Source organism: Bradyrhizobium sp. USDA 3262 (assembly GCF_054060035.1).
This window is the reverse complement of record NZ_JBSSCT010000001.1, coordinates 6,574,598-6,631,463: the sequence shown is the minus strand read 5'-3', so window position 1 is coordinate 6,631,463 and position 56,866 is coordinate 6,574,598. Positions and strand designations below refer to the sequence as shown.

The following is a 56,866-nucleotide window of genomic DNA, read 5'->3' as shown; positions in this document are numbered from 1 at the left end:
AAGGCTTCCATGCTGCACGATCTCGAACGCGGCAACCGGCTCGAACTCGACTGGCTCGCCGGAAAGGTGGTGGAGTTCGCCCGCCCGCTTGGCATTCCTACACCGGCCAACAATGCGGTCTATGCCATGCTCAAGCTGCACAGGATGGGTAACGCCGACGCCGACTGAGCGAAGCGGAGCACTCCTACATCTCCGCGTCGGGTCATTCGCGACCGGGTTTGGCTGCGCGCCAATGAGTCCGCGCCCTTAGTCCACCCGACGATTTGTGCTGAATTTCCCCTCTTGCAAGAACGCGACGGTCTGCGCGATCGCTTCGGCGTTGCGCACCAGCCAGGGATGCGAGGTGCGGATCACGATGTGATCGGCCATGCCGTCGAGCCTGGTGTTGGCGACCGACACCCTGCCGTCATGCGGCCGCGGCAGGCCGATGGAGGTGATCGGATAGACCGAGCGGTTGCCGGCGATGATGCCGGCCTCATAATCGATCGGCGGCAGCAACGCGCTGGTCGCGGCATCGCGGCGGGTGACGAGCTGCTGGCCGGCCGGACCGAAATAGGCGCGATAGGCCGCGAGGTTCTTCAGCCGGTCGGCGATCTCGCTGCCGCCGTTCGGTGTGCCCAGCATCACGACGCGGCCGAGCCGCGCCGGGCGATGCCTTGCCAGATAGACGCGTGCCAGAAGCCCGCCCATCGAATGGCAGGCGAAATGCACTGAGCCGTCGAGGCTGCGCGCGAATTGATCGAGCGAAGGATGGATGTCCTCGGCCAGCGCGTCGAGTGGCTTGCGCCGGCTGTCGTAGTCGAGATTGAGGGTGGCAAAGCCGGCGGCCCTCAGCGCCAGCTCCATCCTGCGAAACGAGCGCGCCGTCCTGCTGATGCCGTGCAGCAGGACGACGCCGTCATGCGTGGACGCCGCTTGACGCCGTTCGCTCACTTATAGTCGCGCTCTTGCCACCACGGGAAATAGTCGGGCATGTCCGACGATACCTTGTTCTTGAACTGCGCGGGGCGCTTTTCCAGGAACGACACCACGCCTTCCTTGACGTCGTCGGAGCGGCCGCGGGCATAGATGCCGCGGCTGTCGACCTTGTGCGCTTCCATCGGATCGTCGGCGCTCATCATGCGCCACATCATCTGGCGGATCAGCGCCACCGACACCGGCGCGGTCTTGGCCGCGAACTCCTTGGCGAGCGCGCGCGCGGTCGGCAACAGGTCATCGGGCGGCACCACCTTGCTGACGAGCCGGCCGGCGAGCGCTTCCTGCGCCGGGAAGACGCGGCCGGAGTAGCACCACTCCAGCGCCTGCGAGATGCCGACGATGCGCGGCAGGAACCAGCTCGATGCGGCTTCCGGCACGATGCCGCGCTGGGAGAACACGAAGCCGAACCGCGCGGCGTCGGAGGCGATGCGGATATCCATCGCAAGCTGCATGGTGACGCCGATGCCGACTGCCGGGCCGTTCACAGCGGCGATGACAGGCTTCAGGCACTTGAAGATCCGCAGCGTCACTTGCCCGCCGCCGTCGCGCGTCGCGCACCTGCGGATCGCTGTAGTCGACGCTGCCGTCGGCATTGCGCTTGACCGGACCGCGCCGCGCATCGCGGTCGAACGTGTTGGCGCCGGATGAAAGATCGGCGCCGGCGCAGAAGCCGCGGCCCGCACCGGTCACGATGATGGCCCTGACGTCGTCGTCCTTGTCGGCTTTGTCGAACGCGTCGATCAGCTCCTGCTGCATCGTGGCGTTGAAGGCGTTGAGCTTTTCGGGCCGGTTCAGCGTGATGGTCAGGATCTGCTCGGCGACCTCGTACTTGATCGTCTCATACGCCATGGGGATGATTTCCTCTCGGTTTTCTTGAATGAACGGCGCTGGCGCGCGTCTCCATCCAGTTAACCCGGCAATCATCCCTTGTGAAGAAGAGGGATGCGCAGGCTCGGCTCCGCGCATCCCGACTTGCGTTGAGGCGCTGCCTTACTTCTTCGGCGGCGCGGGCCACGGCTTCTGCGGGTCGCGCAGGCCCTCGAACGCCTTGCCCATGCCGAGCACGCCGATGTCGTCGAAGCGGCGGCCGATGATCTGGACGCCGATCGGAAAGCCCTTCTTGTCGTAGCCGGCGTTGATCGACAGCGCGGGGTTCTCCGACATATTCCACGGCACGGTAAAGCAGATGTGCTCGAACGGCTTTGCCGGGTCGTTGAGCGGCGCTGCGAACTCGGCCGGGAAGTTCACCACCGGCGATACCGGCGAGATCACGTAGTCGACCTCGCAGAACAATTTCGCGGCGGCCGCGCGGATCGCCATCGTCATGTTGAAGCCGCGCACCACATCGACGCCGGAGAGCTTTGCGCCGGCCTCGGCCCAGTTGAGGATGTAGGGCAGGGTCTTGCCGCGGTCGGCCTGCGACAGTTTCGACAGCTCGTCCCAGGTCCGGGCGCGCCAGAAATTGTCGAGCCCTTCGAGCATCTCGGGCGTCAGGATGCCGTCGATCTCGGTGATGACGGCGCCGGCGGATTCGAACGCCTTCGCAGCCTTCACGACGACCTCGCGAACTTCCTTCTCGACCTTCTGGCCGGAGCCGGCGTCGAGCATCAGCCCGATGCGCAGCTTGCGCGGCGACTTCTCCAGCGCCTTCCAGTTCACCTCGAGCGCCGGCAGGCTCATGCCGTCGCGGCGATCGGGACGCGACAATACGCTCATCATCAGCGCGGCGTCGTCGACGGTGCGGGTCATAGGACCGGCGACGCGGCCGACATAGGGCGGGTCGATCGGCACGCGGCCGAGGCTCGGCTTCAATGCGACAAGGCCGCACCAGTTGGCCGGCAGCCGCACCGAGCCGCCGATATCGGTGCCGAGATGCAAGGGACCATAGCCGGCGGCACCTGCCGCGCCCGCGCCGGCGCTCGAGCCGCCGGGGTTCTTGCTGACATCCCAGGGATTGCGCGTCAGGGGATGGAACGACGACAGGCCCGACGACAGCATGCCGTAGTCCGGCATCGTGGTCTTGGAGAAGATCACGCAGCCGGCCTCGCGCAGCCGCGCCGCAGGCGGTGCATCCTTCTCCGCGGGCGCCAGCTTGACGCTTGCCGCGCCCAGCGGCACCGGCTGCCCCTTGGTCGCGACATTGTCCTTGATGGTGGCGGGAACGCCATCGAGCGTGCCGGCCGGCTCGGCTTGCTGCCAGCGCTCGGTCGAGGTCTTGGCGACCTTCCGCGCCCCTTCCGGGTCGTACAGATACAGCGCCTTGATGTGCGGCTCCCAGGTCGCGACCTGGGAGATGATTTCCTCCAGCACCTCGGACGGCGAGAACTGCTTGGCACGATAGCCGGCGAGCAGGTCGACGGCGGAGAGATCGTGCAGCGACGTGATGGCGTCCCCTTTGGGCTTATGCATGCGCACCTGCCGGCATGCGTTTCTCGATGATGCGGGCGAACATGCTAGCGCCGATCGGCAGGATCTTGTCGTCGAGAACGTAACCGGGATTGTGAACGGGCACGGAGCCGTCATGGCCGACCCAGAAATACGCGCCGGGAATGGCCTGCATCATGTCGGCGAAATCCTCGCTGCCCATCTTGGGCGTCGAGCGCGTAATCACCTTGGCGGGGTCGACGACGGTGCGCGCGACTTCCTCGACCACGCGGGACTGCTCTTCCTGGTTCACCAGCACGCTGAAGCCATCGCGGATCTCGACCGAGATTTCGGCGCCATAGGCCACGGCAAAGCCGGCAGCGATTTCGCGCATGCGCTTGCGGATCAGCTCACGGATCTCGTCGGAGAAGCAGCGCACCGTGCCGCACATCCAGGCTTCGCCGGGAATGACGTTGTACGCCGACCCGGAATGGATCTGCGTGATCGACAGCACCGCAGCCTGCAGCGGATCGACGTTGCGGCTGACGATCGACTGCAACGCTTGTCCGAGCGTCATTGCGATCACGACGGCATCCTTGGAGCGCTCCGGCATCGCGCCATGCGCGCCGTAGCCCTGGATCCTGATGTCGAAGAAGTCGGCTGCGGCCATTGCCGGGCCCGGCAGGATCGCGATCTCGCCATGGTTGAGGTCGGGCGCGTTGTGCAGGCCGTAGACCTCGTCGCAGGGGAACTGCTTGAACAGGCCGTCCTTGATCATGGCGCGGGCGCCGCCGAGGCCTTCCTCGGCCGGCTGGAAGATGAAATGCACGGTGCCGTCGAAATTGCGGGTCTCGGCGAGATAGCGTGCCGAGCCGAGCAGCATCGTGGTGTGGCCGTCATGGCCGCAGCCGTGGAAGCGGCCGGGGACGGTCGAACGCCACTTCAGATTGGTGTTCTCCTCCATCGGCAGCGCGTCCATGTCGGCGCGCAGGCCGATCTTCTTGGTGCCGTTGCCCTTGCCCTTGAGCACGCCGACCACGCCGGTGCCGCCGAGGCCGCGATGCACCTCGATGCCCCAGCTCGTCAGCTTGTCGGCGACGATGCCCGAGGTGCGGACCTCCTCGAAGCCGATCTCGGGATGCGCATGCAGATCCCGTCTGATGGCGGTGAGTTCGTCGGCAAAACTGTCGATGCGCTCAATGGTCGGCATGGCTCTCTATCCGTTTGTGCGTGATGGGGAGGTGGGTGTGAAAGTAGGGCCGTTCGGCTTGATACGAATGCCGGGACGCAAATGTTTCCACGGCAGCGTAGCGGTATCGGCGGGCATCGCGCCGGGAGCGGCGCAGATCAGCAGTTTCTCGGCGATCGGCTCGAAATCGGCGCGGAAGTGCACCGAGCTCTTGTTGACCAAAATCTTCTGTGCCGTCGGCTCGATGCCGACATAGCGGTACATCGCCTGGTCGGCAAGCTGGGCCTTGTAGGAGCCGACCACGACGCGGACGTCGCCGACCCGCAGGCAGGCCGAGGGGCCCATATCCATGTCGCGGCCGCCGAAATAGGGGCCGGGAGCCACGAATTTGCCATCCGAGAGCTGTTCGACGACAAAAGTCTCCCGGTACGGCGCGTCGCCGGGAATACCGGACTTGCCGCCGAGCTCGAGCGTGACTGACGCGCCGACACCGGCGGTGTGCGCGGCCTTCGCCGACTGCGGGTCGTAGATCACGCCGGTTGCGGCACTCGCCCTGTTGCGCACCAGCGCGCGCAGCATGCCTGTCGTGTCGGAATCGCCGCCGGCGCCGGGATTGTCCTGGGTATCGGCGATGATGATCGGCTTGCTGGCCGATTTCGCCAGTTCCATCGCCAGCCGCACGCCGTCGTCGGGCGAATAGATCCGGCCGTCGAAATCGTCCTCATGGCCTTCGACCAGCGCGACGACCTTGTCGGCGGCGGCATCCGCAGCGGCCTGGGTCCGGCCATAGGCGAACACGCTCGGTCCGCAATCCCTGAAATCGGCGGCCGGAAAGCCCGGAGCAAACGACAGCGTCGGCACGGCGTCGCTCTCGAGCGCGGCGAGCTTTTGATAGATGCCTTTGGTGGGCTGGTCGTTGGTGCATTGCCAGCTGATCGGGATCAGGAACGGCAATTGCCGGAATGCCTTGGCGAAGCGCTGCCTGGACCTGAGCATCAGCGCCAGATGCCGGGCGCAGGCGCGGCCGGTTTCGGCCATGTCGACATGCGGATAGGTGCGGTAGGCGATCAGCGCGTCGGCATTTTCGATCATCTTCGGTGAGACGTTCGCATGCAGATCGAGGCTCGCCACCAGCGGCAGGTCGTTGCCGATCGCCTTGCGCACGCGGGCCAGCGTTTCGCCTTCACCGTCGTCATAATGCTCGGTGACCATGGCGCCGTGCAGATCGAGATAGACGGCGTCGATCGGTCCGGCCGCGGCGATGCCGTCGACCATTTCGGTCACGATCCGCTCATACGCATCCTTGCTGACATGCGCCGACGGGCTCGCCGCAGCGAAGATCGTCGGCACCAGCTCCCAGCCATTGGCTTCCGCCGCCTCGACAAACCCGGCAAGGCCGACATTGATCTTGCGCATGACCTTGAGCACGTCGGCGCCATGCGTCATCGACGGCCAGCCGCCGCCATGCACGAAATCGTCATAGGTTGCCTTCGTCGGTGCGAAGGTATTGGTCTCGTGCAGGAAGCCGCCGACGGCAATGCGAGTCATCAAGTTGGTCTCGATACGTTTCTTCGATCATGATGCGATCGTGACGACGCGCGTCATGATCTCATCGCGTTGGTTGGAGCGTGATCTCCGGGGAAGATCGGTGTCCACCGTCAGGGCCACGCTCTAGCGCGCGACGTTAAGCGTGTCGTCGCGCCAAGCGCAAGCCGTGGAGCACTTCCGGATTTGCATGCCCTATGGGCGTATTGAGGGCCCAAAGGTACGTCGTGAGGCTAAGGCTAAAGACTTAGGCCGTTGCCACGAGCCCTTCCGAAACCGGGCGGAAATTCGCAAAATCCCAGCCGCGTCCGGGCGCCGCATCGAGCAGCGCGCGGGTATAGGCCTGCTGCGGATTGGTCAGCACCTCGGCGGCCGGTCCCTGTTCCACGACGCGGCCATGCTGCATCACGGCGACGTCGTCGCAGATTTGTGCGGCGACGCGCAAATCATGCGTGATGAACAGCAACGCGATGCCCAGTCGCCGCTGGATTTCGTCGAGCAGATCCAGAACCTGCGCCTGCACCGAGACGTCGAGCGCGGACACCGCCTCATCCGCGACGAGCACATCGGGATCGAGCGCCAGCGCGCGCGCGATCGCGATGCGCTGGCGCTGGCCACCGGAGAACTGGTGCGGATAGCGCGAGATCGCGTCGGGCGGCAGGTGGACGAGCTCGAGCAGCTCGCGCGCCCGCGCCAGCGCGTCCTTGCGCGGCATGCCGTAATTGACCGGGCCTTCCGCGATGCTCTCGCCGACGGTGACGCGCGGATTGAGCGAGCGGTAGGGATCCTGGAAGATGATCTGGATCTTCTGGCGATGCGGCTGCAACAGCCGGCGCGACAGGTCGGAGATCTCGCGGCCGGCGAGGCGCACCCCGCCCGAGGTCGGATCGATCAGGCGGACGATGCAGCGCGCGACCGTCGACTTGCCGGAACCGCTTTCGCCGACGATGCCGAGCGTGCGGCCCTTGCGCAGAGTGAGCGTGACGTTGCTGGCGGCGGCGACCTCGCGGGCTTTGCCGTACAGCGACCGCTCCCGGTAGACCTTGCTGAGCTCATTGGCTTCCAGCACCACGGGCTCGGTGGTCTCCGGGCGCGGCGCGCGCGGCACCAGGCTCGGCACCGAGGACAAGAGGTTGCGGGTGTACTCCATCTTCGGATTGCGCAGCACGTCCTGCAGCGGGCCGGTTTCGACAAGGCGGCCGTGCCGCATCACCGCGACGCGGTCTGCAATCTCGGCCACCACGCCCATGTCGTGGGTGATGAACAGAACGGCGGTGCCGTGATCGCGTTGCAGATCGCGGATCAAGGTGAGGATCTGCTTCTGCGTGGTGACGTCGAGCGCGGTGGTCGGCTCATCGGCGATCAGGAGTTTCGGCTCCAGAACCAATGCCATCGCGATCATGATGCGCTGGCGCTGACCGCCCGACAGGCGGTGCGGGTAGGAGGAGAAGATGCGCTCGACATCCGGCAGCCGCACATGCTCCATCATCGCCAAAATCTTCTGGCGCCGCGCGCGGGCATCGAGATCGGTGTGGGCGCGCAGCACCTCGTCGATCTGGCGGCCGACCGGCACGACGGGATTGAGCGCGGTCATCGGCTCCTGGAAGATCATCGCCATCCGCGTGGCGCGGAGTTGCCGCAGCCGCCGGTCGCTGGCGGTGAGCAGTTCCTCGCCGACCAGTTTGACGCTGCCGCCGGACGGCACCAGCGTGCCCTTCTGCAACAGGCCCATCACGGTGAGCGAAGTCACCGACTTGCCCGAGCCGCTTTCGCCGACCAGGCAGAGCGTCTCGCCTTCACGGACCTGTAGCGAGAGATCGTCGATGATGCGATGCGCATCCGCCTTGCGGCCGAGGCCGACGACGAGATTGTTGATGTCGAGGACGACGTTGGTCATGTCAGGTTCTCTTGGCGCGGCTGCGGTGAGCGCGGCGACGGAATTTGTCCACTGTCATTCCGGGGCGATGCGAAGCATCGAACCCGGAATCTCGAGATTCCGGGTCTGGTGCTAACGCACCATCCCGGAATGACGGCTTCGATTGCATCGAAGCCGTCACTTGCCCTCACGCTGCTTCATGCGGGGATCGAGCGCGTCGCGCGCGGCGTCGCCGATCAGGTTGACGCTGAGAATGGCGATCGAGAGCAGTAGCCCCGGCCAGAAGATCAGCGACGGCTTGACCTGGAAGTAGGCGCGGCCCTCGGCCATGATGTTGCCCCAGGTCGGCGTTTCCGGCGAGATGCCGGCGCCGAGGAACGACAGGATCGCCTCGGTCAGGATCGCGGAGGCGCAGACATAGGTGCCTTGCACGATCAGCGGCGCGATGGTGTTCGGCATCAAATGCCGCCACATGATCTTCGGCAGGCTGGTGCCGAGCGAGATCGCTGCCTCGACATAAGGCTCCTCGCGTGCGGTCAGCACCACCGAGCGCACCAGCCGCGCCACGCGCGGGATCTCGGGGATGGTGATCGCGACCATCACGGTCCAGATGCTGGCACCCGACAGCGACACCACGGCGATCGCGAGCAGGATGGCGGGGATCGCCATCAAGCCGTCCATCACGCGCATCAGCACCGCATCGACCCAGCGGAAGAAGCCGGCGACGAGTCCGATCAGGAGGCCGATGGCGATCGAGCAGACGGCGGCGCCGAGCCCGATCACCAGCGAGATCCGTGCGCCGTAGATGATGCGCGACAACAGGTCGCGGCCATAGGCGTCGGTGCCGAGCAGATATTGCGCGCTCGACGGCTTCAGCCGCTGCGACGGTGTCAACAGCAGGGGATCATGCGGCGCAAGCAGCGGCGCGAAGATCGCTATCAGGATGATGAGGGCGAGGCAGATCGTCGCAACCGCGATGATCGGCGTCGACGTCAGGAAGCCGAACTTGACGCGGAACGGCCGGGTGACGGGAATAGAGGATTCGGGGAGGGTTTCGATCGCCATTGCTCAGTACCGGATACGAGGATCGAGCAGGGTGTAGGCGAGGTCGATCAACAGATTGACCGCGACGTAGATACCCGACGTCAAGAGGATCATCGCCTGGATCACCGGATAGTCGCGCGCCAGCACCGCATCGACGGTGAGGCGGCCGATGCCGGGCAGGTTGAACACGCTTTCGGTGACGACGACCCCGGAGATCAACAGCGCGAAGCCGGAACCTATCACCGTGATGACCGGAACCGCGGCGTTGCGCAGCGCGTGACGCAGCAGCACGCCGGTCTCGCCGATGCCCTTGGCGCGCGCCGTGCGCACGTAATCCTCACCGAGCACATCGAGCATCGAGGCCCGCGTCATGCGCGCGATCAGGGCGACGTAGATGAAGGAGAGGGTGCAGGTCGGCAGGATGATGCGCTGGAAGAACGGACCGAAGCCGGCCGAGATGCTCTTGAAGCCCTGCACCGGCACCCAGCGCAGATCGATCGCAAAGATCTGGATCAGCACATAGCCGATCACGAACACCGGCACCGAGAAGCCGAGCACCGAAAGCCCCATCACGAAGCGGTCGATCCAGGTGCCGTGTTTCCACGCCGCGATCACGCCGAGCGGCACCGCGACCAGGATCGAGAGGATGATGGTGGCCAGCGCGACCGAGATCGAAGGCTCGAGGCGCGGGCCGATCATCTCGAGGATCGGCTTGTTCGAGATCAGGGAAACACCGAGGTCGCCGTGCAGCAGCTTGGCGATCCAGGTGTAGAACTGGATGTAGATCGGCTCGTTCAGACCAAGCGAGGTCCGAATGCGTTCGAGCTGTTCGGGAGTCGCGTTGTCGCCGGCGAGGATGGCGGCCGGGTCGCCGGGCGTCAGCCGCAGCAACAGGAACACAAACAGAGCCACCACGCCCATCACGGGAATGGCGGCGAGGATGCGGCGAAGCAGATATCCGAGCAAATTTGATCCGTTGGGTTGTGGTCGATGAAGTCCCCAGCGGGACCGTTGCACACCAGACCGTAGCACAGATGGTAGCAGACTCACGGTAGAACTTGAGCAAGTCCCATGCCATCGGTGCTGCGGATTTTGCGGTGCAGCTAATCAGTCCTGTTGGCCGCGATTATTCCTCCGGTGATGTTCGAAGCAGTCCACTGGAAGGTGGATTGATTTCAGCTTTGCGCGCGTCGGCGGGCACATCGAGCCCGGCGCCGAACGACGGCGCCATCGGCGGCGTGTCGAGGTCGCGCCAATCGTCGATCGCCTGGGCCGCCATCTGCGCCGTCGCCGCCGACAGCGTCCAGCCGAGATGACCGTGGCCTGTGTTGTAGAACACGCCCGGAATCCGTCCGGCGCGAACCACCGGCATCATGTTTGGCATCATCGGCCGCAAACCCGCCCAGGGCACGACTTTCGACGTATCGATCTTTGGGAAATGATGTCGCACCCAATCCACCAGCGGTTGAATGCGGTCGGCGCGAATGTCGCGGTTGAAGCCGTTGAACTCGGCGGTGCCGGCGATGCGGAAGCGGTCGGCGCCGAGCCGGCTGGTAACGATCTTCGCAGCTTCATCGAGCAGGCTGACGGTTGGGGCCGCATTCCGGCTTTGCGGCGCATCGAGTTGCACCGTGATCGAATAGCCCTTCACCGGATAGACATTGACGCGGTCGTTGAGCAGGCTGGCGAAGTGGCGGCTCGCCACGCCGGCGCAAATCACGATCCCGTCCGCTTGCAATTGATGCCGCGTCGCGACCGCAGCATCAGGTGAAGCAACTTCGTTCCAGCCGACGCGGAAGCCGTCATCGCCGCGTGCGATCGTGTCGACGTCGGCTTCATGGACAAAGCTCGCGCCACGGCGGATGCAGGCGTCGGCAAGCCCGCGCGTGAATTTGTGGATATCGCCGGTCGCGTCCGACGGCGTGAAGAAGCCGCCATAGCAGGTTGTCTGCAGCGCGGGTTCGATGACGCGGATTTCGTCCGATGTCACCGGCCTGCGGTCGAGCCCGCCTTGCTGCAGCAGCGTATTGACCCGCAGGCCGGCCTCGAAGCCGGCCTTGTCGTGATAGACGTGCAGGATGCCGCGGCGTTCGAGATCGAAGGCGATGTTCTCGCGCTGTGCGATCGAGAACAGGTGCTTGCGCGCTTCGATTGCGAGCCGCGTGGTCTCGATGGTGTTGCTGCGATAGCGGCCGATGTGGCCGACGAACTCGCCGATCCAGGAATATTTGTGCCAGCTCGGCTTCGGGTTCATCAGCAGCGGCGCGTCGCTTCTGAGCATCCAGCGCAGACCCTTGAGGATGGTCGCAGCACTGTTCCAGACTTCGGCGTTGCTGGCGGAAAGCTGTCCGCCATTGGCGAACGAGGTTTCCATCGCGGCGTAGCGATGCCTGTCGAGGACAGTCACCTTGTAGCCGCGTTCAAGCAGGGCATAGGCCGTCGTTACGCCGGTGATGCCGGCGCCGATAATCGCGATATGTGGCATGATGGTCTTCAGGCTCCCGTGGGTTAGAGTCGCCGAACCACCGGTGAAACCGGCATTCGGCGCCCCATCTGTCACGGTACCTGAGAGCTTGATCCGCATCGGGCCGGGGCCAGAAGCGAACTATCCCCTTCGGTGGACGTCATGGCCCTTGATGTGCGGCCATGTTCGTCTCTCTCCAGATCGTCCTGACGATACGGTCCTTTTGCCTGAGAGTTTCCGGGGCGGTTGCTCCGTCGGCGCCGAAGGCAACAACACGAATGTTGTCGCTTCGATCTCTCCCGCATCGTCGCGTTGGACGGCCGGACCGTAGGCGAAGCCTTAAAAATGGACAAGGCTAAATTTCGGTCCGGCAGTGCCAACGTGTTGTGCAGTGCAATCGATGTCAGTCCAGCGTCGCCAACAATGCCGCCATCAGGCGGCCGCGCTCGGCGAGGCTGTCGACCTCGATATGCTCGTTGAGCGTATGCGCATCGGCGCCGCGAACGCCGAGACCGTCGAGCGTGGGGATGCCCATCGCGCCGGTGAAGTTGCCATCCGAGCCGCCGCCGGCGCTGCCGTGCGGCAGATCGAGACCCATCGCCGCCGCAAGGCCTTTTGCCTTTTCATACAGCGCCATGGTGCCCGCGTCGGGCTCCCACACCGGGCGAGTGACGCCGCGCGTCACCTTGAAGGTGACGTCGTTGGCGGTGCCCGACAGTGCCAGCATGCGCTCGACCCCACGGTCGAGATCGGCCTGGCGCTTGGCCATGCTGAGCGCTTCGCCGGTGCAGGTCGTTGCGACGCAATTGACCCACTGGCCGCCATGCACGATGCCGACCGAGAACGTGCAGTCCTCGGTGGTCATGCCGTCGATGGCGATGATCTGCCGCGCCATCTCGCGGATCGCGGAACGCCCGGACGACAGCGTCGCACCGGCATGGCTGGGCTTGCCGGTGGCTTCCAGATTGAAGCGCGCGATCGCATAGCGGCCGGTGACGACGCCGTTGTTCGGCCGGCCGGGCTCCGGCACCAGCACGTATTTGTTGCGCGCGGCTTCCGCCTCGATGATGTCGCGCGTCGACGGCGTGCCGACCTCTTCATCGGGGGTGAACAGCACGGTGATCGGCAGCGGTGTCGTGAAGGAGGCGCGCGCCAACTGCCTGATCGCCTCGATCGACAGGTAGTTGCCGCCCTTCATGTCGAAGATGCCCGGCCCGAAGCACTTGTTGCCTTCGCGCCGCCACTTCAGCTTCTCGATGGTGCCGACCGGGTGCACGGTGTCCAGATGGCCGGCGATCAGGATGCCGGGCTGGCCTTGTTTCGGATGGGGGAAACGGGCGCGGACGCAGCCCGCGAAGCCCTGGCGTCCGGCGATGCGCTCGATCGTCGCACCCATGATCGCCATCTCGCGGGCGGCGAGATCGAGCATGCGCTCGACCGCGGCCGCGTCCCAGGTCGGGCTTTCGCATTCCACCCAGCTGCGCAGGCCCTGCAGCATCGTTTCGGAATCAAAGGGGAGATTGGCTGGGTTCATCGTTTTTCTCTCTTGTTGTTCTGACGGCGCCGGCATCGCGCGGCGTTACGAAAATCTCAGCCGACGATTTTGTAAAGCCAAAATCTGGCGTGCGGCCTCATTCGTTTGTGTACGTCCGATGCGGCCTGAAACCGATTGACGCGCTTGGCGCTTGGTGCAAGTCTCGATTTCACAAGCCATACAGCATGTTAGTTCGCCTAAATAACGAACCGCATGCATAACGAATAAGCCGGCTTTGACCAGTTACACGTCAGGAGAGATTGCATGTTCCCTATCTCGCGTTGGAAACACCGCACGCTAGCGGCTGCGTTGACGGCGCTCGCGCTGTCGTTCGCACCGCAGGAATTGTCTTTCGCACCGCAGGCGATGGCCGCGGGCAAGACCATCACTGCGGTGATGCATTCGGATCTGCGCGTCATCGATCCGATCATGACCACGGCCTACATCACCCGCGATCATGGTTACATGATCTATGACACGCTGCTGGCGACGGATTCCAATTTCAAGATCCAGCCGCAGATGGCGGACTGGAAGGTTTCCGACGACAAGCTGACCTATACGTTCACGCTGCGCGACGGCCTGAAGTGGCACGACGGCGCGCCGGTCACCGCGGAAGACTGCGTCGCCTCGCTGCAGCGTTGGGGCAAGGTCGACGGCATGGGCCAGAAGCTGATGGACTTCGTCGCGAGCCTGGAGGCGACCGACGCAAAGACCATCACGTTGAAGCTGAAGGAACCCTACGGCCTCGTGCTGGAATCGATCGGCAAGCCGTCGTCGCGCGTGCCGTTCATGATGCCGAAGCGTCTTGCCGAGACGCCGCCGGACAAGCCGATCCCGGAACAGATCGGCTCCGGACCGTTCAAATTCGTGCAGGCGGAATTCCAGCCGGGCGTGAAGGCGGTCTATGAGAAGAACAAGGACTACGTGCCGCGCAAGGAGCCGGCGAGCTGGACCGCGGGCGGCAAGGTGGTCAAGGTCGACCGCGTCGAGTGGGTCACGATGGCCGATGCGCAGACGGCGGTGAATGCGTTGCAATCCGGCGACATCGATTTCATGGAGAACCTTCCGTTCGACATGCTGCCGGTGCTCGAAGCCAATCCGGATCTCAAGATCGACGTCCTGAACAAGTTCGGCTTCCAGACCCTCGGACGCATGAACTTCCTCTATCCGCCGTTCGACAATCCGAAGGTGCGCCGGGCTGCGTTCCTGGCGATGAACCAGAAGGACGTGCTCGACGCGCTGGTCGGCAACGCCAAATACCAGAAGATCTGCGGCGCCTTCTTCGTCTGCGGCACGCCGCTCGAGACCGACGTCGGGGCCGAAACGCTGGTGAAGGGCAACGGCCTGGCGGAAGCCAAGAAGGCGCTCGCCGCGTCCGGCTATGACGGCACCCCCGTGGTGATCATGGCGCCGGGCGACGTCACGACGTTGAAGGCCCAGCCTGTCGTGGCCGCGCAGCAGTTGCGCGAGGCCGGCTTCAAGGTCGACCTGCAGGCCACCGACTGGCAGACCGTGGTGACCCGCCGCGCCAGCCAGAAGCCGCCGAAGGAAGGCGGCTGGAACATGTTCTTCACCAACTGGGTCGCGGCCGACGTCTCCGACCCGATCGTTAACGCGTCGATCACCGGGCGCGGCAAGAATGGCGGCTGGTTCGGTTGGGCCGAAGACCCGAAGATCGAGGAGCTGCGTGACAAGTTTGCGCGCGCCGGCTCGGCTGAGGAAAAGAAGAAGATCGCCACCGAAATCCAGACCGAGGCCTACGATCAGGTGATCTACGTTCCGCTCGGCCAGTACACCATTCCGAGCGCCTGGCGGAAGTCGCTCACCGGCGTGCTCGACGGCCCGGCGACGCCGATCTTCTGGAATATCGACAAGTCCGAGTAAGCTTGCGGCTCAACGCAAAACGAATGGCCGGGACTTGTCCCGGCCATTTTTCTTTTCGCTATCGCTTGTCAGGTGTGGCTGTCGCGAAGCTGCTCCAGTCCGTCGCTAAGCGGTGGCCCGCCTGGTGGCGCGCTGCGCGGCGGGGAGGGGCGCTCCTTGCGCTGATCGCATTGGTCGGTTGCGCGCTTTGCGGATGGATCGTCGTTCGGCATCGTCATGCTCCAATTGCGGCATGACAACGAATACCCAGTGCATGAGTTCCGAACCGGCGACCGCTAATCGCCGTGGTCTGGTCTCATGCTGCTCGGGCTTGACAGGCTCGTGAGCTGCGTCAGTCCGATACCGGTCGCAATCCGATTGCTCTTCGCAATCCGATTGCTCTTCGCAATCCGATTGCAGTTTGCAATCCGATTGCAGTTTGCAATCTCCATCGCCGATCTCCGACCAAATTGATTTCACAATGCGACGGCCGCGAAATGAGCGGCCGGAATTTCCAATGCGGGAAGACTACGATGGTCAGCGATCGCGGCGTGTGAACCACGCCACAGCCGGAAAACACGAGGCGGCGAGCATCGCGATGCTGGCCCGCCTGGTGGGTCCGTGCACGGCATGCGAAGGCTGGTGCGGGCGGTGGGACTCGAACCCACACGACGTTGCCATCGAGGGATTTTAAGTCCCTTGCGTCTACCAGTTCCGCCACGTCCGCGTTGCGCCAGGCGCGCCGATTTCTAGCGCGTTTGGGCGCGGAGTGGAATTGTCATTATCCGGTGCTAACAGGTGAGCTTTCAAAGGCTTAAGCGGCCGCCCGCAATTCCATTTGCCTCGGCGGCCAAGCATTGGGATAAGCAGCGCGCCGCCGCGATTGAGCCTCAATCCGGACACCGGTGGCTGCTTTAGGCAATCTCAACACTGTCCGGTTAAGAAAGCTGAATGTCCGTTCGTTTCCCACGCCGCCCGAAGCTGCCGCGCGCGGCGGCCGTCATTGCGCTGCTCGCCTCGGCCGCGGGCGTTTCCGGCTGCGCGCAGATCGGCGACAGCGTGCCGTCGGCGTTCGCCGATCCCGCCAAGTACGAGCTTTATGATTGCAAGCAGCTCGAGAACGAGCGCAGCAATCTCAAGACCCGCGCGGCGGATCAGGAAAAATTGATGGCCAAGGCGGAGACCGGCGTCGGCGGTACTGTCGTCTCCGAGATGGTCTATCGCAACGAGCTGATCTCGATCCACTCCCAGCAGAAGCTGGCGGATGAGGCCTGGCGCAAAGGCAAGTGCCATGAAAGCACGCCGGACACACCTGCGGTCGCGGCACCCGCTGCCCCCACGCCGGCGGCGAAGGGCCCGCGCGCACCGCGAGGCCTCGTCCACTAGGCCGGCGTTTCCGAACGAGCCGGTTGTGACTGGCTGAGCTCAGGCGCGCCAATCGTAGATCCAGTCCTGCCGCGCCAGCATGCGCTCCGGACCGATGGCGCGGATCGCCAGATCGCGCGCGATCGCCGCCGGCCCGCCCAAATGATAGATGCGGCCCTGCTGTCGCGCCAGGCGCTGCACTTTCAGCACGCGCCCGCGCCGCATCCGTGCGTAGCGCTTCAGCGCGGCGGGAATGCCTGCGGTGTTTTCCCCGGTGCTGTCGCTCAAGGCCTTGGCGAGCACGGCCGCATCCTCGATCGCCATGCCGGCGCCTTGTGCGGCAAACGGCAACATCGCATGCGCGGCATCGCCGAGCAGCGTCACCGCGCCTTCGCTCCAGCGACCGATGTCGGGCAGGGTGAACAGCGCCCATTTGCGCCAGCCGTCGACCGCGCCGATCAGCATCCGCGCCGTCGCCGGCCAGCGCGCGGTGGCGAATGCACCCTTGATCTCGTTGATGTCGCCGGGCTCGCTCCAGCCCGGCCGGTTCCAGGTGCCCGATACGATCGCGACCACGTTGATCTGGCGTCCGGCCGAGATGGGATAGGCGACGAGATGCGCGTCCGGTCCCATCCAGAGCTGCACGCGCGGTGCGGCGTATTCACGCGGCAGGGCGGTGGCGTCCAGCGTGCCGCGCCAGGCGATCAGGCCGGAGAATTGCGGCTGTACATCCGGAAACAAATGCCCGCGCACCGACGACCAGATGCCGTCGGCGCCGATCAGCGCGACGGCCAATTCCTCCTGCCGTGAATTGCCGCGGCGTTGGATGACGGTGAGGCCTCTCGCATGCTTGGTCACATCCTCGAACTGGCAGCCGAGCCGCAGATCGATATCGGGATGGTCGTTGACGGCCGCCTGCAGCGCGGCCTGCAGGTCGGCGCGGTGGATCACCCAATAGGGTGCGCCGGCGCGGAACTCGGCGGCCTGGCCAAGCGGCATCCGTGCGATCTCGCCACCGGCCCGCGCGCTCAGGATGTTGACGGATTCAGGCGTGACCGCGCGCCGCGCAAGCGGTTCCTTGAGCCCGAGCTCGACCAGGATGCGGCTGGCATTGGGAGAGAGCTGGATGCCGGCGCCGGCTTCCTCGAGCCGTTCGGCCTTCTCCAGCACGACGACGCGAAAGCCCTGTGCCGCCAGTGTCAGCGACGCCGTCAGTCCTCCGATCCCGGCGCCTGCAACGATGACGGTTCGCGTCAGCGCCACGGAGCGGTCAGGCGACCTTGTCTTTCAGCACGCATTCCGGCGGCCGCGCTTCGCCGGCCGCGAGGTCGGCCGCGAAGCGATAAAGCGTCGAGCAGTACGGGCAGATAATCTCGCTGTCATTGCCGAGGTCGAGGAACACGTGCGGGTGGTCGAACGGCGGGTTGGCGCCGACGCACATGAACTCCTGCGATCCGATTTCGATCACCGAGACACCGGCATCGTTATGGAAGTGCGGGACGACGTGGTCGGACATATTCTCACCTTGATGGCAACGATGGGCAGACGCAATCAACAGCATGCGGCATCGCGAAATGCCGCGCACCATACTGACGGGAACAGTTGATTCCTAGAGCCCCGATGGCTCATTTGCTCATGCAAATTCGACACAATCTTGTCGTCCCAGAGAAGCCCTCCTTTGGTCGGAGCCGTTGTGTCGCAAAAACGGCACACTATCTCCAAGGCGAATAAAACTAGAGGTTTTAGCGGAGTGAATCGGGTGCGCGTCAGCTTGGCGGTGGTCGGCGTGGCGGCAAGTGCAGCCGTGGGCGCGGCTATTTGGCCGCACGCCCGTGACGCCGGCACCGTGCTGGCGGCGCGGGAGGATCCCGCTGCGCTCGCCGACATCAGGCTCAATTCCGTGCTGCGCAACAACCCGGCGTTGATCTCCGACAATATCGAGGCGGCGCTGGCCTCCGGCGATGCCGACCTTGCGGCCAGCTTTGTCGAACTCGCCGGCGAGAAGAACATCGCGCTCGGTGATGATCTCACCAAGCGCGTCGATGACGCGCGCGCCGAGCAATCATCCACCATGCATTTCGCCAAAGGCTTCGCCACCGGCCTGGTGACCGGCAATGCCGACGATGTCGCAAGCCTGTCCGGCACGGTCGCCGGCGACCTGTTCGTGTTCGGCGATGTCAGGGACGTCGTGCGCGAGGGTAAGCACCTCGTGATGGGCGAGGACACCGACCAGCTGGTGCTCGGCCTCGCGGCCGCCGGGCTCGCCGTGACCGCGGCCACCTATGTGTCGGTCGGCGGCGCCGGGCCGCTGCGCGCCGGGCTGACATTGGTCAAGGATACGCGCAAGGCCGGGCGGCTGAGCGAGGGGATGATCGAATGGGCCGGGCGTTCGACCCGCGAGGTCGTCGACCAGCCGGCGCTGCGCGAGGCGGTCGTATCCGGCTCGGTGCTGCGGCCGGTGCAAACCGCAACCGCGATCCGCGCGGCCTTCCGCGCCGAGAAGGCCGGCGCGCTGGTGCGCGTCGCCAAGGACGTCGGGCGCATCGGCGAAGCGGCGGGGGTTCGCGCTGCGCGGGATACGCTGAAGGTCGCCGAGAACCCGAAGGAGATCGCGCGGGCGGCGCGGATCGCCGAGGCGAAGGGCGGCCAGACCCGTGCGATCCTGAAGCTGCTCGGCCGCGGCGCGCTGCTGCTGGCGGCCGGCGCCTTCAATCTCACCATGTGGCTGTTCGGCGCGCTGCTGGCGCTGTTCGGCTTCCTGTCGTCGATCAAGGCCACCACCGAACGGGCCACCGCCTGGTGGCTCAGACGAAGCAAGGCGCTGCGCCTGAAGCGGCAGATGGCCGCGCAGGCTACCTTGGCGAGTATACCCGCCCAGGGTTAGGCTGGCGGTCGCCTGTCGATCGCCAATCGCAAATCCCAAGAAGAAACGGAATGGATGATGCCGAGTTTCCATCACGGCGATGTTGAAATTGCCTATATCGACGAAGGCGCGGGCGAACCGATCGTGCTGGTGCACGGCTTTGCCTCGAGCAAGAACGTCAACTGGATCTACCCGACCTGGGTGTCGGATCTGGTCAAGGCCGGCCGTCGCGTGATCGCGCTCGACAATCGCGGCCACGGCGAATCCGCCAAGCTCTACGATGCCGCGCAGTACGAGATCGAGACCATGGCCAGCGACGTGATCGCGCTGATGGACCATCTCGGAATCACGCGCGCCGACATCATGGGCTATTCGCTGGGCTCGCGGATGACGGCGATCCTGGCGCGAGAGAATCCCGATCGGGTGCGCTCGGCGATCCTTGGCGGGATCGGCATCGGACTGATCGAGGGCGGCGGCCCCGGCGAGACGGTCGCGCTGGCGCTGGAGGCGCCGTCGCTCGACGATGTCACCGACCCGGTCGGCCGTACCTTCCGCGCCTTTGCCGACCAGACCCGCTCCGACCGCCGCGCGCTCGCCGCCTGCCTGCGCGGTTCGCGCCGCCTGATGACGCGCGAGGAGGCGGCCGGCATCCGCGTGCCGGTCTTGATCGCGGTCGGCAGCAAGGACGAGATCGCGGGCTCGGCGTCAGCGCTCGGCCGGATCATTCCGGGGTCGGAGGTGCTCGACATTCCGAACCGCGATCACATGCGGGCGGTCGGCGACAAGGTCTACAAGACCGGGGTCATCGACTTCCTGTCGCGGCGAAAATAGATCGTCGGCTTCATCCCTGGCGAAGGCGCGCGCGGCCGCGATCAGCACCACGAAGGTCGCAACCCACACCATGCGCGCGCCGTAGCGGTCGTGCGGTCCCGAGATCACGCCGCAGACGAAGGCATTGCCGAGCAAGGCGAGCGTGACCGTTCCCGCCAGCAGCGTCAGATCGTCGAGCCGCCGCTGCCACAGGCCGCGGCCGAACAGGATGACGACCAGCAGCATCGAGCCCAGCGCGACCGGCACGTGGATGTGGTTGATCGCGGTGAAGTCGAGGTGCCAGCGTTGCTGCCGCGCCGCGCGCATCGGCGCGATTTGTTTGGGAATGTAGCGCTCGATGATGCCGTAGGTATGCGGGATCCAGCCATTGGTGCCTTCGCCGGTCGCGACATGCATGAGCTGGTCTGCGGTTGCCGTCAGCGCTGCCTTGGCCTGCCATTCCGGATATTCGGCCAGCGAGCGCAGCACGATGTAGCCCATCTCGTCATTCAGTCCCTTGAAGCGGCCGAGCGTGTTGAACATGCTGTGGCCCCACAGGAAGTCGTCGGCGGTCGGCGGCAACTCGTCGCGATAGGGGCAGAGCTTCAGCTTCTCCGTCGCGCAATGATCGCGCAGATATTGCGCGACGATGCCATCCTGCAGCATGCGGCCGAAGGCGACGCCATAGCCGCCGGGCGTCCAGGCCAGCTGTCCGGACAGCGCAAAGTTCGCCGCCAGCAGCATCGCCGCGCCGGCGACGGTGGTCAGGCTGCCTTGTACGAGGCCCGCAACCGGGATGCGCCGCCTGAGCCACGGACGCAGCATCCAGCCGACGCAGCACAGGCCGAGCAGCACCGCCAGCGTCGCGCTGTGCGTGGCGGCGGAAAACGCGATGAAGGCGAACAGCACCGCCTTCTCCAGCGTCGAGATCCGTTCGCCGTGCAGGATCAGGATGAAGAGCGCGAGCACCGAAAGGCCGGCGAAGATGTCGGTCAGCAGCATGCTGTCCAGCCAGGGCAAAGCGGTGGTCGCGATCAGCGCGAGGCTGATCGCAATCAGCCGGACCGGCCGGGCGAGGCCGAGCACGCGCAGCGTCAGCTGCAGGATCCATAGCGTCGCCAGGGTCTGGATGCCGAGGTTGAGCCAGAAATCCGACGTCTCGCCGACATGGAGGTAGATGCCGAACACCGTGGACCGGCTCGGCACCAGGTAGCCCTCATACCAGCGCGCCAGATAGCCGCCGGTATCCCATTGGAGCAGCGGATAGCCGTTCCAGAAGGCAGGGGCGAGCAGGAGGAGGGGGATGGCAATTGTCGCGATCCAGACCGACCGTGCATCGGTCAGGCGGGCACCTAAACTCTGGGTATTGATGATGTTTCCCCCTATTATTGGGGCCGACCATGCCCAAAACCACACTGGGGACGAAATCCGCCAATAGTTGCAGAAGCACGGCTTGATTTCGGCAAAATCCCGACCAATTCCCCTAGACGCCGGCCCGGGGGTGTTCGGCTGGGGTTTACTGTACTGAGCCATCCCGGGACGCGCTGGGTCCATCGTGCTATAACGCACATCAGAACAACCGAATTGCGAGAGCAGCTATGGCAGTTCATCAGGTCAATCCGCAGGGGAGCAAGCTCGCGGCGCTCGATCCGATCTGGGATCGAATCCGCGGCGAGGCGGAGGACATCCTGCGGCGCGAGCCGGAGCTCGCATCCTTCATCTACGCGACTGTGCTGCATCATGAGCGGCTGGAGGATTCGGTGGTCCATCGCATTGCCGAGCGGCTCGATCACGCCGCGCTGTCGGGCGATTTGATCCGCCAGACCTACGGCGAGGCATTGCGCGACGAGCCCGATATCGGCAACGCGTTCCGCGCCGATCTCGTCGCCGTCTATGACCGCGATCCCGCGACCTCGCGCTTCATCGATCCCTTGCTCTACTTCAAGGGCTTCCACGCGCTGCAGACCCATCGTCTCGCGCACTGGCTCTATCAGAAGGGCCGCAAGGATTTTGCCTTCTATCTGCAGAGCCGCTCCTCGGCGGTGTTCCAGACCGACATCAACCCGGCCGCCAGGATCGGTCGCGGCATCTTCCTCGATCATGCCACCGGTTTCGTCTGCGGCGAGACGGCGGTCATCGAGGACGATGTCTCGATCCTGCATGGCGTCACGCTCGGCGGCACCGGCAAGGAGAACGAGGATCGCCATCCGAAGATCCGCCACGGCGTGCTGATCGGCGCCGGCGCCAAGATCCTCGGCAATATCGAGATCGGTCATTGCGCGCGCATCGCGGCCGGCTCGGTCGTGGTCAAGCCCGTGCCGCACAACGTCACGGTCGCGGGCGTGCCGGCGAAAATCGTCGGCGAGGCCGGCTGTGCCGAGCCGTCTCGCACCATGGACCAGATGCTCGGCGCGATCGGGCTTTGATTTCACTCGCTTTCTGATCGCGGCGAAAACGCGCCCAAACAAGAGTCGTGTGCGCAACATCACGTCGCCAAAGCCTGAAAAGGCTCTGGCGATCTTTGCCGTCTCGTCCTAAAACTCCCCCGAAAATCATCGACCCGATTGGAGACGGCCGTGGACGTTCAGGAAGTCAGGAAGCTCGACGCGTATCTCAAACGCGTGTTCAGCAATCCCAAGATCCGCGTGGTGCCGCGGCCCAAGAAGGATGACTCGGCCGAGGTCTATATCGGCGAGGAGTTCATCGGCGTGCTGTTCGTCGACGACGAGGACGATGATCGCTCGTTCCAGTTCCAGATGGCGATCCTGGAAGAGGATCTGGCCGAGTAGGGCGGAACAGCAGCGTTGCCGGCCGGCTCCGTCGCTTGAGCGCCGGAGCCCGTTGGCGTGCGCGGCGCGGATCGACGGATCTGGCCGCGCGCCGGTCACCAGCTTCGAGAACGTGAGTGAGGTACCGCGTCAAAGCCAATGCGGGCACGATCAGCGACAGGCCGGCGAGCAGCAATAGTATCAACACCACGGTGCGGAACATCTCGTCATCGATCTTTCCGTACAGCGTGAAGCCACTCCAGAGGCCGGCGAGAAGGAATGGCAGACCCAGCCCGTACAGTTTGACGGTTTCCGTCGTGAAGGCGCCGGTAACGCCCATCGAAATCGAGATCACCACAAAGGCGGCGAACAGGACCGGCTGGAACACCGCGCGCTGCGCGTCCTTCGTCCAGCCGCGCCATTGGCACGAGATGGTCGAGACAACGCCACCCAGTCCGGTAAGTCCGCCGACCAATCCGTTGACGAGACCGATCGCGATGTCCGGTGCGACCCCGATCTTCACCGGCCTGAACGCTGGTCGTGTCAGGCTGTAGATCGCGTAAAGTGCCAGCAATGCGCCGACACCGAATTGCAGATGGACCGCGCTGAGATAGGTGAGCAGCACCACACCGCCCGGGATGCCGATCGTTGTGCCAACTGACAACGGCCAGATCGCGTGCCAGTTGAACGCCTGACGCAATTTCAGGATGCCGTAGCCCTGCGTCAGCAGGCCGTAACCCGCGATCAGTGCCGCGGTTTGCACCGGCGTGACGATGTGCAGCCACACACCCGACACGACGAGCCCCATCGCAAATCCCGAAAAGCCGCTGACGAACCCGCCGGCAAAAGCGGCAATAACAAAAAGAACAAGACTCGTTCCATCCACCGGTCGCTCCCCAAAAATGAGGTGACGCACTCTTGGATGGATGGTCCCATCTGATGGGGAGGGTGCGAATCCCCGAGCTTGCTGATTGGGCGGTCACCCACTGAACGCCAGCTTACCTATTTGGCTTCTCCGTAGGTGATTTGATCAAATAGCGTCACACTGTCGGCCTTGGTCCAAAGCCCCACCTTGCCTGCATCGCCAAATGTGGAATCCTCCACCTCGAACAATTGTTTGCCGTTGAAAGATACAATGAAGTGCGAGGCTTTGAAGTCGACACGTAGCGTGTGCCAGTTGTTGGACGGCACCTTGGTGTTGATTCCGTAGCCTCCCTTTCGGCCGACGATGTCGAGCGGGCTTCGGACGCCGTTCACTGTCTTGTACAAAACGACATTGTCCTCGAGTGCATTGGCGCGGGTCACGTAGTAGTTGTTTGCGTCCTTCGCTCGCCAAACAATGCCGGCGGCGCGGTCCTGCGAGCCCGCGACAGCCTTGAACTTGACCTCGACAAAGCCGTCCTTGATGTTGGTGTCGTCCTTCAATAGCAGCGGGTAGGTCGCTCGGCCGGATTGTTTGAGCACCTTCGACTTCGACGGCGCCGTCGCATCGGTTTCGACCGTCCATCTTGCATCGCCAGACCCTGTGACGGTGGCGGTCCAGCCCGCCGGCGCAACGCCGATCTGGGTATTCTCAAATCCAATTGCGTGGCTCGGCATGTCATTCACTCCCAGGAGAAGCAGCGTAACCGCGGCGATGGCCATGCGTTGTTGGGGATGAGGCATTTCTAGGCTCCCGTCGGATCGAAAATTCCACTGTGCGGATGTCGTGAAATGCGACCTTGCCAGGCGTCGATCATTCGAAAAGCCCGGCCGCTTGAACGGGAGGCTCGACCGGACGGGGAAACTTGGTCGAATCCCGCGATCCTCCTTGCGCGTAGCGCGATGAGGACTCCATCCCGGATTTTCGTTCCGTTCCGGTAGCAGACGGCGATCAGAGATTGATCGGCGCGGTCGTCGCGGCCAAGCTGAGTTGACCCGGACCAATGTTGCGGGGTTGGCCGGCGACGAGTTCGTCTGACCATGCGGAGGTAGGGATCGACGTCTTCCGAAGCCCGCGCAAATGCAGACCGCAAGGCAAATTGGCTGGAAGGAACTGGAGGCTTGCTTTCGCCCATGTGCACATGCCCTCGACAACTCGAGCGTTGCACAGTCTTGGACCGAAGCCTCAAGGGGAGACCGTATTTCCCCCACACAACTCTTAGTCCAGCGAGCCGACAAAGGCAATACGGATCGACCGGCGCCGCCATCGAATGCTCCGGGGCGCGCGGTGACGGGGAGGTGGTCATCCCCTCGCGCTGTGCATCTGCGCGGAGAGACGGTTCATCGCGGTGGCGATGTCGCGCCACTGCGCAAGCCAGCTGCGCGGAAAGCGGAAGGTCAGGTCGGCGCCGTCGATGCGCCGCTCACTCAGGCACATGCCGGGCGTCGAGGTATCGCGCGTGCAGCGCGCGGTCAGCTGCGGCTCGCTCGCCGTGAACAGCTCCTCGCCGCCATAGGGCGTGCCGTCGCGGAACGCGCGCGCCGTCAGGCCGTCGTCGGTGTTTGCGCGCTCGTCGAGATAGCGCGGATAGATCGTGCGCAGGCGCATGTCCGGCGCGAGTGAATCGTGGTGCGCCGCGATCGACACGAAGATCCTGTCGATCGGCTGCACCTTGTCCTCGACCGTATCGGCGCTGTAGTGCTTCGGCGCGGCAGGCGCCTCCAGCGACGGATAGAGGAAGCTCAAATCGACGCGCTCCTGCGGCCCGGAGTGGCGCTGGATCTTCATGCGCACGGCCATGGTCGGTACGTTGAACAGCGCGCCGCCGACGCTCACCGGCAGCCGCGACGGATCGCTCGGCGGGATGGTCGTGTAGGTCGGCCACAGCAGATAGGCGACGAGCGCAACCGCGCCGGCCGCGATCACCGCCGAGGCGATGATTGGAACGAGATGCGCGCGCGGGTTGCGGCGGGTGTCGCGGGCGAGATGCTGGGCGGTCGAGAGAAGCGTCATGAGCAGGGCAGAGATCAGGTCGGGAGGGGCCGAATCATCTGCCGAATATGCCACGTGGCGGGGAATTTCCGTACGATTCCAATGGAATCCGGGACCAAATGGCCATGCGCAAACGCTACACCTGACGGGTCCGGTTAACCTTTCCTTAAGGATGATGTGGCGGCCGGCTGCCAATTCTGCGAAGCAGGGCGGGTGGCCTGTTGCGTAGCGGAAGTTCCGATGTCGCCCGATACCTTGAATTCCCTGTTCTCGCTCCTGATCGGTTTCGCGCTCGCGGGCGCACTGGCCAGCGGTTACCAGGCGATGGCGGAGCGCCCGGCCGGTTTCGGCCTGCTGCAGGAGGGCGTGGCGCCGAAGACCTTCGCCGCGGTCCCGTTCCTCGTCTTCGCCGCACCGTTCATCATCATGCGCAACACGCTGCGCGGGGCACGCATCGAGCGCCGTCGCTTTGAATTCGTGATGATGGCAACCGTCATCTCCGGCTTCTGGAGCCTGATGTCGGGCACCTTCTTCATGATGACGCTGCGCGCTGCGGGCGTGCTGGCCTGATCCGATCATGATCCGCGGCCGATCACGGTCGCGCTTGCTTGAAACCATGTCGGCCGTCGTGCCAAGGTCTCCTGCGATCAGAGCTTCGGTTCTGATTGAATCAGAAACCGAAGCTCTGGATTTTCGTTTCGACGCGTTTTCTTCACGCGAACCGGTGTCCACTTCGCTCGAAAACGCTCCAGGGAGACCTCAATGGCGATCTACGAACTCGACGGGCAGGCGCCCGATCTTCCCGCCGACGGCAGCTACTTCATCGCCGACAATGCCGTTGTGATCGGCAAGGTCCGCCTCAAGTCCGCCGCGAGCGTCTGGTTCGGCGCCGTGCTGCGCGGCGACAATGAGTGGATCGAGATCGGCGAGGGCTCCAACGTTCAGGACAATTCCACCCTGCACGTCGATCCCGGCTTTCCCCTCAGCATCGGCAACAACGTCACCATCGGGCACAATGCGATCGTGCACGGCTGCACGCTGGAAGACGGCGTGCTGATCGGGATGGGATCGATCGTGATGAACGGCGCGCGGATCCGGCGCGGCAGCGTGGTCGGTGCCGGCTCCGTCATCACCGAGGGCAAGGAGTTTCCGGAAAATTCCCTGATCATCGGTGCACCCGCGCGTGTGGTGCGTACGCTTGACGCGGCGCAGGCCGAAGCGTTGTCGCGGCCGGCGAAGTCCTACGCCATCAGGGGCCCGCAATACAAAACGGGACTGAAGAAGATCGGCTGAAGCTTCAGCGCTTGCGGCCGCGCTTGCGCGCGGCGTTCGGTGCGGCGGGGCGAGGCTTCGCTGCGCCTTGCGGTCTCGTTGCCTGTTGAAGTCTTGTTGCTTCCTGAAGTCTTGTTGTTTCCTGAAGTCTTGCGCTCTTGCGCAGCGCATCCTTCAGGTCGATCGGAATGCCGTGCTTCTTGAGCAGGTCGGCGAAAGCTTCGTCGGCGAGCTCCTGCAAGGTCGCCATCCGGTCGCGCCCGAGCTCCTTCAGCTTGTCGAAAGTGTCGTCGTCAAACTCGATCAGCTTGCGCAAATTGCATTGCTCCCAAACTGTATTGCTCCAACGCCTGCGGTAACCGGCGTTTTGCGGACTCGTTGACGTCCGCAAGGGAGAATTGCCATGCGCAAATTATCTGTCACCACCGCGCTCGCGACAATCGCGATTGTGCTAGCGCCCGCGGTTACCGTCGCCCAAGGTACCGGGAGCGGCGCCGGGACCGGCAGCCCCTCGTCAGCCAGCCCGACATCGCCGCAAGCCACGTCACCACCGGCAGGGACCAACAGCGCCGGGACCGCGCAATCCTCCGGCGGCCCCAACACCGGCAGGGGCGTTACCACCGGCTCGTCAACGACGACCGAGAGCGTCGACAAGGCCATCGCCGACGAGAACGAAAAAGTCGACCGCCGTACACGAGGCATCTGCCGCGGCTGTTAACCTCTGACGGCCGCGCTTCGATGAACGCGGGTCGCGCAGATGTGAGCGCGACATAGCCGCGCGGTGGAAGCCGCGGTCCTAGATTGGGCTAGCATGCGCAGGACGCGGCGGAGGAGGCTTGAAGAAGAAAGCCTCTGAAAGAAGGAGTAACGGGTGATGTTGCGTAAAACGATGATTGCCTTGCTGGCGACGGCCTCGGTCGGTCTGTTCACCGTCGATGCTGCGTCGGCACGCGGTGGCTTCGGTGGCGGCGGCTTTCATGGTGGTGGCGGCTTCCGCGGCGGCGGCGGTTTTGGCGGCTTCCACGGCGGCGGCGCCGCATTCCGGGCCATGGGCGGGGGCGGTGGCTTCCGGTCGGCTGCGATCGGCGGTGGCTTCCGGTCGGCGGCGATCGGAGGCGGTTGGGCCGGCCGCGGCTGGCACGGCGGAGGCTGGCGTGGTGGCGGCTGGAACGGCGGCTTCTATCGGCGCGGCTGGGGCTATCCGCTCGCGGCGGCAGCGGTCGGCTTCGGGCTGGGCTATGGCGCCTACGATTACTATGACGGCTACTACGGCAATCCATACTACGCCGGCTACGGCTATGACGCCGGCTACGGCTATGACGATGGCTACGGCTACTGTTACGTCGTGCGCCGCGGCGTGATGACACCGTATGGCTGGCGCGTTCGGCCGGTGCAGGTTTGCAATTGAGCCATTCGCTCAAGCATGGCCGGTCCATTCGGTCGCCATGCTGATGGTCTTGCAATGATCGGCGCGGCCGGCGTTTCGACGCCCGGCCGCCGCGTTGGGTCGCGCACTGGTATGCAGCTTGCACCGCCTTGCAGTAGTCCGTGACCGCGTCGCGAAAACCAATGGCCCGGCTGCGATTGAAGCCGGGCCTAGAGGATATCAGAGATGCTGACCATTCCTGACCTGACATTGCTGCTCATGGTGGTTGTTGCGAGCCTTGCCGTTGCGCTGATCTACATGCTTCGCGAACTCGAGCCGAAGCTTGCGCGGCTGCGACAGAGAGGCGATCGCGTCTTGCGCGATCGCGCCAAATAAGCGGCAGTGCCGTTCGCCGCGGCCTTAGCCGAGGTGATGCTGCGCACGCAGAGCCGTCAGCTGAGCACGCCGTATTTCTTCACCCGGTCTGCATGTTTCGCGCGGCGAGGGCGCTTTCTCGGTAAGCGGTCCCGCGTGGGATTCAAGGGCCCAAAAAACAAGGCCGTCGACGTAGTATACCGTCAACGACCTTGCCAGCCCCGGATATTGAAATCGGCTCACGCCATCCGGTCATTCGAAGATGACTCGGATTCGAAGGCCGATATGTGAACCAGTTCACAAAGTCCGGATTAATTCACGGTAACGGGCACTCATGATCGGCCGCTGCCGGCAGCCGTCGAGCCCGAAAGTTCCCCGCTAGATGATGATCTTGCTGGGGATTTGGCGCATTTTTATGGCTGGTCACCTGGCGTGGGGTGGGCTTCCGAGGGCATCAACCGCGCGACCGGTGGCGCTTCCGGTTGGCGCTACGGGTGGCCTTTGAGCGCTTACGCGGCGCGGGCTCGGCGGCCGGTTCGTTGGCCTGCGCGCTCGCCAGTGACTGGCGCAAACCCTCGACCTGTTCAGTCAGCGCGGCGACCTGGTCGGAGAGCCTCTTCGCATCGGCCGCCTGCAAGGCGAACTGCTTGCGCATGGTCTGCAGCTGGTCCTGCACCTCCTGCAGCTGGTCGATGGATTCTTGCTGGGTCACCTCCATCCCCTTGGTCTTTTCCACCAGGGCCTCGGAGACCTGCGCGGTCCGCGCCTGCAACTGACGCGCGGCGACCATGCGGTCGGTCTCCGGCACGTTGCCGGTGAAGGCGCGCCACAGCGCGATCGAGCCGATCCCGAACAGCACAAGCACCAGCACCACGGCGCCGATCGCGATCGGCTGCACGCCAATCAGGCTGCTGGCTTGTGAATTCCGGGGGGCAAGTTCGACCATGCGACCAACAACCGGACGTCAATTGAAAGGTTCGAAATAGCACAAACCTCGGCGCGGGCAAAACCGGGGGGTGTGTAGACCACTGCGGCAGCAGCGAAATTTGTATCACATGTTAATCTTCGGCCGCGCTGCTCGGCCGGCTCGAGGCGCCGATCGGCCTCTGGTCGACGCGAATTCAAGCTCCCGAATTCAGCCTCTGGGCGCGATCAGGCCGACCCTCATGTCCTTTGCCAGATAGACGCAAGCGCCGTCGGCGAGCACCCGGCCGTCGGCGATGCCCAGCACCAGCCGGCCGCGCCTGGCCTGGCGTATGTCGACCTCATAGCGCACCAGCCTGACATCCGGCGTGATGTGCCCCCTGAACTTGACCTCGCCGACCCCGAGCGCGCGGCCCTTGCCCGGCGAGCCCGACCAGCCGAGCCAGAAGCCGATGATCTGCCACATGGCGTCGAGGCCGAGGCATCCGGGCATCACGGGGTCGGCGGCAAAGTGACAGGCGAAGAACCAGTGATCCGGCGCAATCTCGAGTTCGCCGGCGACATGGCCCTTGCCGAATGCGCCTCCGTCCAGGCTGATCTCGGTGATGCGGTCCATCATCAGCATCGGCGGTGCCGGCAGCTGCGCATTGCCCGGGCCGAAATAGCCGCCTTCGCTCGAGCGCAGCAGATCCGGCTTGCTGTAGGACGATTGCGGAGCGTGAAAATCGTGCGGATTGAACAAGATGGCCATCGATGTTCGGGTTCTGGCTGAAGCTTAGCTGCGGCTGCGCCGCATGGTTCTTGGCCGCGCGGACAGGGGTTTGGCAGGCAAGCCCAACGCGGCGGCCATGAAGGCCCAGATGTCGCCGGTCAGCCTTGCCGGATCAGGCCGTCTTTCGCTCATGAGCGCGCCGATCAGCGCCTGGCGGATGCCGCCGATCATCAGCGCGATGGTGAGGTGAGGGTCGATGCCAGCGGACACGATCCCGTCGCGCTGGGCCGCCTCGAGCATGCGGGCGCCGGCTGCAAGCTGCCGGCCGGTGAAGGCGGTCTCGACATCGAGCACCTCGGGCGCGCGGCTGAGCGGTCCGATCACGAGGGGCGCAAACGGGTGATCATAGTGAAAGGCGACATAGGCGCCGATCCGCTGCTTCTCCCGGTCCGCCCAGTCCGTGGCGGACAGCTTGGCACCGCCGAACGCCGCCGCATCAAGTTGTTCATAGAAGCCTTCGACCACGGCGGCGATCAGGCCGGCCTTCGATCCGAAGTGGTGGTAGGCGAGCCCGACCGAGACCTGCGCCCGTCTTGCGACGGCCTGCATCTCGAGGTGCCCGCGGCCCTCGATGAGCTCGGCTTGCGCTGCCGAGAGCAGCCGTTCCCGTGTCCCCAGGCTCGTCGCGTCCATCGTGGGCTCACTCGCTGAATTGAATTCAATTCAATCTCGCCGATGCTAGGATGTCAAGCCGCCGACGCGAATGGCAAAGCGAGCCGGTGAAGGAATGCGATGGCGTTTGCGATCAAGACCGAGATCCGAAATCCACGGGCGATGGTGTTCAGCTTCACCGCGCAGAAGACCATGTATGGCGGCAAGCACATTCGCGGCCGACGACGTCGTGTTCGTGTTCGCGAGCGAGAACGAGGGCGGCAGCGGCCTGATCGCCCGCGCGATCGTCGCGTCGGCCGAAGCGACACCGCCCAAGATCGGCATCATCAGGCAAACGCCGCGCGTCAGCATCACGGTCAGGCGCACCGCATCCGCAGCGCGGCCGCTCGGGCGCGACCAGCTCAAGCGCTTCAAGGATTGGGACGACGGCCGGCCCGAGACCGAACTGAATTTCAAATTCTATCGCCAGGCCACCAACAAGATCGTCGGCATCTCGGACGAGACCGCGGCGTTTCTCGAGCGGTTCTTCTAGGCGTCGATCGACGCCGCTCAAAAAGGGTGCGGCCAGCCTTTGGGGGAAGGCTGGCCGCGCGCGAACCGGTCTGGGACGGGGAGGGGTGGGGATGTGACCGGGTCGCGAACTCGAAATTTCCTGTTCTGCTCAGCGCGAGCTTGCGGTTGCAACTGCGGGGCGGTTGTCCCCGAGCGAGACCCAGACATTGGGATCGCCCTGCGACTGCCGCTTGACGAAGCGGTAGCCAGTGTCGGTCCAGGCGACGATGCTCTCGTTCTGGTTATCGAGCACGAACTCGCCTTTGTCGGTCTTCACCGTCAGCACCGCGTGACCTTCGCCCTTCTTGTCGCGGACCACCGTGATCAACAGCGCCTCGCGGGGCCAGCCGGCGTCCATCAGCATCTTGCGCTTCAGGAGCACGTAGTCCTCGCAGTCGCCGTAGCCGTCAGTCGGCAACGACCATTTCTCGATCACGCCCCAATGATCCATGTCGGTCATCGGCTTGATGGATTCGTTGACCCACTTGTTGACCCGTACGAGGTCCCGCCAAGCGGTCTGCGACAACACGATGTCGCGTGGTTGCGTCGCGCCGCCGCGGCATTCGCCCGGATTGTCGGCACAGAATTCGACCCAGCCGATCGGCGAACGCGCAACATCACCCAGGCTGGCGTAGAGCACGTCGCCGGCCTTGGCCGACACGCACGTCGCAAACAGAATGGCGGCAACCGCCAAACCTTTCCCCTGTCCCCTGAACCCAAACATCGTGGCCCCCGTTCTTCTTGTTGGGACCACGTTTCGCACAAAGCTTTTGCGCCGCCGCTAAGTACGCAAAGTAGATTTGACGCGAATACTGGTAAAAGCTGCGACGAATTCGAACTGTACTTGAATCGAATTCGCGTAAAATTTGAAACAACTGCAATTGATTCAAATTTTATGCATTAACGCGGCAAGCGCTGCGCCAGCGCGGTTTGTTGCGTCAAACGCTGCGGCCGTTAACCGCCGATTTTCACCGGGCCAAACGCGCCGAAGGCGGCCACCGGTGCACCGGTGGCCGCCTTCGCGGGCCAAAACAGGGGGGCTTGAGCGCTTTTTCGCTTTACCTCGCGGTAACGCTCTCTTCGAGGGTTTCCGCCGATTGCTCGTGAACGAACTCGAGCGCGAAGCCTTCCTCGAGATTTCGCACCACACGGGACTGCACCCGCCCGAGCATCACGAGCGATTTCAGCGGCGGGCGGTTCTCGGCGGCAATCGCAGCACCGGACAAGGAAAGGTCGATGATGCGGCAGGTCATCCGCGTGCCGTCTTCCTGGGTCAGCAGGGCGATCGGGTTGCGCGGCACGATACGGTCGTGGCGGCGATCCTCGGGCAGATTGAGGATGTCGCGGTTGGCAAGCCAGGTCAGCTGCGCGGCGAGCTTGTCGCGCTTGCGCGCGGTGGCGCCGATCGTCATCGCAAAGCCGTTGTCGATGATGCGGGTGATGCGTCCTTCGACCCGGCCGATATGGTCGAGATAGGCGATCACGCGGTCGCCGACATTGCCGATGCCTGGCGCCAGCAAAGCGAGGCCGCCCGGCGACATGTTGATAATCTGGCAGGGAAACTCGCGCCGGTCGGGCAGCATGTAGCGGCCGAGCAGGTGCACCTTGACGCGCTGGAAGCGCCGCCGCTCCTCGGCTACGGGGACGACGGTAGTTTTCTTCTGTGCAAACGACATCACGACAAACCCGGCCACCGTCCATTCGGAGCCCCGACGACCCTACGGCTGATAGGGTTAACGGGGCGTTACGGTTGAGACGGGGAACCCGCACACGGTGCAAGAGAAACGTGAGTGGAACCCCGCGTGGCCCCCAAGGGGTCAGGGCTGCGCATCAGGTTCGCCGAACCACCGCGACATGACCTGAGCTGCTTCATCAAGGTGAGTGGCGGTGTCAGCGGCCCATGCGACGAAGCCGTCGGGGCGCACGAGCACGGCGTCGAGGCCCAGCCGATCCCGCGCATCGCTTGCGACATAGCCGATCCGGCCACGCCAGCGATCCGCAAGCGCTTGCAGCGGAGAGCGCGGATCGAAGTCCAGCAGCACGCCGCGCCCGTTCCTCAGCAGTTCGCCGAGTTTCGTGCCACAGGCGAGCTCGAAGTCGGGCGCGCTAAGGCCCACCAGCGGATGGTTGCCGCCAAGATCGTAGCGCAGCGAAACGCCCCACACGCGCTCGGCAAAGTAGCTCGCGCCGTCTGACGTCGCGATCAGGTCGCGGATGATGGCTTCGAGCGCGCGCGAACTTCGGCTTGGCCGCATCAGCGCGACCTGGGCGCGCGACCAGTCCAATACCTGCGCGGCCACCGGATGTCGCTCACGCGAGTAGCTGTCGAGCAGATCCGCCGGTGCGTCGCCGCGGATCGTGGCCGCGAGCTTCCAGCCGAGGTTCATCGCGTCGCCAAGCCCGAGATTGAGCCCCTGGCCGCCGAGCGGAGAATGAATGTGCGCGGCATCGCCCGCGAGCAGCACGCGCCCCTTGCGGTAATCCGTCGCCTGACAGGCGCGATCGGTCCAGGTGGTGGCAAGCCGGAGCGCCGTCAACGTGACGTCCGTGCCGGAGACGCGGCGCAGCACCGCCTGCACATGCTCGCGCGTGATCGGCCGGGTTCGGTGGAAGGCGCCGCCGTCGAACTCCACCATCGCGATCGTGCCGGGCCGCGCGTAGGTATACATGCCCGTCGGCGTGTAGTGACGGCCCGTGCGGAGCTGGTCCGGATCTGATATCTCGACCTCGACCGAATAGCCGGTGAATTCGGGATCGGTGCCGACGAATTCAAAGCCGCCGGCCTTGCGCACCATGCTGCGGCCGCCGTCACAGCCGACCAGCCAGCGCCCGTGGAAAGTCGCGCCCCCGGCGCGAATGGTGACGCCGTCGTCCGACTGATCCAGCGCCTCGACGCCGAGGCCGCGCCTGATCTCGACCCCCATCGCGGTTGCGCGCACGGCGAGGGCGGATTCGAGCGCCTCCATGTCGACCGCCATGCTGGTGCCTGCCGGGCTCGGCAGGCGAAACGGCCACTTCGACGTGTCGATATCGTCGTGAAAGAACTGGATGCCGGCAAAATGGCCGGCCGGGCGGCGCGGCGATTGCGTCCAATGCGCGCCATTCGATGCGCTGCTGCCCGAGCCATCGCTTGCGTGCTGCCATGCCGCGATGTCATCCAGCATCCCGCGACGATAGAACGCCTCGATGCCGGGCGCCGAAAGGCCGCGCATGCCGAAGGGCAGCCGCTTCAATGGCGAGCATGGCTCCGCGGCCTGCTCCAGCACCAGGACCGAGAGGTTTGCGCGCTGCAGCTCGCAGGCAAGCAGCAGGCCGACCGGGCCGGCACCGGCAATCACGACATCATGGGGAAGGGGGCGGCTGGTGCGCATGAACTGCTCCTTTGTCGGCGTTCGACCGGAGCGGTTCGTCGGGTTGAGAACCACACGGACGAACATTGGGCGCGCCTGGATGGCGTCCGGTGTTCGTCGTGGGGATCTCATGCACGAGGCAGGAGACCAGAGCTTTCGTTTTCGAAAGGACTTTCGTTTTCGAAAGGACTTGGGCTTACCAAACCAAGTCTGCCTTTTCCGACGCGGCGTATATAGCTGCGTGGCGTTCGATCCGCAACGGAAGGTCCGCGGCTGCGGATTACTGGAACAATGCGCTGCCGCGATGTCGCGGCGCGACCGCGTCGGCGTTGCCCGGTTCGTCGACGCGGCGCGAGCCCGGGCGCGGCGCAAGATTGTCCGGCGTCTTGATGTTGCTCGCGAGCCCTGCGGCTTCGAATGCCTTGATCAACCACCAGCCGAGGTCGATCTGACCCGGCAGCAGCCCGAGCTTCGCGGAGCCGGGATAGGCGTGGTGATTGTTGTGCCAGCTCTCGCCCATGCTGATCAGGCCCGCGATGCCGACATTGTAGCCCTGGGCCGCGACGCCTTCGATGATCCAGGTCTGTCCGCCTTTGCGATGCGAGTAATGACCGATCAGCCAGTGACCGGTGACGCAGACGGCGACACGGACGCAGATGCCCCAGACCAGCCAGCTCCAAGAGCCGATCGCGAGGAACAGGATCGCCCAGGGCAATTGCTGCCACATCCAGGTTCGCTCGACGAAGGCGTAGAAGCGGTCATCGGCGAGCCGTCGCTCGAGCCGGAATTCGGGCGGGTGTTTCAGCACCAGCGTGCAGTGCAGCTGCCACCACGCATCGCGCCAGAAGCCGGCGCGGTGACAGGAGTAGTCGTGGCACGCGGTCTGGCGCTGCGCCCAGTCGCGGAAATCGTGCAGCCGCACCATGCCGTAGGGGCCGGCCATCCCGACCAGCGTGCCGAGATAGACGCAGAGCCGTTCCAGCCACAGCGGACAGTCGAAGCTCGCATGGATCAGGCGTCGGTGCATGCCGACCGAATGCCCAAAGCACAGCGTGATCGCGCTGGTGACGATGAATAATGCGAACGCGCTCCACGTGAACAGCAGCGGCCCAAGGACGATCGCGACCGCGGTCATGCCGCCAAGCCACAGCGACTTCGCCGGCGCCCATCGCACGCGCCCGTCCAGCGGATCGGTGCCGGCGTCCACGAAGATTCGCTCCGAGCCGGGCTGCGGCTTCATTCCGTCACCTGAGGTTGCATCGCAGGTTGCGGTGAAGCGGTCGTCGCTGTCAATCGGCCGCCCACGTCCGTCATGTCGCGGCCCATATTGACGTCTGCGGCGACTTCAGCCAGGCGGCGCCCGGCCGATCCGAAGCGCGCGAAAGCGATGCGGTGAGGTTATTTGTCCTCGGCGTCCATTTCCGGTTCGACAGCCGTTTCCGGTTCGACAGCCGCCGCTGGTGGTTCGACAGTCACGGCTTTCAGCACCTTTCGCTTCGCCGCGCGGACCTCAATCTGCAGCGGCGGCTGATAGGAGCCGCTTGGCGGCACGAAGACGAAGGCATGGTGTCCATCGCCCTTGTTGAGCTTCAGGAGATCGTTGCGGAACTCATCGGCGACGACTTCGCCGACGAGGTTGTTGTTGAAGTAGATATCGATCGCAACCCTTTTGTCGGGGTGCTGGTTGTACAGGGCCCAGCCGGCAATCCTCTTCTCGTTGACCACGTCGACATGGCCGGTGATCTCGCCAAACAGACTCTCGATACCGGCCTCGATCACCTCGAGGTCGCTCCTGTAGATCGATCTCGTCACATCGAAGCTGAAATTCGCGGTATCGACGCATTGGTCGAGCAAACCCTGTCGATGCTCCTTCATTCGTTGCAGCGTGTCCAGTTCGCCCAACTTGACGTACATGCCGACGATACCTTCGATACCAGGATTCATGGTGTCGTTCCCCGCAATGCTACCAGCCAATTCGCCCTCGGCTGCCTTCACAATCGATGCCTCCTTGCGGACAATACTCCGCCAGGACTAGAAGCGCCTCGTTCCGCCAAGGTCTGTCATGAAGACCTTCATGACAGGCCTTCATGACATCCCAATCGTCCTGACCTAAAGTCGGCTCGGCCGAACCCGGCCCAACGACAAGGACAGGGAGAGCGAACCGATGGAGCAGATCCGCGTCTGCACGCATGATGGACCTGGAGCCAAGCCGGTAATCCGGACAGTGCCATGGCCGGAAATCGGCAAAAAGGCGGCCTTGATCAAGGTGGGCGCCTGTGGCGTTTGCGGAACCGATCTGCACATCTTGAAGGGACATTGGCCGAAGCCGTTGCCGTGGCCGTTCACGCTCGGCCATGAGCTCGGCGGCGTGATCGTCGAATGCGGCGCGGAGTTCACCGAGGATTTCATGAGCAAGCCGCTGCAGGTGGGATCGAAGGTGATGATCCCGCCCTTGATGCCCTGCGGCCGCTGCTACTACTGCATCCATTATCCCGAGAGCGCCAACAAATGCCTGACGCCGGTCTATTACGGCCGCTATCTCGGCTTCGACAAGGCGCCGCATATGTGGGGCGGCTGGGCTGAATATGTCTATGTCGATCTCGACATGCTGCCCGGCACTAAGATCTACAAATTGCCTGACGACATGTCGCTGCGGCTCGGCGCGCTCTCCGAGCCTCTGACCTCCTGCATCCGCGCCTTCAACCGCGCCACCCGCGCCGGCGGCTTCAGATGGGGCGACACCGTGGTGATCCAGGGTTCGGGGCCGATCGGCATCCTCGCGGTCGCCGCCGCGCAGGAAATGGGCGCGGGGCGCGTGATCTGCGTCGGCGCGCCGGAGACGCCGCGCCTTGCGCTGGCGCGCAAGTTCGGCGCCGAGGCGACTGTCGATATCGAGCAGCTCAAGACGCCGGAACAGCGCATCAAGGCGGTGCGCGACATCGTCGGCGGTTTCGGCGCCGACCTCGTCATGGACTGCTCGGGCCATCCGACCGCCGGCCCCGAGGGCATCGAGATGCTGCGCGACGGCGGCACCTATGTCGAGATGGGGCAGTTCACCGATGCCGGCTCGATCAATACGTCGTGGCACCGCATCTGCACCAAGGACCTCAACGTGCTCGGCTCCTGGGGCTTTACCGGCAACGACCTGCCGCTCGGCGTCGACATGCTCTACCGCACGCGGAACAAATATCCCTGGCTCGACATGCAGACGATCTATCCGTTCACCGAAGATGGCGTCGCCCGCGCGGTTGCCGACGCAATGGCGATGAAGACGGTGAAGTCGACCATCGTGCCGTGGCCGGAACTGGTCGGGTGAAGCTGATGGCGGATGCTGCAAATCCTGCTGCAGTGCTCCCAAGGATTTGTAGCCAGGGTGCGGCCGATTGAGCCGTGATATCGCTCGCCGGGACGACGGCCCGGCGCTAACATCGGAGCATGCATTCGAACCGTGTGCCGCCGAGCGCGACGTTTGCGTGGGGAAACGTGTCCGAGGACTTCGCGCTGTTCAGAACCCTCAGCGCGGAGCAGCGGCTGATTGCCTTTGGCGCAATGACCCGGCGCGACCTCGTGCGCGGCGAGCTGCTGGTCGAGCAGGGCGGCGCCTCCGACGCGCTGTTTCTGGTGCTGCACGGCGCGCTCGCGGTGTACCGGACCAGTCATCCCGAACCGATCGCGGAGCTTCGCGCCGGCGAACTGGTCGGCGAGATCGGCTTCTTTGCCAATATCCCGCGCACGGCCAATGTGATTGCGATCCGCGATACCAGCGTGCTGGTGTTGACGCGCGCCGCCTATACCACGCTGGCGCGAGAAACGCCCGAGATCGTCGAGGCGCTGCTGGCTGCGCTCGCGCGGCGGTTTGCCACCGAGACCGCGCGTCTGTTGCCGCTCCGGGCGTCACCGAAGGCGCGCACCGTCGCGCTGATCCCAGGTGGACGTGAACCGGTGCCTGCCGCCTTTGAGCACAGGTTGCGCGAAGGCCTTGCCGCTGCGGGTGCCGAGATCGTCGACCTCGCGCGGGTCCAGGCGATGTTTCCCGGCCGCGCGCTGGACGCATCCGAAGTCGCCGACTGGCTCAACAGGATCGAGTACGACGCGCCGCTGGTAGCCTATTTCGGTGGTCCTGACGCATCGGATTGGGCGCGGAAAACCATCCGCCAGGCCGACCTTGTCGTGTTCGCCTGCCGTGGCCATGCGCCCACGCCCGATCTGACGGAGATCGAACGCTTCGCCTGCGGAGTGCATCCGGCGTCGACGCGGCGCCTCGTCCGGGTTCATGACGTCAGGCGCCACGAGGTCAGCGGCACCGCGGCGTGGCTGGCGCGGCTGCCCTGCTTCATGCATCATCACGTCGCGCTCGAGGACCAGCTCGACATCGACAGCCTGGTTCGCTTCCTGCGCGGTCGCGCCGTCGGATTCGTCGCCGGCGGCGGCGGCAGCCTCGGCACCGCGCATGTCGGCGTCTACAAGGCGTTTCGCGAGCGCGGCGCTATGTTCGATATCTTTGTCGGCACCAGCGTCGGCTCGGCGATGGCGGCGGGCTTCGCCAAGAACTACGACGCCGAGCATCTCGAGCGCGGCACGCATGAGATCTTCGTCTCCAGCCGCAGCTTCCGCCGTCCGACCTGGCCGCGCTACGCCTTGCTGGACCACAAGGCGTTCGATGCCGCGCTCGCCGATCAGTACGGCCATAATTGCCGGATCGAGGACTGCTGGCGGCCGTTCGCGGCGGTCGCGACCAATCTGTCGACGCACAGTCTCGAATTGATCCGCACCGGTCTGCTGTGGCACGCGGTGCGGGCGTCGAGCGCCATCCCCGGTCTGCTGCCGCCGTTCTATACAAGGGACGGCTCGATGCTGGTCGACGGATGCCTCGTCGACAACGTTCCGCTGGCGCAGATGCACCAGATGAAGAGCGGACCGAATCTGGTGGTCCATTTCGGCGACCCGGCCACCGAGATGTTCGACGTCGACTATGCCGCGCTGCCGGGGCGGCTTGAGCTGCTTGCATCGCTGCTGACGCCGTTCCGCAAGAAATTGCTTCCGGCCGCGCCGAGCGCCGTCAACGTGCTGTGGCGAAGCCTCGTCGCGCATCAGCGCTACGATACGCTGCCGACCACGCCGCTCGACATGGTGATGCGTCCGCCGACGCCCGACGGCATCGACGTCACCGATTTCGACCGCCATCAGGAAATTTTCGAATCCTCGTACCGCTGGGCCCGCGAGACCATTGCTGCCTCGGAGGCGGCGCATCATCCGGCCATTGCGGCCATCGTCGCGTCGGCCAAGGGAGCGGACAAGGGAGCGGACAAGGCAACGGACATGGTTGCTGACAAGGCCGCGGATCGCGCGACAGCGACCGCGCCGGTTTCCCATGTCGGTTGAGCGGCTTGCAGGCGCCGGCGAAGTCGACCATCGTGCCGGACCGAATCCGGAGAACACGATGCCTTTCGATCTGATCCTGCGCGGCGGACGGGTGATCGACCCGTCGCAAAAGCTCGATGCCGTGACCGATGTCGGCTTTGCCTCAGGCAAGGTCGCTGCGCTCGGCCGCGAGTTGAAAGCCGATCCCGCCACCGAGGTCCGCGACGTCTCGGGGCTGATCGTCTCACCGGGGATCATCGACCTGCACACCCATGTCTATTGGGGCGGCACCTCGCTCGGCATCGACGCCGAGGAATTTTGCCGCAACTCCGGCGTCACCACCTCGGTCGACACCGGCAGCGCCGGCCCGGGCAACTTTGCCGGCTTCCGCAAGCATGTGATCGAGCCGAGCCAGGTCCGCATCCTCGCCTATCTGCACGTTTCGCATGCCGGCATCTTCGGCTTCTCGGATCGCGTGATGGTCGGCGAGAGCGAGGAGCTGCGGCTGATGAATCCAATCGACGCGGCGCGGGTCGCCGACGAGAACCGCGACCTGATCGTTGGCATCAAGGTGCGGGTCGGCCTGTTCGCCTCGGGCACCTCGGGGCTGGTGCCGCTCGAGATCGCGCTCGAGGTTGCCGAGCAGGTCGGCATGCCCCTGATGGCGCATATCGACCATCCGCCGCCGAGCTATGAGGAGGTGCTCGCGCGCCTGCGTCCGGGCGACGTGCTGACGCATGCGTTCCGTCCGTTCCCCAACACGCCCGCGACCGCGCAGGGCACGGTGAAGAAGGTCGTGCTGGAGGCGCGCGAGCGCGGCGTGCTGTTCGACATCGGCCATGGCAAGGGCTCGTTCGCCTTCAAGACGGCGCGCGCGATGCTCGCCAACGGCTTCTACCCCGACACCATCTCCTCCGATATCCATCAACTCTGCATCGACGGCCCGGCATTCGACCAGGTGACGACGATGTCGAAATTCCTCTGCATGGGGATGCCGCTGCCTGACGTGATCGCGGCGTCCACCGTCAATGCCGCGATGGCATTGCGGCGGCCGGAGCTCGGCAGCCTGAAGCCTGGCAGCGTCGGCGACGCCACGCTGCTCTCGGTCCGGCAGGGGACGTTCGACTATGTCGATGTGGTCGGCGAGCACCTGACCGGCGATCGCAAGATCGCATCCGAAGGCGTCGTGATCGGCGGACGCTGGTGGCATCCGCGTTAGGATTGATGGACGCGCCGCCAAGGGCATCGAGGTGACTGAGATGGTCTTCTGGATCGCGGGTGTGGCTGGACTGGCGATCGCCTATCTGCTCGGTTCGACGCCGACGGGGTATCTGGCGGGGAAGCTGCTGAGGGGCATCGATATCCGCCAGCATGGCTCCAAATCCACCGGGGCAACGAATGTGTTGCGAACCCTGGGGAAGTGGCCCGCATTGGCGGTGCTCGTGGTCGACGTGCTGAAAGGCATGGCGGTCATCCTGTTCGCCCGCTGGTTTTATCCCTGGTTGTACACCTTGCCATCCGTCACGCCGCCGGCAGCGCTTGATCCGCAAACGTGCGTGTCGTGGGCTGTCTGCCTGGCCGGGCTTGCTGTGTTGTTGGGGCACGGCCGTTCGATCTGGCTGAATTTCACCGGCGGCAAATCCGCTGCGACCGGGCTCGGCGTGTTGCTGGCGATGTCCTGGCCGGTAGGCCTCGGCGCCGCGGCGGCCTTCGGCGCGGTGGTGGCTGTCTCTCGGATCGTTTCCCTCGGCTCGATGCTGGCGGCATTGACGGCGATCGTCCTCGTCTGCGGCCTGGAGCAACCGCTGCCCTATCGCTTGCTGGTGATCGCAGGCGGCATCTACGTGATCGTGCGCCATCGTGCCAACATTCAGCGGCTGCTGGCCGGCACGGAGGCGCGGCTCGGGCATTGATAAAAGAAAACGCGTTTGAACCATGGATATGGAATCCCGTTCCGATTCCATCGGAACGGCGCTCTCGTCGGCGAGGACTTCGTCACTTTCGACGAGCTTGCGGGACCTGCTGAACCGTCTTCGCCGGCGTCGCGGCATCGTCGTAGGAAATCAGGTTGAACCGGTGGCCGTTGATGCCGCCCCGCTCGTTGATCATCCGGGAGTAGGCGGCCTGCACCTTGCCAATGCCAACGGCCGACGTCGTCCGTTGCCAAATTTCAACTAGATCAGCGAATGCAAAGCCATGACCGCAGCCTCACGGCTCTCCACCGGAACAAAGAAGCTTACCGAATGCGATGACAAGACATACTTGTCGGCGATGATTCCGTGACGTTGCAGAATCTGAACCGCCTTGTATGGCAGGTCCGAGGAAATGCCGCCGAAGCAAGTGAGGCTCACCGAACTCAGCGTCTCGCGCTGTTTGCGCAGGTCTTTGCTCCGTTCCAATGTGCGCAGCAACGCGTCGAGTGTCTCAGAATCGCAAGTCATCATGATGCGGGTTTTTTCGGCGGTGAAAGCCGAGGCGAGGAGTTGCGGCCAAGGCAAGCCATTTTGCTGGAGATGCTGTGCGAACTTCTCAAAGCCTTGATTGAGGTCCGCCGAATCGATCTCCACATGCTCAATGCGAGCCATCGAGTTGACGGCCAGGATTCTTCCGTTCTCCATGTCTGCGACCTCCTTCATCACTTGCGTGCTGTGTCGAGCGCCGCCCCACTTTCTCAGGACCAAAGGCACGTTTTGGCTGTGGGCCAGCTCCACGCTGCGAAAGTGCAGGACTTTGGCGCCCCAGAAGCACATTTCGGATAGGGATGCGAAATCCAGCTGACGCAAGGGTTTTGCGTCCGCGACGATGCGCGGGTCAGCCGAGCAAACTCCGTCGACCTCCTTGATAATCTCGCAGCACTCCGCCTTGAGCGCCGCAGCCATGGCGACCGCGGTGGTATCGCTGCCACCCCGGCCAAGCGTGGTGATTTCCTTGGTCAGCGGGTTCACGCCCTGAAAGCCCGCCAAAACCACGATGCGTCCACGATCGAGTTCTTCGCGCACGCGAATGGGCCGCACGTCCAGAATGCGTGCGGAGGAATGGGACCCGTCGGTCATGACGCCGGCCTGACTGCCGGTAAAGCTGATCGCCGGCACGCCGAGATCAGACAGCGCCATGCTCATCAAGGACATGCTGATGCGCTCGCCGGTGGTCAACAACATATCGAGTTCGCGGCGATTGGGATGCGGGCTGACCTGATAGGCCATCCTGACGAGTTCATCGGTGGTCTTGCCCATCGCTGAAACGATCGCCACGACACGATGACCACGGCCATGCAGATCGGCGACACTGCTCGCGGCCGCGCGGATTTTTGCCGGTGTTTCGAGACAGACGCCGCCGTATTTTTGCACGATGATGGGATTGCTAGGCATTGTTGCCCGCGTCGTGTTGGAAGGCGCAGCCGAACCCGATCAGATCGTTCTCCCCTTCGACGCTTTTGCGGTCTTTGATCGTTTTGCCACGACCCGCACAGCGCCCCGGTCGCGCTTCTTGCGATCCGCTTCCGCGTGCTGAGGTTTCGTCCCGCCGCGGTGAGCGGCGTATTCCTTGCCGTCGATCGGCGCGACATGCGGTGGATCTCGATCGAGATACGGTCGCCCGATTCCAAAATCCGGTCCACGCGCATCGATCCATTTCCAAAGGGCCTCGGTGGTGACCCAACGCTCCGCCCGCGTCGCGCCTTTGACGCTCACGACATCGACGGCAAGCCCATGGCCATAGCCGCCACGGAAGCTCCCTCCATGGTATGACTTGTCGGACGCCGCCTTCAGGCCGCTCGCGATCGATTGACGATAGTCATCCCGGAACGCGCTGGTGATGCCGGGCGCCAACCCGGCCTGCTCCGCCGCGTAAAGCGCGTGAAACAGCTTGAGCTTGAAGCTCCGATCCACCCCTCCAATCACGTAGTCGATCATCGGCTTGCCCATTCGTTCCGCCGCCTTCGGATCCTTCCACGTGAAATCGTTATCGACGCGCCTGGTGAACGTCCTGGTGACAGTCACCGTCTTGCGCTTCCTCTTGACGGTCACTTTCCGCTGCTCTTGTACGCTGATGGTGTCTTGCTTCGGCGTCCGTTCGTAGAGCGCCCACAGGTACCGGTCGATGCAGACATCGACGACGAGGCACTCCTCGAAAATATCCAGGGGTCTCGCGGCCTCCTCGGTGTCGCTCGACACTGGAGGCGGGCTCGCCGTCGCCGCCTGCACCGGCGATGTTTCGGCCGGCAGCGTCTGCGACGAATCGGGCAACGCAGCCACGACGATTGGCTTCGGCTCGCTCGAGCTCGCCGTCGCATCAGGGGGCGTCGCCGGCACCGATTCAACCGCCATCGCCGCATCGGCGTTGGCGACAGCGTTAACCATGACGCCTGGCTGCGGGGTGGCCATCGTGTCGGACGCCGTCTCCGTTACGGGTTCCGCAGCCATCGCCGCTTCAGCATTCACTTTGGTGACGTTGTCGACTGCGGTGGTCTGTCGCGTATCAGCCGGTTCGGCGTTGGCGGCGAGAGATGGTGCGAGGTCGTCGATGGACACTGCGCCGCTGTTCCCGGTGCCGGCAGAGCCGGCAAGCCAGGCAAGGAGCCAACCTGCGAGAATGACCGTCCCGCACAACTCCGGAGTCGCAATTCGCCGCGGGTTCATCACCCCGTAGCCTCCAAAGGCTCGATCCGAGCCCTGTTGCACCGCCCAGCACGCGACGGCATCGATCATTCGGATCAAAATGGAAATGCGCAATGGGCGGAAGCAGTTGGCGCCACGCTTTTCCAGAAAGTGTTGCCCGACCGCAACGCGCGGCCGCGTGCAACCCGGCACGGCGCGTGCTGCTGCGTTCGGTGATTTTCACCAGCGATCGAGCTCTGATTTCCGCTCTCGGTCAAAAGCCGCCCATAGCGACCGGACCGGGTGACTTCCGGTTCACCTCGAAGAGCCGACGTTCGCGATCGTCACGCAGGCCGTCAGCTATGGGCCAAAAGCAGACCCGATCGAATTTAGGGTTTGGTCCACTCCGGGCCAGTACCGGCAAGGCGGCACTCACGGACACCGAACTCGTTTTTCATGCACTTCGCGGTACTAAAAATGGTCCCTTGCTTTTGCGCGAATTCTTTGGACCACGCCCGCATGTCTGCCCTCTCGACCGCTTCCAACATAACCCCGCGCACAGGATCGTCTCGAAGCGTACCGAGAACGATACCCTGCCCGACGCCCACGCGGGTGCAGCTTGTAGGGTAGACAAATATCCTCAAATATTTGGCATCGATAGATCCCTTGATCACTCGATCAACACGCGCGTTCATTAGCTCCATCTGAAAACCACGGACATCGCCAACTTGGGTTATGTCATAGATCGTCGCTTCGATGACGACGGGTGCGTCGATGTCCGTCGGGACATTCTCGAATAAGATGCCTCGTTCCGAGCTCTGCGTAATACAAGCCACTGCACTAGTGCACGCAATACAATAAACGCCCAAGCCGAGCGCCCATTTACGTAGATCGGTAAGCCATTCGGTGATCATCGCACACGATGCCAATTCCTTGCGGTGTCTGCAATGGGTCAAAACCCGCCCACAGCGACCGAACCGGGGACCTCCGCTTCACCTCCAAGAGCTGACGTTCCCGATGGTCATGCAGACCGTCAGCTATGGGCCAATGACGCCGAGCAGTGTGCGCAGACCGCCCTTAATGCTGGCCCTGCTTCGCACGGTCGGCGGCGGCAGCGTAGGTTCTTCTCGATAAGCAACCCAGTGAAGGGCCGTGAACCTTCCGGCGTAAAGGACTTTTTCCGCGAAAATGGCAGACAATACCTCGGTGAGCAGGAGTAGCCACAAAACGGCAATCGGAGCCAAACCTGCGATTGACTTGAACGCACGCATCCTCGTGCCCGTTCTGCGTGTGATCCTGACCTGTCGATCTTCCATTGCGCCGATACCCTGATCAACCCGGATCGAGCTGACCACCAATGCCCTAAAGCTCGATGAACTACATGCCCATAATTTTTACGGGAGCCGGTAATTCAAGGTCAGCCTTCTGAAAGGCTGCATCGGGTCAAAAGCCGACCACGGCGGCCTGCTAGACCTTGGTCGGCTTCCCTCCCTAAAGCGGACATTGCAGCCTTCTGAGCAAAGGTCGGCGGCGGGCCACTAGCAGAAGTCATCGTCTCAGATCGGGTAGCGCCATTTCAGGGCGCGCCGCACGAAGAAGGCCGCGACAAGCACAACGGCCCAGGCGACGAGATACGCGATGAGAGCCCAACGATGGTGAGGCAGGTATGCTGGACCGAACATGAGTACGAGGATTGCAACGAGAATTACAATCCACGCATGGGACAGCGGAGAGCGGTATATCCCCGTTGGCTTAAGTTCCAGCGATCGTTCGTGGCTACGCTTGGCGCGAAGGAGGAAGTAAACCAACGGGCCGACAAAGAGTAAAAGTGCGAGCCAATTCATGCAGCTAGATTAGCACAGAAGCACTAAGCATTCCTGATTGGGGCATGAAAAATTAGACACGATCGACCCGACATCCGCTTTGGGTCAAAAGCAGTCGACGACGATCCGGCACGGCAATTACTGCGTCGCTGTCAGAAGCGGACCTTTGTGAGTCCACGCCCTCGTTATCGGCAAGGCTGGGGTGCCGCGAATGATGCGCAATCGCAGCCATTGGTTCGCGCCGGAGGGGGAGGCTGATTTCGGAATATTGGAAATGTATTGCTGATTTGCCCGGCGTGTCAAGTTGCCCGGTCGAACGCCGGCGGCCGTCGGCTCCTTTGCATGGGGTTGTTTTCGGTATTTTTTGCAGCGCCCGCAAGCGAGAGCGGTGAAGCGCCTCGGCGGCTGAAACGATGAACCTTCCGACGTGCCTCAGCTGGCCCAACGTTGATCAGCGGCGTGCCTCGCTCGCGCCGCCGGCCTTATTCGGTCTTGTCGACGTTCCAGAACACCGGCGGCGCCGGGCCTTCCAGCACGCCGGTGAGCGATTTGCGCCAGGCGCTCGGCAAGCGGAACTGGCCGAGCGGGATATAGATCACCTGCTCGTAGGCTTGCTTTTGAATCTCGACCGCGACCTTCTTCTGCTCCTCGGGCGAGGTGGCGCGCGCATAGGCGTCGCGCATCTGCTCGAGCTTGGCGTCTTCGGGCCAGCCGAACCAGGCCCGCTTGCCGTTCGCGGCGATCTGGTTGTTGACAATCGGGTTCATCACCTCGGTCGCGCCGGTGAAGGTGAAGAACAGGTTCCAGCCGCCTTCCTTGGGCGGCTTCTGGCTGGCGCGGCGGCTCACCACGGTCTGCCAGTCCGTCACCTGCGCGTCGACGTTGAAGCCGGCCGCGCGCAACAGCTGCGCCGCGACCGTCGGCGGCCCCTTCAGCGTCTGCACGTCGCCGGGGATCATGATCACGACGGGCGTGCCGTCATAGCCCGAGGCGGCCAGCGCCTTCTTGGCCTCGGCCATGCCGTTGCCCTTGATCAGCGTCTCGGCGCCGGCGTCGCTGGCGAGCGGCGTGTCGCAGGCGAAATAGGAGCCGCAGATCTCGTAATATTTCGCGTTGCCGACGGTGGCGTCGAGCACGTCCTTCTGGTTCATCGCCAGGAATGCGGCGCGGCGGATCTTGGGGTTGTCGAACGGCGGGTGCAGGAAATTCATCCGGCCCTCGATCTGGAAGCCGAACTTGTTCAATACGGCCACGGTGAGATCGGAGTTCGCCTCGAGCACCGGCAGCAGGTCGACTGACGGCTGTTCCAGGAAATTGATCTCGCCGGATTGCAGCGCGTTGATCGCGGTCTGCGCGTCGGGCATCGTGACCCATTCGACGCGATCGACCTTCGCGGCCTTGCCGCCCGACAGCCAATCCGGCTTGTCCTTGCGCGGCACGTAGTCGGCGTTGCGCTCATAGACGGCTTTGACGCCCGGCTGGAATTCCGCGCTCACGAATTTGAACGGCCCGCAACCGATCTGCTCGGCGATCTGCTTGCCCGGCGGCGTCTCAGCGAGCCGCTTCGGCATCATGAAGGCGACGTAGGAGGAGGGCTTAGCCAGCGACTCCAGCACGAGGCCGTACGGCTCCTTGAGCTTGAGCACGATCGTCTTCGGCCCGCTCGCCTCGAGGGAAGCGGTGAATTCGGCCAGCTTCTGCGCCATGCCGTCGACGGCGGTCCAGCGCTTCAGCGAGGCGATGCAGTCCTCCGCGGTGACGGGCGCGCCGTCATGCCATTTCAGGCCGTCGCGCAGCGTGAAGGTGTAGGTGAGCCTGTCGTCCGAGATCGTCCAGTCCGCCATTTGCGGGCGGACCTTGAAGCTTGAATCGATGCCAAGCAGTGTGTCGTAGACCATGTAGCCATGGTCGCGGGTGATGTAGGCGGTGGTGAAACCGGGATCGATGATGCGCAGGTCCGAATGCATCACGGCGGTGATGGTCTTGCCCTTGCCCGCGGCAAGGGCGCGCGATGACAGGATGGCCGGCGCCGCAATCGCCGGCGGCACGCCGGCCGCAAGCTTGAGGAGCGTTCTGCGCGAAACTTCGACCATTCGCCGTCTCCCGATCTGTCATTGCGCCGGCATGCTTCACCAATCCGTTGTTGAAAGCAAGCAAGAGCCGCGCCATCGCGTTCGGTCTCGTTGCGAGGTTGCGCAGCCGTGTGCGCTCACTGCTTGAGCACGTCGCCGAGCAGGCGTTGGTTCCGGGCTTCGCCGCTCGGCACGTCCCGACGAGGTTGAGGAGGACTTAACCGGCTGCCGACACTTGTATTGCCTGGGTTAGCCGGGGTTGGACATCTTTCCGGTAGCTTGCTTGACGAGTGTTCGGCGGTCGAACCGCCGCGTCCCCTTGAGAGGCAAGTCGCCATGCGCCGCGGTCTGCTCGTTCTTCTCGTGTTCGTCGGCATGGCGGTGTCCGGTCAGGACGTACGCGCCGCGGAGTTCGGCACGCGATACAGCTACCAGCAGCTGCAGGACCTGACCGAGAAGGGTCCCAAGGGCGAAGCCCTCGCGCTTGGCTATGTGAGCCTCACGCACTCCTTCATCCTGCCCTACAAGATGACGGGATACTACGCCCTCATGGTCAAGGGCTCCGGCAAAGACCTCAACGGCCGCCCGCTCAACGTCTACCACGAGCTCTCGCCGGAGAAGATCGAGCAGATGCAGCGTGCCGGCGCGCTGCCCAATCCGCTTCCCCCTTACCGGCGCACGATCTTCGAATACATGTTCGGCTATGTGCTGTGGTGGTGCATTCCGGCGGCGCTTCTCATCATCGGGATGTTCTCGATGCTTGGGATCGGCTCCGGCAAACGCGGTCAGGCCTGACCGATCTGGTTGGCGGCCTCGTCGCGGCGGGTCGCGAGCGCGCCCCAAAGCACAGGCCGCGCGCCGCCGCCGGCACTGCACAAGTCCGCATCCTGCATAGGAGCCTGCGCTTCCTGCCGCACCTCGCAGGCTGTTCGGACCCCGATCCGCCGTGTAGGCTCGCGATCTGCCGGCCAGCAATCAATAAGGCCACATCCCGCAAATCTTAAGGGAACAAGCAGTCGAGGGAGACCGAAAGAACCGTCATGACCGATATCCGATACGTAGCACCGCGCACGCTTGACGAAGCGGTTGGCGCATTTGCTGCCGCCGGGAGTGCCGCCCGCATTATGGCAGGGGGCACCGACTTATTGGTGCAAATGCGCTCCGGCCTGGTGCGGCCGGGACTGATCGTCGACATCAAGAAGATCGGCGAGATGACCGAAATCAGCGAAACCGCCGATGGCGGTTTCCGTGTGGGCGCCGCCGTCTCCGGCATGGAGCTCGCCGAGCATGCGCGCTTCGGAAGGGCTTGGCCCGGCGTGCTCGAGGCCGTGAACCTGATCGGCTCGAAGCAGGTGCAAGGCCGCGCCTCCGCCGGCGGCAATCTCTGCAACGGCTCACCGGCCGGCGACAGCGTGCCGGCGATGATCGCGGCGGGGGCCGTCGTCACCGTGCAGGGTCCGAACGGCCGGCGGGACATGAAGGTTGAGGATGTGCCGGCCGGACCTGGCCGTACCAACCTCAAGCCGGGCGAGATCCTCGTCAGCTTCACCTTGCCGCCGCGGCCGAAAGGCTCGAGCGATGCGTATCTGCGGATGATCCCGCGCACCGAGATGGACATCGCGGTGGTCGGCATCGGCGTCAGCCTGACCTTGAAGGACGGCGTCTGCACCGCGGCCCGTGTCGGCCTCGGCGCGGTGGCGCCGACCGCGCTGCTGGTCGCGCCGGCGGCGAAGGCGCTGATCGGCTCGAAGCTCGACGATGTCGCGCTCGAAGCCGCCGCTGCCGCGTGCCGCGCCGCCTGTCGTCCGATCGACGACAAGCGCGGCACCATTGCTTACCGGACCAAAACCGCCGGCGTGCTGCTCAAGCGCACCGCCGCGATCGCCGCCCAGCGCGCGGGAGGACACTAGCACCATGGCGAAACTGCACGTCACCACCTCAGTCAATGGCGAGCCGGTCGAATTCCTGTGCGAGCCGTACGAGACCATGCTCGACGCGCTGCGCGGGCAATTGGGGCTCACCGGCTCGAAGGAGGGCTGCGCGTCCGGCGATTGCGGCGCCTGCTCGATCACGCTCGACGGCCGCCTGGTCTGCTCCTGCCTGATGCTCGCGGCCGAAGCCGAGGGCCACGAGATCAGGACCATCGAGGGCATGGCCAGGGGCGAGAAGCTGCACCCGTTGCAGCAGAAGTTCCTCGAGCACGCCGCGCTTCAGTGCGGCATCTGCACCTCGGGCATGCTGGTGGCCTCCGAAGCGCTGCTCGCCAAAAATTCCAATCCGACCGAAGAGGAAGTCCGCTTCTGGCTCGCCGGCAATCTCTGCCGGTGCACCGGTTACGACAAGATCGTCCGCGCGGTGATGGAGACCGCTGCCGAAATGCGGGAGATGCGCCCATGAACGTCGTCAACAACAAATGGATCGGCCAGCGCACCATCAGGCCCGATGGCGTCGACAAGGTGACCGGCCGCGCGGCGTTTGCCGCCGACACCACCATGCCCGGCATGATCTGGGGCAAGGTGCTGCGCAGCCCGCATCCGCACGCCCGCATCAAGTCGATCAACACCGCCAAGGCCGAGGCGCTGCCCGGCGTTAAGGCGGTGGTCACCGCGCGCGACATCGTCGACTTCACGATCGAGAAGGGTGCCGTCATGCTCGGCATCCAGGACATGCGCTGGATGTGCCGCAACGTGATGGCGCGCGACAAGGCGCTGTTCCCCGGTCATCCCGTCGCCGCCGTCGCCGCGACCACGGAGGCGATCGCAGCCGAAGCCTGCAAGCTGATCGAGGTCGACTACGAGGTGCTGCCCTGGGCGATCGAGATCGACGACGCCTTGATGCCTGATGCGCCGATCCTGCACGAGTTCAACAGATTCGACGGCAAGCCCTCGAACATCATGGGCCGCATCGAATCCAAGAAGGGCGACATCGCGCAGGGCTTCAAGGATGCTGAAGTCGTCATCGAGCGCTCCTTCACCACGCGCCCGGTGCACCAGGGCTATATCGAGCCGCATGCCTGCCTGATCTCGGTCGCGGCCGACGGCAAGACCACGATCTGGTCGTCGAGCCAGGGCCAGTTCATGGTGCGTGCGATGACCTCGATGCTGACCGGCATCCCGCAGAGCGACATCCGCGCCATCCCCGCCGAGATCGGCGGCGGTTTTGGCGGCAAGACCATCGTCTATCTCGAGCCGCTCGCGACCTTGCTCGCCAAAAAATCCGGCCGCCCGGTCAAGATGGTGATGACGCGCGAGGAGGTGATGCGCGCCACCGGGCCGACCTCGGGCTCGAAGAGCACGGTGAAGATCGGCGCGAAGAAGGACGGCATCATCGTCGCCGCCCATGGCAGCTTCTATCTGCAGGCCGGCGCCTTCCCGGGCTCGCCGATCCGCGGCGCGGTCGGGTGCAGCTTCGCGCCCTACGACATTCCGCATGTGCTGTCGGAAGGGTTCGACGTCTGCTCCAACCGCTCCAAGGTCGCGGCCTATCGCGCGCCCGGCGCGCCGATCGGCGCCTACGCGGTGGAATGCGTGCTCGACGAGCTCGCCGAGGCGCTCAAGATGGATCCGCTGGCGCTGCGGCTGAAGAACGCGGCGAAGGAAGGCACCAAGGCCGCCCATGGCCCGGTGTTCCCGCGCATCGGCTATATCGAGACGCTGGAGGCCGCGAAGAACCATCCGCATTATGCCGCGCCGCTCGGCAAGCTGCAGGGCAGAGGCATCGCCTCCGGCTTCTGGTTCAATGCCGGCGGTGAATCCTCCGCGCAGGTCAACATCACCGAGGACGGCAACGTCGTCGTCACGACAGGGCATCCCGATATCGGCGGCTCGCGCGCCGGCATCGCCAATATCTGCGCCGAGTTGCTCGGCATCGATTACAAGCGCGTCTCCGTCATCATCGGCGACACCCAGACGGTCGGCTTTTCCAACCTGACCGGCGGCAGCCGCGTGCTGTTCGCCTCCTCGATGGTGGTGACGCAGGCGGCCGACAAGGTGATCGCGACCTTGCGCGAGCGCGCGGCGAAGATCTGGGAGATCGACCCTGAAGCCGTGAAGTGGGAGAACGGCGCCGCGCATCCGGTCAGTCCGAATGCCGGCCAGTTCGAGCCGCTGACGCTCGCCGACCTCGCCGAGAAGGCGCCGTCGCAGGGCGGCCCGATCGGCGCCAGCGTGCAGCTCAACACGCAAGGCGCCGAGGGCGGCTTCGGCACCCATATCTGCGACGTCGAGGTCGATGTCGATCTCGGCATCGTCCGCGTCATTCGCTACACCGCCGTGCAGGATGTCGGCCGTGCCGTGCATCCGAGCTATGTCGAAGGCCAGCTGCAAGGCGGCGTCGCGCAGGGCATCGGCTGGGCGCTGAACGAGGAATACATCTACAACAAGGACGGCAAGGTCGATAATCCGGGCTTCCTCGATTATCGCATGCCGGTCTGCTCCGACCTGCCGATGCTCGATTGCGCGCTGGTCGAGGTGCCGAACCCGAAACATCCGCAGGGCGTCAAGGGCGTCGGCGAGGTGCCGCTGGTCCCTGTGATGGCCGCGGTCGCCAACGCCGTCCACAACGCGCTCGGCAAACGCTTCTACAGCCTGCCGATGTCGCCGCCGAAGGTGTCGGAGGTGCTGGACGCACCGACGCAGCAGGCAGCTGAGTAGGGAGCGTAGGGCGGGTTGCGGTTCGCAAGCCGCCCTGCGGTTCTCCAGCGGTTGCCGCGTAGCCCGGATGAGCGAAGCGATATCCGGGGAGAGAGCTTCCCGCATGTCGCGGCGCCCGTCATCGGGCGCACGTTCGTGCGACCCGTTGGCTCATGCGGGCTACTCGCCGCATCAGGCTCACCGTGAACGGATGAGGATGACCCACCCCGACGAGCTGTCCGCCTACATGATCTTCGGCCGCGGCGATTGGGCGGCCTTGCGCGCCAGCACGTCGCTGACGCTCTCGGACGCCGATCTCGCGGCGTTGCGCGGATTGAACGAGCCGATCAATTCTGCCGAAGTCAGCGACGTGTATCTGCCGCTGACGCGCTTGTTGAACCTGCATTTCGCGGCGGCGCGCAACCTCGCGCACGTCAAGGCGGAGTTTCTCGGCCGGCCGGCACGCCGTTCGCCCTATATCATCGCATTGGCCGGCAGCGTCGGCGTCGGCAAGAGCACCTTTGCCCGTGTGCTGTGCGCGCTGCTGGCCCGCTGGGTCGATCATCCGCGGGTCGAGCTGGTGACGACCGACGGCTTCCTGCATGCCAACGGCGTTCTCGAAGAGCGCGGGCTGATGCGGCGCAAGGGTTTTCCCGAGAGCTACGATCTGCCGCGCATGTTGCGATTTCTGGCAGCGGCGAAGGCGGGCGAACGCGAGATCGAGCTGCCGGTCTACTCGCATCTGATCGGCGATATCGTGCCGTCGGAACGCCAGGTCATCCAGCAGCCGGACATCCTTGTCTTCGAGGGCCTCAACGTGCTGCTGGCGCGCGGCACGGCGCCGGTGGTGGTGTCGGATTTCTTCGACTTCTCGATCTATCTCGATGCCGACGAAGCCGACATCCAATCCTGGTATGTCGAACGCTTCCTCAGATTGCAGCCGACGGCGTTCCGGAATCCCGCCTCCTATTTCCACCACTACAGGGACCTGCCGCCCGACGATGCGCGCGAGGTCGCGGAGCGGCTGTGGCGTGAGCATCATCGCGCCAATCTCAGGGAGAACATCTTGCCGACGCGAACGCGGGCCGACGTCGTGTTGCGCAAGCGCTTCGACCATTCGATCGGCGAGGTCTGGCTGCGCGAGACGTAGAGCAATGATGTAGCCCGGATGAGCGAAGCGATATCCGGGAGCATAGTCCCGCATGTCGCGGAGGCTGTCATCGGGCGCGCATTCGTGCGACCCGTTGGCTCATGCGGGCTACAGAACAGTTCCGCTTACCGCAGCTCCTTCCCCAGCTGCGCAAGCACCGTCTCGCAGGTCATCAGATCGAGATGCCCGCCGCCGGCGTTCTTGAAGAAGGTGATGTCGTCTGCTGACAGTCGGCCGGCGACCTTGCCGCCCGCGAGATCGTAGTGATCGCCGAGCACATCGGTCTCCTTGATCGCGCCGCTGGCGATCGGCTGCAAAATGTCGCCGACGCCGTCGAAGGCGGATTCGCGGCGGTCGACGAAGATGCGCGAACGCCGCGCCGCCTCGTCGTCGGACTCGCGGGTCTCCGGGGTGAAGCCGCCGACCAGATCGAGATGGGTGCCGGGCCTTAAGTTGGCGCCCTTGACCAGCGGCTCGCGCGAGCGGGTGCAGGTGGTGATGATGTCGACCTCGCGTGTCGCGGCGTCGAGATCGGTGACGGCTTCCGTGGCGATACCATCGCCTTCCAGCAGCGCGGCGAGCTCCTGGGCGCGCTCGACCGTCCGGTTCCAGACCCGCACCCGCTTCAGCTGCGGCCGCACGGTGCGGTGGCCGCGCACCAGCCAGCGCGCCATCTCGCCGGCGCCGACCACCAGCAGCGTCTCGGCATCCGGCCGCGCGAGGTGTTTTGCGCCGAGTGCGGAATCCGCGGCGGTCTTCCAATGGGTGATTTCGGCGGCGTCCATCACCGCGAGGGGACGCCCGTCATTGCCGTCGAACAGCACGCAGACCGCCTGCACCGCCGGCAGCTTGCCGTGGGCGAGGTTGCCCGGAAAGCTGGTGTAGAGCTTGGTCATCATGAAGCGGCCGGCATCGACCGCGCTGCGCGTCACCAGCTGCTGGCCCTTGTCGTCGCCGAGATAGCTGTCGTGCACCGCGATCTTCGGCCGCCGGTGCGCGGCTTCGATCGCCTCGATCAAGACCGGAAAGCTCAGGACGCGGTTGACCTCGCTGTCGTCGACGATATGCACGTGGTATCTCCTCTGGAGCGCCCCTCGCGCTCTCGCCGGACGTTCCCGAAACCTGTCCGGACTGGATAGCGCGTGGGGACGGCTAGTCAACCGGACATGCACCGCCGGGCGTCCCTTGCTATCCTGCGGACCTGATTCTCTCGCAGGTTTTCGCAAGCCGTGGTTGCATTCATCGTCGCCGTCCTGATCTTCGTCCTGCTCGGCGGCGCCGCGCTTGCGACCATGGCGATCCATGCCCGGCTCGCCGATCATCACCGCAGCGACGAGACCAATACCTCGGTACGCCTGGTCGCGACGCTGTTCGTCACCATGCCGTCGCTGCTGCTCGGACTGATGATGAACAGTGCCGCCAACACCTATGTGGCGGTCGACCGCAATTTGCATGTCTTCGCCACCGACCTCATCCTGCTCGATCGCGGCCTGCGGCCGCTCGGGCCGAGCGCCGACGAGCCGCGCAAGCGGCTGCTCGCCTATGTCGAGCAGGTGCTCAAGGATGTTCCGATCTCACGAGCGAACGAGGTGTCCGAGCGCCTGCTCGACGAGGTCGGCACCAGCCTGCGCGAGCTGCGGTTCGACGACGAGCAGAAGGTCGCGCTGTGGAACGACGCCCGCTCGGTCTACCGGCAGGCGGTGCAGCAGCGCTGGACCTTTGTCGAGCAGTCCGACGGTTCGTTTCCGTCGCCGCTGATCTGCATCCTGGTCGGGTGGCTGACGCTGATGTTCGCGACCCTCGGCTTTCGCGCGCCGCGCAACGCGGTGGTGATCTCGACCACCATCGCCGCCGCGGCGCTGATCTCGGCCGCGATCTACCTGATCCTCGAAATGAGCACGCCGTTCTCCGGCCCGATCCAGCTCTCCGACCGCCCGCTGGTGCGCGCGGTCGAGGAAATCAGGCGGTAGGGCGCCATGAGATCGGGTGAGTAGAAATCGCAAAGGGGGTGCACTCGCTCTCCCGCAAGCGCAGGGCTATCGCATATCGTGGCGGTGCCCTCGTGGCCATCCTTCGAGACGCCCGCCTTCGGCAGGCTCCTCAGGATGAGGTCTTGTTTGCGGCACAATAAGTAGACCCTCATGGTGAGGAGCGCCGCTTGCGGCGCGTCTCGAACCACGAGGCCAAGCACTTGCGCGTCGCCAAGGGGCATATGCGATAGCCCTGACCGCAAGCGAGAGAGGCGCACTGAGCTTGCCGCTAGGCCGCTTCAACCAAAACTCATGCTGCGCTGGCTGCCGGTATCGGCACGCGCCTCCGGCTTTATTCCCCTCGCATTGATCGCCGTCCCGAAAATTCTTCACGCGCGATCAGCGGAATAGCGCGCGCCCTCCGGAGTCCTTACGCATGCAAGCCATTTGCATTCGAAAAGGAG

Annotated in this window: 51 protein-coding genes, 1 tRNA gene, 3 pseudogenes and 2 riboswitches (1 of these 57 only partly in view); of the genes and pseudogenes, 23 read left to right on the top strand and 32 right to left on the bottom strand. The window is 64.5% G+C overall.

Translation table 11 applies throughout. The annotated features are described in order from the left end of the window. Positions 1-168, top strand: the end of a protein-coding gene (locus ACVWYP_RS31300; RefSeq protein WP_304495988.1) for a ketopantoate reductase family protein. 762 nt of this gene lie to the left of the window's left edge; the window shows 168 of its 930 coding nt (coding positions 763-930); the start codon falls outside the window, past its left edge; the stop codon is at positions 166-168. A gap of 78 nt (positions 169-246) precedes the next feature. On the opposite strand, the gene ACVWYP_RS31295 is transcribed toward ACVWYP_RS31300, so the two are convergent. From ACVWYP_RS31295 to ACVWYP_RS31250, 10 genes and pseudogenes are all read right to left on the bottom strand, one after another. Beyond that, positions 247-933, bottom strand: coding sequence for an alpha/beta fold hydrolase (locus tag ACVWYP_RS31295; protein ID WP_304495987.1), 687 nt, complete (start codon positions 931-933; stop codon positions 247-249). Then, a pseudogene (locus ACVWYP_RS31290) lies at positions 930-1,827 on the bottom strand (crotonase/enoyl-CoA hydratase family protein). The gene ACVWYP_RS31295 and the pseudogene ACVWYP_RS31290 overlap by 4 nt, the downstream one beginning before the upstream one ends. A 141-nt stretch (positions 1,828-1,968) precedes the next feature. Next, entirely contained in the window at positions 1,969-3,387 is a 1,419-nt protein-coding gene (locus tag ACVWYP_RS31285; protein ID WP_304495985.1) for an amidase, read from the bottom strand. Further along, a complete protein-coding gene (locus tag ACVWYP_RS31280; RefSeq protein WP_304495984.1) occupies positions 3,380-4,552 on the bottom strand; it encodes a M20 aminoacylase family protein in 1,173 nt (390 codons plus the stop codon). The genes ACVWYP_RS31285 and ACVWYP_RS31280 overlap by 8 nt, the downstream gene beginning before the upstream one ends. Positions 4,553-4,558: 6 nt before the next feature. Continuing rightward, on the bottom strand, positions 4,559-6,079 hold the full coding sequence (locus ACVWYP_RS31275; protein ID WP_304495983.1) for a M81 family metallopeptidase: 1,521 nt from the start codon (positions 6,077-6,079) through the stop codon (positions 4,559-4,561). A gap of 244 nt (positions 6,080-6,323) precedes the next feature. Further along, positions 6,324-7,973 carry an ABC transporter ATP-binding protein gene (locus ACVWYP_RS31270; RefSeq protein WP_304495982.1) on the bottom strand — a complete coding sequence of 550 codons (1,650 nt, stop codon included), beginning with the start codon at positions 7,971-7,973 and terminating at the stop codon, positions 6,324-6,326. Between the two features lie 156 nt (positions 7,974-8,129). Then, on the bottom strand, positions 8,130-9,017 hold the full coding sequence (locus ACVWYP_RS31265; RefSeq protein WP_304495981.1) for an ABC transporter permease: 888 nt from the start codon (positions 9,015-9,017) through the stop codon (positions 8,130-8,132). A gap of 3 nt (positions 9,018-9,020) precedes the next feature. Then, entirely contained in the window at positions 9,021-9,962 is a 942-nt protein-coding gene (locus ACVWYP_RS31260; RefSeq protein WP_304495980.1) for an ABC transporter permease, read from the bottom strand. Positions 9,963-10,122: 160 nt separating this feature from the next. Then, positions 10,123-11,481: a D-amino acid dehydrogenase gene (locus tag ACVWYP_RS31255; RefSeq protein ID WP_304495979.1), complete on the bottom strand. Its 1,359-nt coding sequence runs from the start codon at positions 11,479-11,481 to the stop codon at positions 10,123-10,125. A gap of 66 nt (positions 11,482-11,547) precedes the next feature. Next, positions 11,548-11,662: riboswitch (glycine riboswitch) on the bottom strand. 3 nt (positions 11,663-11,665) lie between these two features. Beyond that, a riboswitch (glycine riboswitch) is annotated at positions 11,666-11,772 on the bottom strand. A gap of 91 nt (positions 11,773-11,863) precedes the next feature. Then, a complete protein-coding gene (locus tag ACVWYP_RS31250; RefSeq protein WP_026192961.1) occupies positions 11,864-12,994 on the bottom strand; it encodes a M20/M25/M40 family metallo-hydrolase in 1,131 nt (376 codons plus the stop codon). Positions 12,995-13,258: 264 nt separating this feature from the next. Between ACVWYP_RS31250 and ACVWYP_RS31245 the strand changes: the two genes are divergently transcribed. After that, positions 13,259-14,878 (top strand): ABC transporter substrate-binding protein, encoded by a 1,620-nt coding sequence (locus ACVWYP_RS31245; protein WP_028336108.1) that lies wholly within the window; start codon positions 13,259-13,261, stop codon positions 14,876-14,878. 619 nt (positions 14,879-15,497) lie between these two features. Here the strand turns inward: ACVWYP_RS31245 and ACVWYP_RS31240 are convergent. Then, a tRNA-Leu gene (locus ACVWYP_RS31240) sits at positions 15,498-15,584 on the bottom strand. Between the two features lie 224 nt (positions 15,585-15,808). On the opposite strand from ACVWYP_RS31240, the gene ACVWYP_RS31235 reads away from it, so the two are divergent. Next, positions 15,809-16,243, top strand: a complete 435-nt coding sequence (locus ACVWYP_RS31235; protein WP_304495978.1) for a twin-arginine translocation pathway signal — start codon at positions 15,809-15,811, stop codon at positions 16,241-16,243. Between the two features lie 39 nt (positions 16,244-16,282). On the opposite strand, the gene ACVWYP_RS31230 is transcribed toward ACVWYP_RS31235, so the two are convergent. Both ACVWYP_RS31230 and ACVWYP_RS31225 read right to left on the bottom strand, forming a co-directional pair. Further along, entirely contained in the window at positions 16,283-17,485 is a 1,203-nt protein-coding gene (locus tag ACVWYP_RS31230) for an FAD-dependent monooxygenase (RefSeq protein WP_304495977.1), read from the bottom strand. Between the two features lie 7 nt (positions 17,486-17,492). Beyond that, a complete protein-coding gene (locus ACVWYP_RS31225; RefSeq protein ID WP_028342927.1) occupies positions 17,493-17,738 on the bottom strand; it encodes a zinc-finger domain-containing protein in 246 nt (81 codons plus the stop codon). 234 nt (positions 17,739-17,972) lie between these two features. Here ACVWYP_RS31225 and ACVWYP_RS31220 point away from each other — a divergent pair, with 234 nt between their 5' ends. Beyond that, on the top strand, positions 17,973-19,106 hold the full coding sequence (locus ACVWYP_RS31220) for a hypothetical protein (protein ID WP_304495976.1): 1,134 nt from the start codon (positions 17,973-17,975) through the stop codon (positions 19,104-19,106). Positions 19,107-19,163: 57 nt separating this feature from the next. After that, complete coding sequence (locus tag ACVWYP_RS31215; RefSeq protein ID WP_304500333.1) at positions 19,164-19,916, top strand: alpha/beta fold hydrolase; 753 nt, start codon at positions 19,164-19,166, stop codon at positions 19,914-19,916. A 3-nt stretch (positions 19,917-19,919) separates the two neighbouring features. Here the strand turns inward: ACVWYP_RS31215 and ACVWYP_RS31210 are convergent. After that, a pseudogene (locus ACVWYP_RS31210) lies at positions 19,920-21,311 on the bottom strand (hypothetical protein); the annotation flags it as partial. Between the two features lie 182 nt (positions 21,312-21,493). On the opposite strand from ACVWYP_RS31210, the gene cysE reads away from it, so the two are divergent. Then, positions 21,494-22,321 (top strand): serine O-acetyltransferase, encoded by an 828-nt coding sequence (gene cysE, locus ACVWYP_RS31205; protein ID WP_028342930.1) that lies wholly within the window; start codon positions 21,494-21,496, stop codon positions 22,319-22,321. 150 nt (positions 22,322-22,471) lie between these two features. Beyond that, the gene (locus ACVWYP_RS31200; protein ID WP_021077729.1) at positions 22,472-22,684 is read left to right on the top strand and encodes a DUF3126 family protein; all 213 of its coding nucleotides are present in this window, start codon (positions 22,472-22,474) and stop codon (positions 22,682-22,684) included. On the opposite strand, the gene ACVWYP_RS31195 is transcribed toward ACVWYP_RS31200, so the two are convergent. The 3 genes from ACVWYP_RS31195 to ACVWYP_RS31185 form a co-directional block, all read right to left on the bottom strand. Further along, the gene (locus ACVWYP_RS31195; protein ID WP_304495975.1) at positions 22,596-23,549 is read right to left on the bottom strand and encodes a sulfite exporter TauE/SafE family protein; all 954 of its coding nucleotides are present in this window, start codon (positions 23,547-23,549) and stop codon (positions 22,596-22,598) included. The two genes, ACVWYP_RS31200 and ACVWYP_RS31195, sit on opposite strands and share 89 nt — an antisense overlap. Positions 23,550-23,665: 116 nt before the next feature. After that, positions 23,666-24,328, bottom strand: coding sequence for a family 16 glycoside hydrolase (locus ACVWYP_RS31190; protein ID WP_028342931.1), 663 nt, complete (start codon positions 24,326-24,328; stop codon positions 23,666-23,668). A gap of 559 nt (positions 24,329-24,887) precedes the next feature. Further along, positions 24,888-25,598, bottom strand: a complete 711-nt coding sequence (locus ACVWYP_RS31185) for a hypothetical protein (protein WP_028342932.1) — start codon at positions 25,596-25,598, stop codon at positions 24,888-24,890. A gap of 219 nt (positions 25,599-25,817) precedes the next feature. Here ACVWYP_RS31185 and ACVWYP_RS31180 point away from each other — a divergent pair, with 219 nt between their 5' ends. Together ACVWYP_RS31180 and ACVWYP_RS31175 are read left to right on the top strand one after the other, a co-directional pair. Further along, the gene (locus ACVWYP_RS31180; protein ID WP_028342933.1) at positions 25,818-26,147 is read left to right on the top strand and encodes a DUF6949 family protein; all 330 of its coding nucleotides are present in this window, start codon (positions 25,818-25,820) and stop codon (positions 26,145-26,147) included. A 192-nt stretch (positions 26,148-26,339) separates the two neighbouring features. Further along, on the top strand, positions 26,340-26,870 hold the full coding sequence (locus ACVWYP_RS31175) for a gamma carbonic anhydrase family protein (protein WP_028342934.1): 531 nt from the start codon (positions 26,340-26,342) through the stop codon (positions 26,868-26,870). A gap of 4 nt (positions 26,871-26,874) precedes the next feature. On the opposite strand, the gene ACVWYP_RS31170 is transcribed toward ACVWYP_RS31175, so the two are convergent. Continuing rightward, a complete protein-coding gene (locus ACVWYP_RS31170; protein WP_304495974.1) occupies positions 26,875-27,165 on the bottom strand; it encodes a hypothetical protein in 291 nt (96 codons plus the stop codon). Between the two features lie 87 nt (positions 27,166-27,252). Between ACVWYP_RS31170 and ACVWYP_RS31165 the strand changes: the two genes are divergently transcribed. The 3 genes from ACVWYP_RS31165 to ACVWYP_RS31155 all read left to right on the top strand — a co-directional run bounded on the left by ACVWYP_RS31165 (position 27,253) and on the right by ACVWYP_RS31155 (position 28,611). After that, on the top strand, positions 27,253-27,567 hold the full coding sequence (locus ACVWYP_RS31165) for a hypothetical protein (RefSeq protein WP_080686875.1): 315 nt from the start codon (positions 27,253-27,255) through the stop codon (positions 27,565-27,567). Between the two features lie 156 nt (positions 27,568-27,723). Continuing rightward, entirely contained in the window at positions 27,724-28,257 is a 534-nt protein-coding gene (locus tag ACVWYP_RS31160) for a hypothetical protein (RefSeq protein WP_456684253.1), read from the top strand. A gap of 204 nt (positions 28,258-28,461) precedes the next feature. Beyond that, positions 28,462-28,611, top strand: coding sequence for a hypothetical protein (locus ACVWYP_RS31155; RefSeq protein WP_155258669.1), 150 nt, complete (start codon positions 28,462-28,464; stop codon positions 28,609-28,611). Between the two features lie 433 nt (positions 28,612-29,044). On the opposite strand, the gene ACVWYP_RS31150 is transcribed toward ACVWYP_RS31155, so the two are convergent. The 3 genes from ACVWYP_RS31150 to ACVWYP_RS31140 form a co-directional block, all read right to left on the bottom strand. Further along, positions 29,045-29,536, bottom strand: a complete 492-nt coding sequence (locus ACVWYP_RS31150) for a hypothetical protein (protein WP_028342937.1) — start codon at positions 29,534-29,536, stop codon at positions 29,045-29,047. 189 nt (positions 29,537-29,725) lie between these two features. Next, positions 29,726-30,256, bottom strand: coding sequence for a bifunctional 3-hydroxydecanoyl-ACP dehydratase/trans-2-decenoyl-ACP isomerase (fabA, locus tag ACVWYP_RS31145; RefSeq protein ID WP_028342938.1), 531 nt, complete (start codon positions 30,254-30,256; stop codon positions 29,726-29,728). Positions 30,257-30,289: 33 nt separating this feature from the next. Next, positions 30,290-30,919, bottom strand: coding sequence for a TetR/AcrR family transcriptional regulator (locus ACVWYP_RS31140; protein ID WP_028342939.1), 630 nt, complete (start codon positions 30,917-30,919; stop codon positions 30,290-30,292). Between the two features lie 175 nt (positions 30,920-31,094). Here ACVWYP_RS31140 and ACVWYP_RS31135 point away from each other — a divergent pair, with 175 nt between their 5' ends. Next, positions 31,095-31,430, top strand: a complete 336-nt coding sequence (locus ACVWYP_RS31135; RefSeq protein WP_304495972.1) for a hypothetical protein — start codon at positions 31,095-31,097, stop codon at positions 31,428-31,430. Between the two features lie 129 nt (positions 31,431-31,559). Here ACVWYP_RS31135 and ACVWYP_RS31130 read toward each other — a convergent pair whose 3' ends face one another. The 5 genes from ACVWYP_RS31130 to ACVWYP_RS31110 form a co-directional block, all read right to left on the bottom strand. Next, positions 31,560-32,174, bottom strand: a complete 615-nt coding sequence (locus tag ACVWYP_RS31130) for a transglutaminase-like cysteine peptidase (protein ID WP_028342941.1) — start codon at positions 32,172-32,174, stop codon at positions 31,560-31,562. A gap of 334 nt (positions 32,175-32,508) precedes the next feature. Beyond that, positions 32,509-33,126, bottom strand: a complete 618-nt coding sequence (locus ACVWYP_RS31125; protein ID WP_028342942.1) for a PilZ domain-containing protein — start codon at positions 33,124-33,126, stop codon at positions 32,509-32,511. Between the two features lie 141 nt (positions 33,127-33,267). Next, the gene (locus ACVWYP_RS31120) at positions 33,268-34,821 is read right to left on the bottom strand and encodes an FAD-dependent monooxygenase (protein WP_028342943.1); all 1,554 of its coding nucleotides are present in this window, start codon (positions 34,819-34,821) and stop codon (positions 33,268-33,270) included. 259 nt (positions 34,822-35,080) lie between these two features. Then, positions 35,081-36,040 carry an acyl-CoA desaturase gene (locus ACVWYP_RS31115; RefSeq protein ID WP_051448037.1) on the bottom strand — a complete coding sequence of 320 codons (960 nt, stop codon included), beginning with the start codon at positions 36,038-36,040 and terminating at the stop codon, positions 35,081-35,083. A gap of 158 nt (positions 36,041-36,198) precedes the next feature. Then, positions 36,199-36,795, bottom strand: coding sequence for a hypothetical protein (locus tag ACVWYP_RS31110; protein ID WP_304495971.1), 597 nt, complete (start codon positions 36,793-36,795; stop codon positions 36,199-36,201). Positions 36,796-36,964: 169 nt separating this feature from the next. On the opposite strand from ACVWYP_RS31110, the gene ACVWYP_RS31105 reads away from it, so the two are divergent. From ACVWYP_RS31105 to plsY, 4 genes are all read left to right on the top strand, one after another. Next, positions 36,965-38,116 carry a zinc-binding dehydrogenase gene (locus ACVWYP_RS31105; protein ID WP_028342945.1) on the top strand — a complete coding sequence of 384 codons (1,152 nt, stop codon included), beginning with the start codon at positions 36,965-36,967 and terminating at the stop codon, positions 38,114-38,116. 119 nt (positions 38,117-38,235) lie between these two features. After that, positions 38,236-40,182 carry a patatin-like phospholipase family protein gene (locus ACVWYP_RS31100; protein ID WP_304495970.1) on the top strand — a complete coding sequence of 649 codons (1,947 nt, stop codon included), beginning with the start codon at positions 38,236-38,238 and terminating at the stop codon, positions 40,180-40,182. Between the two features lie 58 nt (positions 40,183-40,240). Further along, a complete protein-coding gene (locus ACVWYP_RS31095; protein ID WP_304495969.1) occupies positions 40,241-41,380 on the top strand; it encodes an amidohydrolase/deacetylase family metallohydrolase in 1,140 nt (379 codons plus the stop codon). A 40-nt stretch (positions 41,381-41,420) separates the two neighbouring features. Then, positions 41,421-42,074 (top strand): glycerol-3-phosphate 1-O-acyltransferase PlsY, encoded by a 654-nt coding sequence (plsY, locus tag ACVWYP_RS31090; RefSeq protein WP_304495968.1) that lies wholly within the window; start codon positions 41,421-41,423, stop codon positions 42,072-42,074. 72 nt (positions 42,075-42,146) lie between these two features. Here plsY and ACVWYP_RS31085 read toward each other — a convergent pair. The 5 genes and pseudogenes from ACVWYP_RS31085 to ACVWYP_RS31065 all read right to left on the bottom strand — a co-directional run. Beyond that, positions 42,147-42,303 (bottom strand): annotated as a pseudogene (locus ACVWYP_RS31085) (ABC transporter substrate-binding protein); the annotation flags it as partial. A gap of 32 nt (positions 42,304-42,335) precedes the next feature. Then, the gene (locus ACVWYP_RS31080) at positions 42,336-43,529 is read right to left on the bottom strand and encodes an aspartate kinase (RefSeq protein WP_304495967.1); all 1,194 of its coding nucleotides are present in this window, start codon (positions 43,527-43,529) and stop codon (positions 42,336-42,338) included. 39 nt (positions 43,530-43,568) lie between these two features. Next, the gene (locus ACVWYP_RS31075) at positions 43,569-44,867 is read right to left on the bottom strand and encodes a peptidase M15 (RefSeq protein ID WP_304495966.1); all 1,299 of its coding nucleotides are present in this window, start codon (positions 44,865-44,867) and stop codon (positions 43,569-43,571) included. 278 nt (positions 44,868-45,145) lie between these two features. Then, on the bottom strand, positions 45,146-45,670 hold the full coding sequence (locus ACVWYP_RS31070; protein WP_304495965.1) for a hypothetical protein: 525 nt from the start codon (positions 45,668-45,670) through the stop codon (positions 45,146-45,148). 1,391 nt (positions 45,671-47,061) lie between these two features. After that, positions 47,062-48,672, bottom strand: coding sequence for an ABC transporter substrate-binding protein (locus ACVWYP_RS31065; RefSeq protein ID WP_456684252.1), 1,611 nt, complete (start codon positions 48,670-48,672; stop codon positions 47,062-47,064). Positions 48,673-48,987: 315 nt separating this feature from the next. Between ACVWYP_RS31065 and ACVWYP_RS31060 the strand changes: the two genes are divergently transcribed. From ACVWYP_RS31060 to coaA, 5 genes are all read left to right on the top strand, one after another. Further along, on the top strand, positions 48,988-49,446 hold the full coding sequence (locus ACVWYP_RS31060; protein WP_028342710.1) for a hypothetical protein: 459 nt from the start codon (positions 48,988-48,990) through the stop codon (positions 49,444-49,446). Positions 49,447-49,700: 254 nt separating this feature from the next. Next, entirely contained in the window at positions 49,701-50,561 is an 861-nt protein-coding gene (locus ACVWYP_RS31055) for an FAD binding domain-containing protein (RefSeq protein ID WP_304500331.1), read from the top strand. A 4-nt stretch (positions 50,562-50,565) separates the two neighbouring features. Further along, complete coding sequence (locus ACVWYP_RS31050) at positions 50,566-51,048, top strand: (2Fe-2S)-binding protein (RefSeq protein WP_018272305.1); 483 nt, start codon at positions 50,566-50,568, stop codon at positions 51,046-51,048. Beyond that, positions 51,045-53,303: a xanthine dehydrogenase family protein molybdopterin-binding subunit gene (locus tag ACVWYP_RS31045; protein WP_304495964.1), complete on the top strand. Its 2,259-nt coding sequence runs from the start codon at positions 51,045-51,047 to the stop codon at positions 53,301-53,303. Before ACVWYP_RS31050 ends, ACVWYP_RS31045 begins: the two co-directional genes overlap by 4 nt. Before the next feature lie 190 nt (positions 53,304-53,493). Further along, on the top strand, positions 53,494-54,432 hold the full coding sequence (gene coaA, locus ACVWYP_RS31040) for a type I pantothenate kinase (RefSeq protein ID WP_439711101.1): 939 nt from the start codon (positions 53,494-53,496) through the stop codon (positions 54,430-54,432). A 125-nt stretch (positions 54,433-54,557) separates the two neighbouring features. On the opposite strand, the gene ACVWYP_RS31035 is transcribed toward coaA, so the two are convergent. Continuing rightward, a complete protein-coding gene (locus ACVWYP_RS31035; protein ID WP_304495962.1) occupies positions 54,558-55,502 on the bottom strand; it encodes an ornithine cyclodeaminase family protein in 945 nt (314 codons plus the stop codon). Positions 55,503-55,661: 159 nt separating this feature from the next. Between ACVWYP_RS31035 and ACVWYP_RS31030 the strand changes: the two genes are divergently transcribed. Continuing rightward, the gene (locus tag ACVWYP_RS31030) at positions 55,662-56,402 is read left to right on the top strand and encodes a bestrophin-like domain (protein ID WP_028342705.1); all 741 of its coding nucleotides are present in this window, start codon (positions 55,662-55,664) and stop codon (positions 56,400-56,402) included. Positions 56,403-56,866: the final 464 nt, after the last annotated feature.

Excerpts from the sequence above, each read along its gene's own strand:
- ACVWYP_RS31215 (WP_304500333.1), top strand. The coding sequence starts at position 19,164 with ATGCCGAGTTTCCATCACGGCGATGTTGAAATTGCCTATATCGACGAA.
- ACVWYP_RS31165 (WP_080686875.1), top strand. The coding sequence starts at position 27,253 with ATGCGCAAATTATCTGTCACCACCGCGCTCGCGACAATCGCGATTGTG.
- ACVWYP_RS31050 (WP_018272305.1), top strand. The coding sequence starts at position 50,566 with ATGGCGAAACTGCACGTCACCACCTCAGTCAATGGCGAGCCGGTCGAA.
- ACVWYP_RS31175 (WP_028342934.1), top strand. The coding sequence starts at position 26,340 with ATGGCGATCTACGAACTCGACGGGCAGGCGCCCGATCTTCCCGCCGAC.
- ACVWYP_RS31140 (WP_028342939.1), bottom strand. The coding sequence starts at position 30,919 with ATGGACGCGACGAGCCTGGGGACACGGGAACGGCTGCTCTCGGCAGCG.
- ACVWYP_RS31160 (WP_456684253.1), top strand. The coding sequence starts at position 27,724 with ATGTTGCGTAAAACGATGATTGCCTTGCTGGCGACGGCCTCGGTCGGT.
- ACVWYP_RS31135 (WP_304495972.1), top strand. The coding sequence starts at position 31,095 with ATGGCGGCAAGCACATTCGCGGCCGACGACGTCGTGTTCGTGTTCGCG.
- ACVWYP_RS31185 (WP_028342932.1), bottom strand. The coding sequence starts at position 25,598 with ATGACGCTTCTCTCGACCGCCCAGCATCTCGCCCGCGACACCCGCCGC.
- ACVWYP_RS31045 (WP_304495964.1), top strand. The coding sequence starts at position 51,045 with ATGAACGTCGTCAACAACAAATGGATCGGCCAGCGCACCATCAGGCCC.
- ACVWYP_RS31280 (WP_304495984.1), bottom strand. The coding sequence starts at position 4,552 with ATGCCGACCATTGAGCGCATCGACAGTTTTGCCGACGAACTCACCGCC.
- ACVWYP_RS31125 (WP_028342942.1), bottom strand. The coding sequence starts at position 33,126 with ATGTCGTTTGCACAGAAGAAAACTACCGTCGTCCCCGTAGCCGAGGAG.
- ACVWYP_RS31100 (WP_304495970.1), top strand. The coding sequence starts at position 38,236 with ATGCATTCGAACCGTGTGCCGCCGAGCGCGACGTTTGCGTGGGGAAAC.
- ACVWYP_RS31155 (WP_155258669.1), top strand. The coding sequence starts at position 28,462 with ATGCTGACCATTCCTGACCTGACATTGCTGCTCATGGTGGTTGTTGCG.
- ACVWYP_RS31235 (WP_304495978.1), top strand. The coding sequence starts at position 15,809 with ATGTCCGTTCGTTTCCCACGCCGCCCGAAGCTGCCGCGCGCGGCGGCC.
- ACVWYP_RS31075 (WP_304495966.1), bottom strand. The coding sequence starts at position 44,867 with ATGATCGATGCCGTCGCGTGCTGGGCGGTGCAACAGGGCTCGGATCGA.
- ACVWYP_RS31180 (WP_028342933.1), top strand. The coding sequence starts at position 25,818 with ATGTCGCCCGATACCTTGAATTCCCTGTTCTCGCTCCTGATCGGTTTC.
- ACVWYP_RS31065 (WP_456684252.1), bottom strand. The coding sequence starts at position 48,672 with ATGGTCGAAGTTTCGCGCAGAACGCTCCTCAAGCTTGCGGCCGGCGTG.
- ACVWYP_RS31255 (WP_304495979.1), bottom strand. The coding sequence starts at position 11,481 with ATGCCACATATCGCGATTATCGGCGCCGGCATCACCGGCGTAACGACG.
- ACVWYP_RS31115 (WP_051448037.1), bottom strand. The coding sequence starts at position 36,040 with ATGAAGCCGCAGCCCGGCTCGGAGCGAATCTTCGTGGACGCCGGCACC.
- ACVWYP_RS31190 (WP_028342931.1), bottom strand. The coding sequence starts at position 24,328 with ATGCCTCATCCCCAACAACGCATGGCCATCGCCGCGGTTACGCTGCTT.
- ACVWYP_RS31095 (WP_304495969.1), top strand. The coding sequence starts at position 40,241 with ATGCCTTTCGATCTGATCCTGCGCGGCGGACGGGTGATCGACCCGTCG.
- ACVWYP_RS31105 (WP_028342945.1), top strand. The coding sequence starts at position 36,965 with ATGGAGCAGATCCGCGTCTGCACGCATGATGGACCTGGAGCCAAGCCG.
- ACVWYP_RS31245 (WP_028336108.1), top strand. The coding sequence starts at position 13,259 with ATGTTCCCTATCTCGCGTTGGAAACACCGCACGCTAGCGGCTGCGTTG.
- ACVWYP_RS31275 (WP_304495983.1), bottom strand. The coding sequence starts at position 6,079 with ATGACTCGCATTGCCGTCGGCGGCTTCCTGCACGAGACCAATACCTTC.
- ACVWYP_RS31070 (WP_304495965.1), bottom strand. The coding sequence starts at position 45,670 with ATGATCACCGAATGGCTTACCGATCTACGTAAATGGGCGCTCGGCTTG.
- ACVWYP_RS31250 (WP_026192961.1), bottom strand. The coding sequence starts at position 12,994 with ATGAACCCAGCCAATCTCCCCTTTGATTCCGAAACGATGCTGCAGGGC.
- ACVWYP_RS31270 (WP_304495982.1), bottom strand. The coding sequence starts at position 7,973 with ATGACCAACGTCGTCCTCGACATCAACAATCTCGTCGTCGGCCTCGGC.
- cysE (WP_028342930.1), top strand. The coding sequence starts at position 21,494 with ATGGCAGTTCATCAGGTCAATCCGCAGGGGAGCAAGCTCGCGGCGCTC.
- ACVWYP_RS31285 (WP_304495985.1), bottom strand. The coding sequence starts at position 3,387 with ATGCATAAGCCCAAAGGGGACGCCATCACGTCGCTGCACGATCTCTCC.
- ACVWYP_RS31130 (WP_028342941.1), bottom strand. The coding sequence starts at position 32,174 with ATGTTTGGGTTCAGGGGACAGGGGAAAGGTTTGGCGGTTGCCGCCATT.
- ACVWYP_RS31060 (WP_028342710.1), top strand. The coding sequence starts at position 48,988 with ATGCGCCGCGGTCTGCTCGTTCTTCTCGTGTTCGTCGGCATGGCGGTG.
- ACVWYP_RS31225 (WP_028342927.1), bottom strand. The coding sequence starts at position 17,738 with ATGTCCGACCACGTCGTCCCGCACTTCCATAACGATGCCGGTGTCTCG.
- coaA (WP_439711101.1), top strand. The coding sequence starts at position 53,494 with ATGAGGATGACCCACCCCGACGAGCTGTCCGCCTACATGATCTTCGGC.
- ACVWYP_RS31120 (WP_028342943.1), bottom strand. The coding sequence starts at position 34,821 with ATGCGCACCAGCCGCCCCCTTCCCCATGATGTCGTGATTGCCGGTGCC.
- ACVWYP_RS31150 (WP_028342937.1), bottom strand. The coding sequence starts at position 29,536 with ATGGTCGAACTTGCCCCCCGGAATTCACAAGCCAGCAGCCTGATTGGC.
- ACVWYP_RS31080 (WP_304495967.1), bottom strand. The coding sequence starts at position 43,529 with ATGCCTAGCAATCCCATCATCGTGCAAAAATACGGCGGCGTCTGTCTC.
- plsY (WP_304495968.1), top strand. The coding sequence starts at position 41,421 with ATGGTCTTCTGGATCGCGGGTGTGGCTGGACTGGCGATCGCCTATCTG.
- ACVWYP_RS31265 (WP_304495981.1), bottom strand. The coding sequence starts at position 9,017 with ATGGCGATCGAAACCCTCCCCGAATCCTCTATTCCCGTCACCCGGCCG.